The following is a 57671-nucleotide window of genomic DNA, read 5'->3' on the forward strand; positions in this document are numbered from 1 at the left end:
CTTGGCGCCGGATGCCGTCGAGCATTTCGGAAAGCAAGTGCCGATGAAACGGCCCGGTCAACCGGCGGAGCTGGCAACGACATACGTCATGCTCGCTGACCCGCTCTCCAGCTATGTCTCGGGAACCACGGTCGCCGTCACGGGAGGCAAGCCCTTGCTGTGATAGCTGGATTGTTTGTTGCACAGACAGAGACCCGAACTACCGCCCATTTGTCGGGAACATTATGGATGGGACGCGGGTTAACCTTTGTCCGTTCCGTGATGCCGAGAAGATGACCGCGCTTGGGCGCGGGCGAGACGCTCGCGAGGAGGCCAGATGGACCGTCAGCCGCAAGCAGGTCGCCGCATGATGATCTTTGTTGCGACGATTTTCGTTCTTGCCTGCGTTATCGCCGTCTATTTCACCTTCGAGTTACATCCTGGTGAACCTGCACTTCCAGATGGCACAACGCAATCGTCTCAGACCCAGTGACGCCATCCCGCACTGTCAGGGACAGATAGCTTTGCGGTTTTCCGCGCGCCAAGTTTCGCCACAAGCAGCGATAGGAGGATATGATGAGTAGCAGACCACCACCGGTTCCCGAAGCAAACCGAAGCGATAAGGGCGTCGGCGATCACGCCAGACCGTCCGTATCCGACCCCCGCAAGCCTGACATGTCGGTCGATCCCGAAAAGAAGGGCCAGCAGGGAAATAGCAAGATCAACACCAGCCACCAAGGTCATCAACAGGATCGATAGGGAGGTGCCAATGTCGACTTCGACGAAGACGCCGGCCAGCATCCGCCAAGGCGGTCCGGGCGCATCGCATGAAAATGCCAAGGCGCCATTGAATATTCCAAAGCCGGCCGCCGAGCCCGATCGGCGCGACCGAAGCAAGGTTTCCGGCGGTGGCGGAGAACGCGATCGTCATCATGGTCACGATCCCAAGCGAAAGGGCGGCAAGTAGTGCAGCCTGTAGAAGAATGTCCGCTTTTGTTGAAATCGCAAAGCTCGCCTATGGCGGGCTTCAGCTTGGACGGCTGTGTTCCTCATGATCGAGTTTTGGCCATGAGATTCGTCCCGATGCCACCCTTTCTCGCGTCCGCGACAAAGCAGATCGGTCGAAGTCAGATAGCCTTTCTGCGGAAATAAATATTGGAGACACCGGCATGGTCGATCGAGATCTTCATGTGATGCCTCGTGCTTCATATCGCCCTTTTCACATTGTTCTCGTTCCAATTGCGATGGTTTGCTTCATCGGCGCATTGGCAACGGATTTGGCTTATTGGAAATCCGCCGAAATGATGTGGGCGGATGCATCTGCATGGCTGCTGGCGGTTGGTCTCTTGTTCGGCTTGGTCGCAATCATCGCTGCAGTTGTCGACGCTTTCACCAGGCGCCTTTCCTTAATGCAAGGTCCCATCTGGCTCTATGCGATCTGCAATGCTCTTATCCTCGTTCTATCGTTCCTGAACGCGCTGGTGCATAGCCGGGACGCGTGGACTTCCGTCGTTCCCATGGGGCTTATCCTTTCTACTGCGACAGTCGTCTTCATCCTTATCGCGGGCTGGATATGCTGGGCGCTGATCGACTACGAAAGCACTGGAGTCGAGCCATGATCATCAGGAAAAGCGAGACGATGGCTGCGGTCCTTGTCTTTGGCGCGACCTGCATTCTTTCCGGCTGCAGCCAGAACGAAGAGGATCCCGGTGGACAGATCGGACCAAATCCGGTGCTGCCAGCCCAAACGCAATATCTTTTCCCGCCAATGCACGTCGCCAAGGTCATCGGCTGGCAAAACGGTGAAAAGCCGCAAGTTGCAAAGGGATTGCAGATCAAGGCACTTGCGACGGGATTGAAACACCCCCGCTCGGTCTATGTGCTGCCGAATGGTGACATTCTTGCGGTGGAATCCGTCGCCCCGCCTGAGGCTTCGGTCAAGCGGCCGAAGGACCTGATCATGGGCTGGATCGAGGCAGCGGCGACGTCGGCGGGCGGCAACGAAGGCAGCAACCGCATCACCCTGTTGCGCGATGCCGATGGCGATGGCGTTGCCGAAACGAAGAGCGTGTTTCTCGACCATCTCAATTCTCCTTTTGGCGTTGCTCTCGTCGGCAGCGATCTCTATGTCGCAGAGACGGACAAGATTACGCGCTACCCTTACAAGATGGGGGAGACAAGCATCCCCGAACCGGGAACGAAGCTGACCGATCTACCGGGCGGCCCGATCGATCACCATTGGACAAAGAGCCTTGTGGCCAGTCCGGACGGATCGCTGCTTTACGCCGGTGTCGGATCCAACAGCAACATCACGGAAAACGGCATCCAAGCCGAGATGGACCGAGCCTCCATCTGGGAGATCGACAGGGCTACGGGACGTCATCGCATTTTTGCGGACGGCCTCAGAAACCCGAACGGCCTGTCCTTTCAGCCCGAAACCCATGCCCTGTGGACCGTTGTCAACGAGCGAGACGAACTGGGGTCCAACCTCGTCCCGGATTATATGACCTCGGTGAAGGAGGGCGGTTTCTATGGTTGGCCATACAGCTATTTCGGCAAGAATATCGATCCTCGCGTCATGCCGCAAAGGCCGGACCTGGTTGAGAAAGCAATCGTTCCCGACTACGCACTTAGTTCGCATGTGGCGCCGCTCGGCATGGTCTTCTACATGGGCGCCAATCTGCCCGCGGCCTATCGCGGCGGCGCGTTCGTCGGCGAGCACGGGAGTTGGAACCGCTACCAATTCAATGGATACAAGGTCATCTTCGTTCCCTTCGCGGGCGGGCAGCCAAAAGGCGCTCCGCAAGATGTGGTGACCGGTTTTCTGAACGGCGATGATGAGGCGAGAGGGCGGCCTGTGGGTCTGGCGGTCGACAATGCCGGTGGCCTTCTGATCGCGGACGATGTCGGAAACACCGTTTGGCGCGTTAGTGCCGCAACGCCGTGATCTCTCGCGAAAAGGCAATGGCTGGAAATACGAAGCCACGCACCGTGGGTGTTTTCCTTGTTATATGTGAGGCCGCAGTCGATGCGCTGATAGCGAAAGACGATACAGCTGCTACTTGCTTTTGTCGGTCTCGCTCTTAAGTGAGTCCATAGCGTATCCAATGGAGGTTCCGGTGTTCAAACATCTGGTTTTGCTTACTCTTACGCTGATCCCGTCGGCCGCATTCGCGCAATCGACCGATCTCGAGGCAACCTGCAAAACGGTGGCCAAGAATTTTTTCCTGTCCGATGGGCTCTCGATCGGCGCGATCCAATCCTTTCCCGAGTTGAAGCCCCCGGGTGTGCGCATGGCTTATTCCGCGCGGCAGGGAACGGCTCCGTCGGAGATGAGCGACACGTTCGAATGTGAGTTCGACAAGACGGACAAGCCTCATAACCTTGCCAAGTTCTGCGTATCGAGCACCTGCTACACGGCGAACGACCAGGATGCCGACCGGAAACGACGGTTCGAGGAAATGCGGATTCTTTTGCAGAGAGCCGAAAAGTAAGCAAAATCTTACGGATAAGATGGACGGTAGGCGCGGCGCGCTTCGCCGATGGCGGAGACGCGGCCACTTCATGCCCGTCGAAGGCGATGAATATTTCAACGGCGATCAGCGGACTGTTTCGCCATGCATTTGCCAATGCATGAAGCCGCGCTTTTTATTCCGCAAGCCTCCCCCGGGCGAGGATGAAAGCTCGGCGACAGTTTTTGTCGGTGAAGAAAAAAAATTACAAATTATCCCGGAAATATTCAAACGGCGTTGACTTTGCGCTTATTTGACGCATTATGATGAAAATAAATTACATAAGAAGCGATGAGTGGGTGAACATACGAACGGGAGCTAAATCTGTCGACGAAGCCGATGGCGGCTGTGGTCGACCTTTGATTTCATGAACGGTCATCCCATACGGCGGCTTTGCCAGTCCCGAGCCTCGCTTGAACGAAATGGGCGAGATGATCCGGTGCTGATCGATTTCCGGCTCCGACACTCTGTTTATTCAGGTAACAGATATGCGCATATTCACTGCCTCGTTGGCGACTGAAACAAACACATTTTCTCCCGTTCCGACCGATATGAACGCGTTCAAGGCGGCATTTTATGCTGGACCAGGCGAGCATCCGGACACGCCGACCCTGTGCTCCTCGGTCGTGCCGATCCTGCGCCGCCGTGCCAAAGCGGAGGGGTTCGTCGTCATCGAGGGCACCTCCTGCTGGGCGGAGCCGGCGGGGCTGATCCAGCGGCAGACCTATGAGATGCTTCGCGACCAAATCCTTGCCGAACTGACCGCGGCGATGCCGGTCGATGCCGTCGTTCTCGGCCTCCACGGCGCGATGGCGGCTCAAGGCTACGACGATCCCGAAGGTGACTTGCTGTCGCGGGTTCGCGATATTGTCGGCCCAACGGTGCTAGTCGCTGCGGAGTTCGATCCGCATAGCCATCTGACCGCGCTGCGTGTCGCCAATCTCGATATCATGGCAACCTTTCTTGAGTTTCCGCATGTCGATTTCGAGGAGCGCGGCGAGCACGTCGTCGAATTGACACTTCGCACGCTCCGGGGCGAAATCAAGCCGGTCATCTCATCGTTCGATTGCCGCATGATCACCATCTTTCCCACCAGCCAGGAGCCGATGCGATCGTTTGTCGACCGCCTGAAGGCTATGGAAGGTGAGAACGGCGTGCTTTCCATCTCCGTTATCCATGGCTTCATGGCCGGCGATCTGCCCGATATGGGCACGCGCATCGTCGTTTTGACCGACAATGACAAGGCCAAGGGGGATTCCTTGGCCGCTGCGCTCGGCCGCGAACTCTATGGCTTGCGCAAGCAAGCAGCCATGCCGATGTTCGATACCGAGGCCGGTCTCGATCGGGCGATAGCAATCCGCGTCGCGCATCCGGAGATGCCGGTAACGATCGCCGATATATGGGACAATCCCGGCGGCGGTGTTGCTGGCGATGCCACGCATATTCTGCGGCGGATGATGCAACGCGGCCTGGATGATTTCGCCGTTGCGACGATCTGGGATCCGATCGCGGTGACCTTCTGTCACGCCGCGGGCGAAGGGGCAGTGCTCAACCTGCGCGTTGGCGGCAAGTCGGGTCCGGAAGGCGGCGAGCCACTTGATCTTCGCGTCACCGTACAGCGGCTCTTCCATGCCGGATGGCAGAGTTTCCGCAATAGCCGCGTCACGCTTGGCAGCACGGCCGTGGTTCGTCCGGTCGGGACGAATATCGACATTGTGTTGATCACCAGCCGAACACAGACCTACGAGCCGGATATCTTCTCCAATCAAGGCGTCGATTTTACGGGAAAGGCCTATCTGCTGGTCAAATCGACCAATCATTTCCATGCTGGTTTCGTGCCGGTTTCCTCCGAAATCATCTATGTCGCAGCGCCGACCTCCTATCCCACGGATCCAGCAACGACACCCTATCGCAAGGCGCGCCTCGACTTGTGGCCGCGCATCGCCGATCCGTTGGGATTGGACGCATGAACCGTTAGCAGAGAGGAACCGGCTGCCGGCCTTAAGAGAGACACTCGACCAAATGCCAACGAAAATAGAAGGGGAATAAGATGAAGAAAAGCGCATTTGCTTTGATCACGCTGGCCATGATTGCCGGCACAAGCAGCTTGGCGACCGCCCAGTCCTCGAATGGCGTCCTGACCGTCGCCACGATCGGTGAACTGCCGACGCTCGATGCCATGCAGACGCCGACCGATATCGTGCTGACCGTCGATCAGCATATTTTCGAGACGCTCTACACCTACGATGCCCAGTGGAAATCCGTTCCGTTGCTGGCGGCCGCCATGCCGACGATTTCGGACGATGGCCTTACCTATCGCATCCCGCTGCGCGAAGGCGTGACGTTTCACGATGGCAGCGATTTTGACTCGAAAGACGTTGTCGCCTCGCTGAAACGCTGGATGAATGTCAATTCCAAGGGCAAGCAGGTTGCCGGCATCGTCGATACCCTGGCGGCCGATGGCGATCATACCGTCATCATCAAGCTGAAGTCGCGTTATGCGCCGCTACTGGCAACGTTGTCGCAGTCTTCGATCATCCTTCCCTCGGAAAAGGTCGCCGATACGCTTACCGATTTCATCGGCACCGGCCCCTATATGCTGAAGGAGCGCAAGCCGGACCAGTACACCCAGCTTGTTCGCTTCGATGGCTACAAGTCGCCTCAGGGCGAGCCGAACAACTATGCCGGCAAACGTGAAGCGATCGCCAAGGAAATCCGTTTCGTGCCCGTGCCGGACGCCAATACTCGCGTGGAAGGTCTGATCTCCGGGCAGTTCGATTTTGCCGACTCCCTACCGGTCAGCGCCTATGAGCGCATTGAGAAAAGCGGCAACGCCAAGCCCGTGATCTTCGAAAATACCGGCTGGGTTTCGCTCAACATGAACATGAAGCAAGGTCTGCTGGCCAAGAAGCCGCTGCGGCAGGCGGTGCAGGCCGCACTGAACTCCTCGGACATGATGCTTGCCGCCTTCAACGATCAGCGCTTCTTCAGCGTCGATGGTTCCATCTTCCCGAAAGGGTCGTTCTGGCACACCGAGGCGGGTGTCGTTCGCTATGGCGAAGGCGATCCCGAAACGGCGGCGAAGCTTCTGAAGGATGCCGGATATGACGGCACGCCGCTGCGGCTTCTGACCAGCCGCCAATACGAGTTTCACTATAAGATCGGAGAAGTCGCCAAGGCCTATCTTGAGGCCGCAGGCTTCAAGGTGGATATGCAGGTGGTCGATTGGGCGACGCTGACGACCCGCCGCGCCGATCCGAAGGAATGGGATATCTTCATCACCCATTCCAACTTTCCCGGCGATCCGACGACGATCAACACCATCACCGACAGCTATCCCGGCTGGTACGTGTCCGACCAGAAGGCCAAGGCGGTCTCGGCCTATATGGACGCCACGAGCGACGACGCAAAACAAAAGGCCTGGGAGGGCATCCAGACCGTGATCTACGACGATGCGCCGCTCTACAAGGTCGGCAACTTCAACGCTCTTTCGGGGCTCTCCGCGTCGGTCACCGGCTATACGCCGACCTATTGGCCGCATTTCTGGAACGTCACTCCGAAGAAATAAGGCTTGAAGCACATGGCAAAGATCGCCCAGGCGCTTTTGAGACGTCTCGGAGGCATGGTGATTGTGCTCGCGCTCGTCGTCACGGTCGTCTTCATCATCGTCCGGGTTACCCCGGGCGATCCGGCGGCCGTGATGCTAGGGGCCGACGCCACCCCGCAGGACATTGCGCAGCTGCGCGCCAAGATGGGGCTCGATGCGCCGTTGCTGGTTCAATACGTCCAGTTCGTTCTGGGCCTGTTGAAGGGAGACCTCGGGCAATCGATCTTTCTCAACCAGCCGGTCACGCATGCGCTGGCAGCCCGCGCCGAGCCGACCTTCTTCCTGACGCTGTTCTCCATTCTGATCGCCACGGCGATCGCGCTTCCCGTCGGGATCATCTCGGCGGTCAAGCGCGGAACGCTCTTCGATCAGATCGTCGTTGTTCTGAGCATGGTGGCCGCGAGTGTGCCGAGTTTCTGGCTCGGACTGATGCTGATCCAGATCCTCGCCGTCGGCCAAGGCTGGTTTCCAGCCTCCGGATATGGCGGCCCAGACACTGATTTTCTCGAGCGCCTGCACCATCTGATCCTGCCAGCAATCACGCTCGGTATCGTCAACTCCGCCATGATCACGCGCTTCACGCGGGCTGCAATGCTCGATGTGCTCGGCGATGACTATGTGCGCACAGCCCGTGCCAAGGGTGCGAGCGAACGCCGCGTCATCCTGAAGCACGCGCTGAAGAATGCGCTGATCCCGATCATCACCGTTATCGGCCTCTCCGTTGCGATGCTCGTCGCCGGTGCCGTCGTCACGGAAACCGTCTTCGGATTGCCCGGTGTCGGAAATCTGGTCGTGTCCGCTGTCCTGCGGCGCGATTATCCGGTGATTCAGGGCGCGCTTCTCGTCGTCGCCGCCATCTATGTTCTCATCAATTTCATCGTCGACATGCTCTATATTGTCGTCGATCCGAGGGTCCGCCTATGACGGCCGGTTCTTTCACTTTGCCGCTCGTCGCAAGCCTGCGACGCCTCTTTGGCAATCGCGCCATGCTGCTGGGTGCCATCATTCTGCTTGTCGTCATCCTCGCCGCCATCCTGGCGCCATGGATTGCCCCTTACGCGCCGAATAAGCTGTCGATCATCAACAAGCTGAAAGGGCCATCGGAGGTTCATATCTTCGGTACCGACGAGTTCGGGCGCGACATCTTCTCGCGCGCGATCTTCGCAGGCCGCGTTTCGCTGCTGGTCAGTCTCGGTGTGGTGTGCATTTCGACCGTGCTCGGCGTGTTTCTCGGTGTCATCGCGGGGTATTTCCGCAAATTCGATGCCCCGATCTCGCGCCTGCTCGATGCCATGATGTCGTTTCCTGACATTCTCCTTGCTATCGCCTTGGTCGCGGCGCTCGGGCCATCGCTGGTAACGGTGATCCTGGCGCTTGGTATTACCTACGCACCACGACTGGCCCGCATCGTCCGGGGCTCGACCTTGGTCCTCAGAGAACTGCCCTATATCGAAGCGGCAATCGCCATGGGTCTGCCGACCTCGCAGATCCTGTGTCGCCATGTCCTGCTCAATCTGGCGTCACCCATCCTGGTGCAGGCGACCTTCGTCTTCGCCTCTGCGATGCTGGCCGAGGCAAGCCTTTCATTTCTTGGTGTCGGCGTCTCCTCCGACACTCCGACCTGGGGCACCATGCTCGCGTCAGGCCGGGAATTCATGAACAACGCGCCCTGGCTCATGGTCTTTCCCGGCCTCGCCATCGTCTTTTCGGTCCTGTCGTTGCAATTGCTCGGCGATGGCCTGCGCGATCTGGTCGATCCGCGCCTCGCGAAGGAGAGCTAATCATGACCGACACGACCTCCGCTACTCAACCTGTCCTCGCCATCGAGAACCTGACGACCTCGTTCAGGACAAGCGAGGGCTGGCGCTCCGTCATCCGCAACATCAATCTGCAGGTCAGCGCGGGGGAAACCGTCGCCATCGTCGGTGAATCCGGCTCCGGCAAGAGTGTGACGGCGCTCTCGACAATGCGCCTTCTGCCCGCGGGCAAGGCGCGATGCGAAGGCAGGATCCTGCTTGCGGGCAAGGATCTCATCAAGGTTTCCGAGGTGGAAATGCGCTCGGTTCGCGGCGGCTCGATCGGCATGATCTTTCAGGAACCGATGACATCGCTCAATCCGGTGTTCACCATCGGCAACCAGATCGCGGAGGCACTGGTGTTGCACCAGAGCCTTTCCTGGCAGGCGGCCGAGGCCGAGGCTGTGCGGCTGATGGAACGCGTGCGCATTCCCGCAGCCAAAACCCGGCTCAACGAATATCCGCATAAATTCTCGGGCGGCATGCGCCAGCGCGTAATGATTGCCATGGCGCTTGCCTGTCGGCCTAAGCTCCTGATCGCCGACGAGCCGACGACGGCGCTCGACGTCACGATCCAGGCGGAAATCCTTCACCTCATTCACGAGTTGCAGCGCGAAGAGAACATGGCGGTGCTCTTCATTACGCACGATATGGGCGTGGTTGCCGAAATCGCCGACCGTACGGTCGTTATGTTTCGCGGCGAGATGATCGAGACCGGCCCAACGCGCGAGATTTTCGCAGCGCCAAGGGCCGTGTATACGAAATCCCTGCTGGCCTCCATTCCGCGGCTCGGCACGATGGGCAATGCCGTTGCTCCCCGCCGCTTTCCGGAGGTCGATCCGGCGACCGGCGAGGCGTCGGACGGTCGCGAAATGCGCAGCGTTTCCGGGACGATCGCGCCAATTCTGAAGGTCAGTGATCTTTCGGTCCGATTCGACCTGCCAAATGGCCGCATCCATGCGGTTGAGGGTGTTTCGTTCGATCTGCGTCCCGGCGAGACCCTTTCACTGGTCGGCGAATCCGGTTGCGGTAAATCGACGACTGGCCGCGCGATCATCCGGTTGATCAATCCAACCGCCGGCTCGGTCGTGATCGATGGGAGGGACGTCACGGAAGCGAATACACGCGAATTGCGCGCGATGCGCCGCACGTCGCAGATGATTTTCCAGGACCCGTTCGCATCGCTCAATCCGCGTATCACCATCGGCTCGGCAATCGCGGAGCCGATGCTTGCCCACGGCGTGATCGGCAAGCGCGAAGCGAAGGGGCGGGTCGGCGAATTGCTTGAACAGGTCGGCCTGTCGGCGAAGATGGCCGACCGCCATCCGCACGAATTTTCCGGCGGCCAGCGTCAACGGATCTCGATCGCCCGGGCACTGGCGCTCGAGCCGAAGTTTATCATCGCGGACGAGGCCGTCTCGGCGCTCGACGTTTCGGTCAAGGCGCAGGTTGCCAATCTCCTGCTTGAGCTGCAGGAAGAACGCCAGCTCGCCTATCTCTTCATCAGTCATGACATGGCGGTCGTGGAGCGGGTAAGCCATCGCGTCGCAGTCATGTTTCTTGGAGAAATCGTTGAAATAGGCCCGCGTGCGGCGATCTTCGATAACCCGCAGCATCCTTACACGCGGCGGCTGATCTCGGCCGTGCCGATCCCGGATCCCTCGCACCGTGGTCAGGTGGCGCCGCAGCCTTCCGATGAGATCAAGAGTGCGGTAAGGCCGCTCGATTACGAGCCGCCGAAACGGGCCTACCGGCAGGTTTCTCCGGGGCATTTCGTACAGGAAACATAGTGACCGGCTCGCGAGATGAATTGAAAAAAGCGCTGCTGAAGCAATCGACATCCCGAATGCGGTCCAATTCGGGTGCCCAATCATTCGCATCTCGCCCATCCGATCGCTTCTCCCGGCCATTTTGAAATGGAGAAGCATGAACCCTCCTTCGGCGGGTAGGTGGCGGGCGAATCCAGCAACCCATTCGGGTAGGTACGTCAAAGTTGCGCTTGATGCTAATATTCTAATTGTCGGCCCGGATGCCACCCGCGAGCCGAAGAGTGCAGCGTCCGGCGGCAATCAATATGCCCCTTGCATTGTCGTCGGACGCACACTGACTCGATAGAGCGGTTCGCTCCACAGCACCATCAAAAGGCGTCCAAATGCCCATGCTGATGCTTACTGTAGCCGTCGCTCGTCAAAAATGGACGTAGGAACCGGGTAGGGATCTGCCTAATGTCCCAAGCCGTGAAGGCAGGGTGATCGCGATGTGACGGTGGACCATCGGCAAGCGTCGATCGGAGGAAGGTGGCCTATTGGCCCCTGCGCCATCAGGGCAAATTCTCCTTCGAAGATGCAACCGTTCGCGAAGCTAGACGAGCGATAGCGTTTGGAGAGCGAGTAATGGAGCGTTTTTCCCATGTTATGAGTGGCCATCTGTCGCCGAAGCAGACCGATACACTCCAAAAAGTGTTGGCCAGCATCACCAATCAGCCCTGGTTCGATAACAATGAACGCGCTTGCGACATCTTAGCCGAGCGACTGGCGATTTTGATCAAAATGGGAATAGAAAACGCGGCACATCTTCAAACTATCGGTGTTTCCTGGGCGGTGAATGACTTTATCCGCAACGGCGTAAAAACGGATCGGGCGACTCTGAAGAATACCGCGCTCAGGATCGAGCAGCTTTCGATTCGAAGCTAGCCCAAGCCTTCGCCGGTGGCGGAGGCTTCGACGTGTGCAGAAGGGCGCGCGCGGGGTCCGAAGTGTCTCGTTTGCGTTAGCCCGCTTGGAAGCGGCTTTCTCGCACGAGTTCACGGATAACGGTTTCGAATGGCGTTGTGCCCTTCACGGCCGATCGGCCTTGGTCGCGAAATTCGATCCAACCTTCGTTGAAACCATCCAGCATGCGGATACGCGGGAGCGGATTTCGCGCGCCCTCAGCCCGAAAGATTTCTTCCCAGCTCTCACGCGGCACGATCTCGACACGAACAGGACGTTCGAGCGCTGTGGCGAAGGCGCGGGCCAGATCGTTCGGCGATACGCGAACGGGTCCTTCAAGCTCGACAATCCGGATGCCGCTCCAGTCCTCTGTGAGCAAAGCCGCGGCACATTTTCCGACGTCCGGCGTTGCGACCATCGGAAATGCCTTGTCAGCGGGATGAAGGAAGCTACGCAAAAGGCCTCCATCCCGCGCCGACGGCACATCCCATAATGCGTTTTCGACAAACCAGCCGGGCCGCAGGAAGGTGAGAGGAAGATCGAGATTGCTCAACGCCTGTTCCATCAATGTGCGTTGGCTCAGCAGATTCTCATATGGTGCGTCCGCTCCGATGGTCGACAGGCATACGACTTTGCCAGGACGGCCCTTAGACAGTGCGGCGCCTACAGCTTCGATCACGCGCCTGGCTTCGGGAAAGCCTGGCTCGGGATCGAATTCCGAAGGCGGCAGAATGAAAACGCCATCGGCTCCGCTAAAGGCTGCAGCGAGACTTTTCTCGTCGTCCATCTCCGCCAGGGCGATGTCGCAGCCGCGTTCCAGCCATTCCGCCGCCTTCGCTTCATTTCGAAGGATGGCCCGGACCGGCTGCCGATTGGCGATGAGTTCTCGCGCCAGCGCGCCGCCCACCTTTCCGGTAATTCCCGTAATTGCGTACATGATAGTTCTCCAAGGACCTGCTCTGATTGACAGCGCGCAAGCTCAGACGGGCTCGGCAAGGAGCCGTGCTCGAAGGCGTCATGAGGCCGGCTGCGCTGAATACATCTCGTTTGTAGGCCTAAGAGATCAGTGATTCACGCGCATTAATATCAATGTTAAGATGACTAAAAATCACTATGTGTTGTGGAGTCCCATGACAACGGAGATCCAGTATGTTCGATGCGCGTCTTTTGACCGGTGTTGGCGTCATGGCCGCAGTCAGCGAAGCGGGAAACTTCGCCCGGGCGGCCGAGGTGTTGGGGCTAACCCCGTCGGGTGTCAGCCGGGCGATAGCGCGATTAGAAGCGCGGGTCGGTGTACGGCTGTTTGATCGAAACCCTCGGCAAGTCAGCCTCACCGAGGAAGGGCACCGATTTCATTCGCAGGTCATTCCGCTTCTCACCGGTTTGGAAGAGGCGGCCGCTGAGGTTTCGGGTGCGGCCTCGGCCGTGCGGGGGCGACTGCGCGTTTCGGTCGACCCGTGGTTCGCACGAACCGTTCTTGCCCCCAAGCTGCAGCAATTTCTGGCTCGCCATCCGCAGCTATCGCTCGATCTTTCCACCAGCAACTACCGTGAGGAGATGATGACCGGGATCGATGTGGCAGTGCGCTTTGGCCCTCCGGACATGTCTTCCTTCATCGTTCGCAAGCTCCTGGAAACCCAGGTGGTGACGGTCGCTGCCCCATCCTATCTCAAGCGATATGGTGAACCGCGTTCGCCGCATGATCTTGTGCATCATGAAGCGCTTCTCTTTCGTGATCCCCAAAGCGGCCTGCCATTTCCCTGGGAGTTTCAGCGTCAGGGCGAGCGCATGGAGCTTAAAATCTCAAGCCGTCTCATGCTGGATGACCCGTCCGTCGCGATCTCCGCCTGCGTCGCGGGACAGGGCATCTTTCAGAGCCTGTCGATCGGGCTTGCGCCCTTCCTTGCGCGGGGTGAACTCGTGCCCATCCTTACCGATTGGTCGGACGAGCACTATCCGCTCTATGCCTATCATCCTTCCCGCCATCTGCCGCCCGCTAAGGTGAGGGCATTTCTCGCATTCGTCGAGGAGGTTGCGAAAGCAGCAATGTGAAAGGCCCGCCGCTCTTAGCCTCGACCCGTGGCATCCGGGTCAACGCCGTTAGCCCGAGAATGGCGAGGAGTTCGGACGCTTCAAGAGGTCGCGACGAGCTATTTGCTGTCCCAGATGTAGGTTTGACCGACACTCATTCGTCATGAAGGCGTAACCTCAACCGATCGATCACGGAGAACGCAAATGACCAAGGTCGCTTTCAATATCAGCATGTCGCTCGACGGCTTCATTACCGCAGGAAACCAGACCAGGGAGGAACCACTCGGCAAGAACGGCGAATTTCTTCACGAATGGTTCTTCAACAGCGGTGCAGAGGGCAATGCATATGTGCAGCGCCTCACCAGCAATGTTGGCGCCGTGATCTGCGGGCGCAAATGCTATGACGACTCGATCCCATTCTGGGACGAGAACGGGCCGACGGGGTCGTTAAAGCTGCCGCTTTTCGTCGTCACCCACCGGCCGTTACTCGCTTCGCACAGCACTGGAATCTATCACGCGGCTGCGACAATTCCCGACGCGGTGAAGCAGGCGAAGTCGGCGGCCAAAGGCAAGGATGTGAGCCTCATGGGCGGAGCCGACGTCTTTCGCCAAGCACTGGCCGGCGGGCTTGTCGACGAGATCGAGTTGCATATCGTGCCGGTGCTCTTTGGTGCTGGGACTCGCCTGTTCGACACGCTGCCCAATCAGATCAAGCTTGAGCCCACCAGCATGCTCGACACGCCGCTCGCTCGGCATATCGCCTATCGCATTGTGAAGTAAGCGAACGCAACCAGCCCTGTCTGATTAGTACTGGCCGATGAGATTGCGGCATGCACGGATCGTCAAGGCCATGACGGTGAGGGTTGTGCCGGCGATGCCGCTGCCGGGAAATGCGCTGGCGTCCGTGACAATGACATTGGATGCGTCCCAGAGCTGGTTATAGGGGTTGAGTACGGAATTGCTGGGATTATCCCCCATCCGCGCGCCGCCCGTCTCGTGAATGGCCGCGCCCATGCACATGGTCTTGCGGAACCATGTGCGGAACATGAAGCGGCTAAAAGGATCGGCGTCCGGGAAGGCGCCGCGCCCCATTTCCCTGAGGCCGGTGGGGGAGCCGATGAACTCCAGATCTCCGCCGACGCCGCGCACCATCTCGATCAGCACCTCTTCCTGCTGGCGGAGAAGCGCATGTTCCTCCTCGCCCATGACGCAGCGAATGTGGGGAACGGGAATCCCCCAGGCATCCTTTCGCTGTGGGTTGAGGCTTATGCGGTTATTCGCATAGGGTAGCATGCGACCGAAGCCGAAGAATGCCAGCCGCGCCGGCTCGTCATCGGGCGTCGGTGCCCGGCCGATGCTGCCTTGATAGTCGAAATCGCCGCGCCCGGCATCGCCGGCGCCGAAACGCGGCACGAAGATGCCTCCGGAGGGGTTATAGAATGGGTCGGCGGGCGCGGAATCATCGACCGCCCACCCCTTCGCTTTGGAAAAGGAGCCGAAGGCAAGGCAGGGCAGCTGATCCATGAAATAACGCCCGAGCGCGCCGGAACTGTTGCCGAGGCCTTCGGGATGGCGCGGGGATGCCGAATTCAGAAGCAGCCGCACGCTTTCGATCGGCGACGCCGACAACACGACGAGATTGGCGCGCGCGGTCTCGACCTTGCCGCTGACACGATCGATGAATTCCGCGCCCGTGGCGCGAGCCTCTTGCTCGTCCGTCACGATGCGGCGGACGATGGCGTCGTGGCGGATGGTCAACCGTCCGGTCGCAAGCGCCTCTCTCAAGGGCTTCGGCGTGCGTTCGGCGTCCGGCGCGATATAGCGCCAGGACACGATATGCCGTTGCGGCCAGCGGCCCTCCACCTCGTTCTTGAAGATCTGTTCGGCGGGCGTCAGTTTTGCCGGACGGGCATAGATGCCATCCGGCAGCGTCTCCACGCCGTCGGGGTTGCCGTAGAGGCCGAGACTGGTCTCGACTTCCTCGTAGTAAGGCACGAGATCATCATAGCTGACAGGCCAGTCGACGCCCTTGCCGGTCTTCGACCGGATCTTGAAATCATCGTCGGTCCAGCGCAGCAGTACTCGGCCAAAGCTGTGCAGGCGGCCACCGCTTTGCCGGCCGCGAATCCAGAGGAAGGGCGCATCCTTCGGGGTCGTATAGGGATTTTTACGGTCGTTGACGAAGAAATGACTGAAGCGCTCGGTAAAGAAGGCAGCGCGTGCCTGTATCGGCTGCCCCTTTATGGTTGCGCGGGCGCGCTCCCAGATGTTGATGCTGCTGGCCGGCAGTTTCTTGCGTGCCGGATCGAAATCCTTCTGGCTCACCGCCGGGCCGGCTTCGAGCAAAAGCACGGAAAGCCCCTGGGCGGTTAATTCCTTGGCGGCAAAGGAGCCGGCGGCGCCGGAGCCGATGACCAGCGCGTCATAAACAGTCTGAGACATAGATATTTTCCGTATATTTCAGAGACGGACGCCATCGGCGTCAAAGAGGGAAGCCCTGGCTATATCGATGCCGGGTGCGATTGCCGCGCCGGGCTGGAGTACCGTGTCGCCCATGATGCGATAGGACAGGCTCTGCCCGGCCCAATCGAACCAGACGACGGTGTCGGCGCCCATCGGCTCGACCACCGAGACGATGCCGGCGACGGTTGGCAGGGATGCCGTTCCTCCCTCCGGAGCGACATGTTCCGGCCGGATGCCGAGCGTTGCGGGACCCGCTTTGACGGGCGCGAGAAATGGATAATTGCTGAGATTGACGGTCAGGCTGTCGCTCTCGAAGACCGGGGTACCAGCCTTGATCGCGATCTCGCCCCTGATGAGGTTCATCGCCGGTACGCCGATGAAGCCAGCAACGAAAAGATTGGCGGGCCGGTGATAGATCTCCGCGGGGCTCGCAAGCTGCTGGATCACGCCATCCCTCATGATGGCGATGCGGTCGGCAAGCGTCAGCGCCTCGACCTGATCATGCGTCACATAGATCATCGTATTGCCGAGGCTTTGATGCAGTTTCTTGATCTCGACGCGCAGCTCGTTGCGAAGCTTGGCATCGAGATTGGAGAGCGGTTCGTCGAACAGGAAGACATCCACTTCGCGAACCAGCGCCCGGCCGATCGCGACGCGTTGGCGCTGGCCACCAGACAGTTCCGAGGGACGCCGATCGAGCAGATTTTCAAGGTGCAGGAGGGAGGCGGTGCGAGCCATGCGCGCCTCTATCTCGGCTTTGGGCAGGCCGGCGACGCGCAGGCCGAAGGACAGGTTTCTGCGCACCGTCATGCGCGGGTAAAGCGCATAGGACTGGAAAACCATGCCGATGCCGCGGTCTTTCGGTTCCTCCCAAGTCACGTTCTTTCCGGAGATCCACATCTCGCCGTCGCGAATGTCCTGCAATCCAGCGATGGCATTGAGCAGCGTCGATTTTCCGCAGCCGGATGGGCCGAGAAGCACGAGAAACTCGCGCGGAGCAATGTCGATGGAGAGCTTTTCGATGACGGTGTGGTCACCATAGGCGATCTTGAGGTCTTTGACCGATACGGCAGGCTGCATGGCATTACCCTTTGACGGCGCCGGCTGCGACACCGCGCAGGAACCAGCGGCCGGAGAAGAAATAGATGGCGAGCGGAACGACGGCGGTCAGGATGGTGGCGGCCATGTTCACATTGTAGGCGCGTTCGCCCATGGTGGTATTGACGATGTTGTTGAGCTGGACCGTCATCGGCAGGTTGTCGCGCCCGGCAAAGACGAGGCCGATCAGGAAGTCGTTCCAGATACCGGTGAACTGAAAGATGGAGGCAACCATCACCATCGGCACCGACATCGGCAACATGATCTCGAGAAAGATGCGCCAGAAGCCGGCTCCGTCGACGCGGGCTGCCTTGCAGAGCTCTTCGGGAATGGCGACGAAGTAGTTGCGGAACAGCAGCGTGACCAGCGGCAGGCCGAAGATCACGTGCACGAGGACGACGCCGGCGACCGAATTATAGAGGCTCAGATTGGCGAGCAGCCGTACCAGCGGATAGAGGAATATCTGATAGGGGATCAGGCCGCCGGCCATCAGCAACCCGAACAGAAGGTTCGAGCCCTTCGGCCGCCAGAGCGACAATGCATAACCGTTGATCGCCCCGATGAAGACGGAAATGACGACGGCAGGCACGGTGATCTTGACCGAATTCCAGAAACCGATCCGCACGCCGAGGCATTGCGTGCCCATGCAGGCTCCCGACCAGGCGGTCTTCCACGCATCGAAATCGATAGTGGCGGGCAGGGCGAAGATATGACCCTGGCGGATTTCTTCCATCGACTTCAATGAGGTCACGAGCATGGTGTATAAAGGCAGCAGGAAGAACAATGCCGACAGGATCAGGAAGGCGTAGAGCCCGATCTGGCCGCCGCTAAGCCTGGATGGTTTCGGACCGCGAGGATGGGGTTGAATTGTCATCAATGCGCTCCCCTTCTTCTGGCGCGCATGGCAAGCACATAGCGGAACGGGGCGACGGCCATGACGACGGAAAGGACCAGTACGGTGGCGCCGGCGCTGGCGAGCCCGAGGTTCTGGCGTTCGAACAGATTGTCCATGATGAATTTTGCCGGCACCTCGGTCGAGTAACCGGGGCCGCCGCCAGTTTGCGCCACGATCAGATCGTAGGTCTTGATCACGCCCATCGACAGGAGCATTCCGGATGCTGCCAACGCCGGCCCGAGTTGCGGCAGGATGATCGAAAGATAGATGCGCCAGACCGGAATGCCGTCGATCTGGGCAGCCTTCCATTGCTCCTCGCCGATGCCGCGCATGCCGGAAAGCGCAATGACCATCACGAGACCGGCGCCTTGCCAGACGCCGGCGAAGACTACCGTATAGATCGCCATGTCGCGATTGACGATCCAGTCGAAGACGAAGCCCTGCCAGCCGAATGCCCGCACGGTCGCCTGAATGCCGAATGTCGGGTTCAGCATCCATTGCCAGATGAGGCCCGTGACCACGAAGGACATGGCATAGGGATAGAGGAATATGGTGCGAAACACGCTTTCGAAGCGAACCTTGCGGTCAAGGGCTGCTGCCAGGACGAAGCCGAGAGCGAGGCATCCCGCGACATAGAGAACGCCGAAGATCAGCACATTCTCCAGCGATGCGAGCCAGCGTGAGTTTTTAAACAGCCTGGCATATTGGGCAAAGCCGACATAGTTGGATGACGGAAAGATCGTCGAATCCGTGAAGGACAGCCGGACTGACCAGACCATGGTGCCGATATAGACGAAGATTGCGGCGATCCATGTCGGCAGGAGTGCAAAGGTCGCAGCCAGGGAACGTCTGCGCTTGGCTTGCATGAGCAAACCCTCTCAAAAGAACGGAAGGAGCCGATCGACGATCACATCGTCGATCGGTCCGAAACAAAGGCGCTATTCGAAGATCCCGAAAAACTTCTCGGCACCGGAGGCGCTGTCTTCCGATGGGTTGCTCCAGAACTCGTCGACAAAGTCGTTGAGCGCGCCTGCCTGCTGCGGCGAGAGGATCAGTGCCTGATCCGGAACGATCTTGCCGGCGCTCATCAGCTCCAGGCCCTTCTGTGCGCAAATATCGAGCTTCGACTTGTCGACGTCGGTGCGCATCGGCACGGAGCCCTTCTTGAGCGAGAACTCGACCTGCACGGCGGGATCCATGGCGACTTCGGCCAGCAGCGTCTGTCCTTTCTGCGATGCCGCATCGGCGATCTTCGGGAAGGAGAAGGCGTCGGCCACGTAGACCATGCCGGGGGATTGGGGAGCGAGCATGCAGCCGTAGTCCTTGCCGAGCTCTTTGCCGGCCGCAACGAATTCGCCCTTGGCCCAGTCGCCCATGAACTGGACGCCCGCCTTGCCGGTGATGACCATCGCGGTGGCATCGTTCCAGTTGCGTCCCGGCGCTCCCGCATCGACATAGGCGCGCAGCTTGCCGAGAATATCGAGTGTCTTCTTCACACCTTCGACGGATGCGTCGCCCTTGTCCTTGTCGACATAGATTTTGAGGAAGCCGTCGATGCCGACCTGCGTGAGCAGGATCATGTTGAAGACCTTGGATTCCTGCCAGGACTGGCCGCCCCAGGCCACCGGCTGCACGCCCGCGGCCTTGAGCTTGTCGAGTGCCACGAAGAATTCGTCCCAGCTTTTGGGCTCTTCGCTTACACCGGCCTTGGTGAAGGCCTCCTTGGAATAAAAGACCCAGCTTTCGCCATGGGCATCGGTGGGGGAAAGGTAGACCTGGCCATTATAGGTGATGAGGTCATGGATCGATTTCGGCAGCACGTCCGCCCATTTGCCAGCCTTGGCGATATCGTCGATCGGGTTCATGAGCCCTTGCCCGACGAAATCCGTGTTGGCGAGGCCGATCACCGCCTGCTTGGCGGCCGGCGGATCGCCGGCGACCAGCCGGTTCTGGAAGGCGGCGTCGGCCGCACCGAAGCCGGCAATGGACGAATCCTTCCAGACGCCCCCGCGCTTTTCGAACTCCTGCTTGATGACATTAAGAGCCGCGGCTTCGCTGCCAGACGTCCAGGACGTCATGACTTCGGCCCTTGCCTTGTCCTCGGCGCGGGCGGGAGCGGAGGCAGCCGCGAGTGCTGCCCCCATTATGAGCAATTTCATCGTATTCTTCATTGTTCCACCTCTTCAAGAAGGCCCTCTTTGCGGAGCCATTGGTCTTCGGTTTATGAAATCAGCGATAAATCGGTAGTAATGCCTGCCGCACCAGTGTCAGGCCGTTGGCGATGTCGCCGACCGGATCAGGTGCGGCGTCCAGCTCGAGAATGGCCCAGCCTTGGTAGCCACGGTCGCGCAGCAGCCTGATCCAGCCCGGCCAGTCGACGCGGCCGAGGCCGAAGCCGCAGAAATAGGGGCGATGGCGATCATGAATATGCTCGTCGATCGGCGTATCGGCCGGCATCGGTCCGAGCGCATCCTTCCAATGGGCGATGATGACCCGCTCGTGATGACGGTCGACCACCTGGAGTGGGTCGGAACCGGCAACGATGATATGGGCGGTGTCCGGACACATGTGGACATAGGCGGGATCTGTCAACAGCATCAGAAGATCGACATCGCGCGATGCGGCAAAGATCGAGTGCGCCTCCGTGTGCAGGGCAAGCCGAACACCCTTTGCGTAGAGGACGGCGCCGAGACGGTTGAGAAAGTCGGCAATCTTGCGGGCCTGCTCGAAATCGAAGAACCGAACAGGCTCGGCGCCGAGCGTCTGGCGCAGCGGCGCGCCGACGACCATGATGTCGCTGCCGCAGGCCTTGAGAAACGCGGCGTATTTTTCCGCCTTTTCGATGATGGCCACCTGTGCCGCCGTTTCGGTGAAATCGCCCGCCGCCTCGAGTTCGGCAAAAAAGCCGCTTGCCAGCGTCAGGCCGCGCCTGGAAAGCTCGGCCGCGAAGGCTTCGACCGAACCATAGGTTTTCGTCGCATCCTGCCAGTTGAAGGGAGAGAAGGTCAGTTCGACACCGGTGACGCCGGATGCCTTAACGGCATCGAGGATCTTGTCCCAGAAGGCGCGGGGTTCGCTGCGCGACAGCGCGACGATGCCGTCGTAATCCTCGACGCCCCAGAAGCCGGGATGGAAAAAGGTGACGAGATCCACGCCAAAGCGAAGCCGTTCGGTCGAGCTCATGATGCTGTCCGTTCTCAAACTGGGGACCATCGCCTGCGGAACATCCCGCAGCGAGTAATCCAACATAATTTCAATGCGCTATCATTTGGCAATCGTTTGCCATTAGGTGATAGTAGACAAGTCATTTCCATATGCAAGCGATTTTTGGCAAACGTTTGCTAAGCGAGAGGAATTACCATAGCATCCGCTGCGTCAGGCACCGGGAAGGAAACAAAAAAGTGAAAAATAACAAGGATATGCCCGTTGAGGAGCATTCCGGACCATTAATGGCCGATGTCGCGAGGTTAGCTGGGGTCGCGATCTCGACGGTCAGCCGTGCCCTTGCCAATCCCGGACGTGTGAACGAGAAGACGCGCGCCAAGATTGATGCGGCCGCCAAGCAGCTGGGCTATACGCCGAACGCCATGGCTCGGGGCTTAAGGGTCGGCAAATCCAACACCATCATGATCATCCTTCCAGGATCGCTCTACTACGGTGTCTCCCAGGTCATCCCGCAGGTCCTGCAGAGCATCAACAAAGCCCTGCTGCAGAATGGCTACAATCTGATGATCGCCAATCTCGGCCGCGACCCGGAATCGGAACGGCATATTCTCAATCTCGCCTTCGGCGGCACCATTCGCGGTGCCATCATCCTGTCGTCGAAACTGCCGGAGATCGACGGCCGATCCCTGGCGAACGCCGGCCTGCCGATCGTCTCCATGCTGCTCGACATGAGCAACGCCGGCGTACCGAGCGTCGTGACCAATGATCGCGAGGCGGTGCGGGACGCGGTGGCGGAGCTGATCAGAATGGGTCACAGGCGCTTTTTCTACATTGCCGGTCCGCAGGACAATTATCATGATGTCGAGCGCTATGGCGGCACCCTGGAAGCCCTGCGCGATGCCGGAATTTCGAAACAAGCGCTGTCGCGGTCCGGAGGCAATCTCGATTACCAGAAAGGCTTCGAGATCGGCGTTCAGGCTGCCGCCGATTTCGCGCCGCTGAAGGATCGGCCGACGGCGGTGATCGCCACCAGCGACGATATGGCCATCTCTTTCGTCAGCCGCATACGGCAAACGGGCCTGCGCATTCCCGACGATCTGTCGGTGCTCTCCTTCGACGGCGCGCCGGTCTGCGAATTCTGTTTCCCGCCGCTCTCGACGATCGAACAGCCGTTCGAGGAAATGGGGCAGGCCGCCGTCGCTCGTCTGCTTGATGGCATCGGACAAGCCGAGAAAGTGCGGGACCTGCGCGTCACGATCCGCAGCAGGCTGATCCTGCGGGAGAGCGTGGCCCCGCCGAGGAATTGAAGAAAGATGCGAAATGTGACCCTGATCCGAGCGGTCTGGGGAGGTGACCGCTACCACCCCATATCCCAGAGGGCGGTTTGCCATGGAAGATCACCATTCCGGGGTGCTTTATGCGTCCGCACCCTCACGAGGCAAGGCTTCGCGGCTCGACCATGATGGCTTCGATTCCCGCCGCCTCTTCTTCGAAGAACGAACGCCGTGCTCCGTCTCGACGATAATCGCTCCATTTATGCGCATGACAGAAAAACTGGTTTTCTCCATCGCCGACATCGTAGCCGAGGCTGCCCCGCTTCAAGCAGCCGGGATATTCGCAGTAATGGCTCTCCAAGGCCTGCATTTCGAGGGAGAGCGTCATCTCGGCTGCATCGTCGGTCATCGTCGAATCCTCTTTTGCCTTGTCCTGTCCTGCCGGAGCCAGACATGGAATCAGTTCATGTTCGGAAGCGTCGGCGCGAACGGTAGGTTTCAGATGGTTAACCGACGGTTTCGGACGAGCGCACGATGAGAGGACGGCTTCGGTTCGAGATCACGATGGATAGGCGAATCACACTGAAAAATTGGTTTGCTGGGAACATGCTTGTCCAAGCGGGGATTTCCCTCAGGCGATTGTGCCGTGTGGTCTATTGCAGCGTCGTGCTGTGCGGCTTTGCAGCAAGGGCGGGTAATTGTGCTTCAAGTCCGCGTTGAACCGCCGCGACGACCTGGGGATTGCGAAGTCTGATGGCCTTGCGGATCATCAGCTCCTCGTTGATGATCGCCCGCATGCCCGTGGTGAACCTGTGCAGGCTGAATTGTTCCGCATGCGCGTGTAGCGTTTCGGGGCGAAAGCGGTGCTCCGTGGCCTCGAAATCGAGCACGGCCTCGATCAAGGCGTCTACTGACTGCGTATTGAAAAGAACGCCGCTCACGCCCGGCACGACCGTTTCCAGCGCTCCGCCGCTTCCATAGGCGATGACGGGCCTTCCGCTTGCCATGGCTTCGACCGGAACGATTCCGAAATCTTCCTCGCCGGGAAAGATCAGGGCGCGGCACCGCGCCAGTTTCTCCTTCAGCACCGCAAACGGAGTTCGGCCCAGGAAGGTGATGGAGGGACCGGCAATGCGTTTCAGTTCGTCCATCTGTTTGCCTTCGCCGATGACCACCAGCTTGCGGTTCATCCGGGTGAACGCCTGCACGGCGAGGTCGATCCGCTTATAGGGAACCAACTGGCCGGCGCAGAGATAGAAGTCCTCGGTCGATGCGGCCGGCGCGAAGTCATCGACGTTGACCGGCGGATACAGCACGGTCGCGGGACGGCGGTAGTATTTGCTGATGCGATCGCAGACATGATGCGAGTTGGCGACGAAACGATCGACGCGCAGGCTGGTATTGACGTCCCAGGAGCGCAAGAGCGGCGCGAGCATCGGCAGCATCAGCCGGGATGCAAACCCCGCGTGGGATCGGTAGAAATGATAGTGATCCCAAAGATAGCGCATGGGTGAATGACAATAGCAGACATGCGTGGCCTGCGGCGGTGGAATGATGCCCTTGGCAGGACCCGATTCACTGGAGATGATCAGATCGTACTCCGAGAGATCGAAACTCTCCAGCGCGAACGGCATGAGCGGCAGAAGCGATTGATAGCCTCTGACCGCCCCCGGAATCCGCTGCAGGAACGATGTGACGATCTTGTGTTTGCGGATCTTTTCCGAGACGCGGCTTTCGTCGTAGACGAGGGTGAAGATATCGGCGTCCGGATACATGTCACAGAGCGCCTCGACGACCTTCTCTCCACCCCGCATCGACACAAGCCAGTAATGCACGATCGCTACTCGCATTGCTCTTCCCTCCATGGGTCGAAACAACATTGTCAGACGGCAACTTTTGCGACAGGGCCCACATCGGTTCACCACGGCATCCAAATGGCCGAAGGGGGTAACCAAAAGATTTAGCCGAGGATCGAAGCCTGCACTCAAGGATATATCCGCCCGCCTAAGGGACTGTAGGAACGTCTTCTTCCCTGTCAGAAATGATAAGCCCTGTTGCTCCGGTAGGGGATTTACACGCTATGCGTTCAGCTGCTGATCTCGTTGCATGGCGCGCCTCGGCTGCCCGACGGTGCAAGCGACACGAAAGCAGGATTTCGGCTCATGTTTAGAGTTTCAGCTTTGCCTTACCATTCCACCTCGAGGCCGCCTCGGCGCATGGCGCCATGGCTACTGGCATTGATGCTTTCCGGCGCGGGCGTGTTCCATACCGCCAACGCCGCCGCAGCCAGCGAGATGTACCATGTCGGACCTCAGGCCCGGATCAAGATCGCCATCGTCGAATGGATCGCCGCGACCGGCGAATATAAGGAATGGACGGCGCTGAACGGCGAATATGTCGTGTCGCAAACGGGCTCGATCTCAATTCCGATGATTGGGAAGATGCAGGTTGCTGACAAGACGGTCGACGACATCAGCGCCAGTATCGGCGAAAGGCTGAAGCAGATCACTGGTTTGGCGGTGGCGCCGACAGCTTCGGTCGAGGTCGTCAAATATCCGATGATTTACGTGTCCGGCGCGGTGGAGAAACGAAGCGAGCTGGAATTCAGGCCGGGTCTGACTGTCAGGCAGGCGATCGCCATGGCCGGGGGGCGCGAGCGCCGTTCCAGCCAGACGGGGGACTATTCCGAGGCGCAGCAGATCAGCTATGCGGGGGAAATCAGCCGTATGGAGCTGCAGCTGAAGCAGCTCGGAGCCCGGCGCGCGCGCCTGTTGGCGGAACTCAACGATCAGCCGTCAATCGCATTTCCGCCGGAGATCAAGGCCGCGCCTGAAGGATCGGTGGTTCGACAGATCATGACGAGCGAGCTCGATCTGTTCAATGCCAGGGCCGAGGCGTTGCGCCAGCAACTTGCCGCCGCCTCGGATCTGGAAGTGCTGCTGCGCAATGAAATCAACATTCTCGATGAGAAGATGTCGTCGCAGGACGAGCAGGTGAAGATTGCGCAGGATGAATTGAGCGATATTTCCAAGCTGGTCGACACTAAAATCCTGACGACGTCTCGCAAGACCTCGCTGGAACGGATCGTTGCCGAGATGCAGGCCGGCAAGCTGGATCTCGTCGTTGCATCGATGCAGGCAAAGCAGAAGCTGAACGAGACCGAGCGCGATGCGCTCAATCTGACGGGCCAGCGCAAGACGGAGGCCGGACAACAGCTCCAGGTCGCCGAGACGGAAATCGAGGACACGAAACTCAAGCGAAATACAACGCTTCAGTTGCTGCAGATTTCCGGCGCCTCGCTCTCGCGCAGCCAGAGCATGAAGGCGCTCGATCTCCAGCCGCTCGAGTACTGGATCACCCGAAACGGCAACGAGGCCGACGCCATCAAGGCATCGGAAGCGACCGAACTGCAGCCGGGCGATGTTCTCGATGTGCGCTACAACATTTCCGGAAGCCTGGACGGCACGACGCTGTCGTCGGCCGAGACCGGTCAATCCCAATAACGATAAGTGTGAGCCAAGGGGGCGATAGTTATGGCAGTTCACGAAATCGGCAAAGGCTTGCGCAACGCGCCGTCGGACAACAAGAGCATGGGGGATGGCGAATATATTTCGTTTCGCGACGTCTGGCGTTTCGTGCAGCGCCATTGGTTGATTTTTGCCCTGTTCACCACCGCCGGCCTCGGCATCGGCGTCTTCTACATGGCGACAACCCAGCCAATCTATCTGGCGACCACACGCCTCGTCATGGATCCGGACCAGGGGCGCATCGTCTCGCAGGATGCATTCACCGGCACGGTCATCATCGAAGCCGCCGAGATCGCAAGCCAGGTCGAGATCGTCAAATCGGAGGCGACCGCACGCGCCGTTGTCCAGAAACTCAACCTCACCGAAGATCCGGAAATCATAGGCGGCATATCATGGCAGGCCACTCTGCGGGACAGGATGCGCGCGATCGTCAATTTTTTCAGGCATGGTGACGATGGCGCGAAGACCGAAGCCAGCAGCGACGACGTGATGCGTCGGACCATGGCATCCTTCCTTTCTCGGGTTTCCGTCAATCGCGTTGGCCAGTCCTATATTCTCGAGATCGGGTATAGCTCGGTCGATCCCAAGAAGGCGGCGCGGGCGGCAAATGCTATTGCACAAGCCTATATCAGCACCGGCCTGTCCGAACGCGCTTCCGCCGCGCAGAGCGGCGCCAGATGGCTGGAGACACGCCTGATCGAAGTCGGCAGGCAGGCGCGCGAAGCATCCATGAGCGTGGAGGAATTTCGCGCCAAGAACGGCATCATGGAGATCAGCACGTCCTCATCCCTCGATCAGCAACAGCTGTCCGAGATCAGTAGCCAGGCCGTTGCGGCCCGGGCGCAGACCGCGGCCGAATCGGCCAAGCTCGAGACGCTCAACCAGCTCATGGCCGGCGCCAAGCTTGAGGGAGATGTCGACGAGACGATGAACAATTCTCGCATACAGAAACTGCAGGAGGATCTCGGAGTAGCGACGACTAAACTCAACAACCTGAGAAGCCGGTATGATGCCGACAATCCAGCGATCGTTGCCGCCCAGCAGGAAATCGATCGGGTAAAGGGTGATATGCGCAAGGAGTTCGAACGCATCCAGGCGGTCTATAAGTCAAATCTGGATGTCGCCAAGACTCGCGAGAAGCTTCTGAGCGAAGAGCTGACCTCATTGAAGGACGCCGGAACGGACAAGAATTTGGCGCGGGTGGAGCTGTCCGAAATGGAAAGCCGGGCCACCACCTATCGTCGGATGTATGAGAGCATATTGCAGCAGCTGATCGGTGCGCTGCAGAAGGAATCCTTCCCGCTTGGCAATGTACGCATCGTCACGGCTGCCGCGGTGCCGCTTTCGAAGACCTGGCCGAAATCCTCCTTCGTGCTGCCCTTTACGGCCATGCTTGGTTTGGCGGCCGGTGTCATGGCCGCACTTTTGCGGGATGGTCTGGATCGACGCGTCAGCTCCAGCGAGAAGCTGCGGCGCGAGTTGGGGATCAGCTCGCTCGGCCATGTTCCGGTCTATATGAGCCCGTCGTTCCTGCCCGGAAGCATGGTGACGGCGAATACCACCTGGCGACGAACGATGCTGCCGCTCAGATCCGTGCTCGATACGCCCTATTCGCAATTTTCCGAAGCCCTGCGCGGCGTCAAGCATTCGATCGACTCCGCTTTCCCACCGAATGCGCCGATGGTGGTGGGCATCACCTCGGTCGGCACCGGCGAAGGCAAGACCACGATTGCCACCAATCTCGCGCAACTCTACCAGCATGAGGGCGCATCCGTGGTGCTGGTCGATGCCGACTTCCTCAATGCAAGACTGAGTTGCGTGGTGACCGAGTCCGGCACGGAATTCGGCATGGAGGCGCTGAGCATCAACGACGTGCCGCGCCGCTATGCCGTTGCCCAGGAGGGCGGCCTGCTTGTCGCGAAGGCCGATCATGAGCCCGAGGCGGAGATCGTGCAGGGCCATGGTGGAGTTCCGGTCGTCACCGTCGACGAGACCGAAAAATCCGTCGCAGCCTTTCAGCGCTATGGGCATCTGCCGGCGCTGAAGGCCGAGATCGACCTGCTGCGGCGGCGATACAAGGTCGTCATCGTCGATATGTCGGCTTTCGAGGATTCCGCCGACACCCGCGTCATCTGCACCTATCTCGAAGGTATCGTCGTGGTCGTTGGCCAGACGAACAAGATGACCGTCGAACGATTGTCAGATGCGCTCGCAAGCTTCGGCACGACGACGGTCAATATCCTTGGGATCATCGCCAACCGAAGCTACGAAAAGCGTCGCCGCGAGCCGACACGCCTGTGGCGCCGCAGGCTGGAAGGGCGCCAGGTGCGTGCGTCTGCACGGCGCCTCACGGGTCAGGTGACGAGCCGTCCCTTGAAGGTCGCAGTCGGCATCGCAAGCTCGGGGCGCCGCGATATCCTGTCGTCTATTCTCCCGCATATCGCCAATCAGACGCGCAAGCCGGATCAGATCATTGTCTGCCTATCCTCGCCGGAAGATATCGATCCAAGCTGCCTTCGAAATCTCGATATTCCAGTGCAGGTCCTGATCTCCGAACGTGGCCTCTGCCGTCAGCGCAACAAGATACTCGATAACGTGCAGGATGCCGATGTCGTTCTTTTCCTCGACGACGACTTCCTGATGACCTCGACCTATGTCGAGGAGGCGGAACGGCTGTTTCAGCTTCAGCCCGACGTTGCCATGTGCACCGGCACGGTCTTGGCGGACGGCATCACCGGCCCGGGCATTTCTGTTCGCGATGGCTTACGTTTGGTGGACGGCAGGCGCCGGCGGCGGTCAGAGCCCGCCATGCAAATTCGGCCGATCTACAACGCCTATGGCTGCAACATGGTGATCCGCATGGCGATCGTCAGAGCCGCCGCTCTGCGCTTCGACGAGAACCTGCCCTCCTATGGCTGGCTTGAGGACGTCGATTTCAGCAGGCTCGTTGCCCATTATGGCCAGGTTGTCAGCGCTAAACAGCTGGAAGGCGTTCATCTGGGCACGAAAGGTGGCCGCGCGGGCGGCGTCCGTCTCGGCTATTCGCAGATCGCCAACCCGCTTTATCTGATGCGCAAACGGACGATGAGCGTGCCGCAGGCCGCCGGGCAGATCGGCCGCAATCTTGCTGCCAATCTCATCAAGGTGTGGCGGCCGGAGCCTTGGGTCGATCGTAAGGGGCGGCTGAAAGGCAACGTCATCGCATTTCGTGATCTGCTCAAGGGCAGGCTGGCGCCACAGAATATCGAAGCATTGGAATAGTCCGGTGGTCCGTCCGTTCGGTCTCGATCGCGTCGTCGTTATAAACGATCGCTCCGTCCGGGTGGGCGGAGCGTCAAATCTTGCGATTCTTTCGGCCGATTTGCTGCAGAAAGCAGGGGTTGCGGTGACCTATTTCGCCGGCGATGCCGCCGGCTCCGATCCGCCGGCACCCGAAACCATCAATCTGGCGGCGCAGCCGTTGATGCAGCAGGCGCGTCTCAGCGCATTCGCCAGCGGTCTTTACAGCCGCCAGGCCCATGCTTCGCTGAAGGACCTTATTTCGCGCGTCGACACCGAAGGCACCATCTATCACGTTCATGGTTGGTCGAAGATCCTGTCGCCTTCGATCTTTCGCGCTTTGTGGCCTGTTCGCGAGCGCGTCGTCCTGCATGCCCACGACTATTTTCTCTCCTGTCCGAATGGAGGGTTCGCCAATTATCGCAAAAACCAGGTCTGTCCCCTGAAGCCGATGTCGATCGCATGTCTGACGACAAACTGCGACAAGCGCGGTTATCACGAGAAGATCTGGCGATCCGCGCGCCATCTGGTTAGGGAGCATTATTATCCCGTCCGGCAGGTTGCCGCCAACATCGTGGTCGTTCATCAGCGCATGCGCGAATATTTCGTGCGGGGGCAGGTGCAGACGAGCAACATTGAAACGATCCGCAATCCGGTCGAACCCTTTCTCACGCATCCGACCGATCCATGGAAAAAGCGCGATTTCTTCTTTGTCGGTCGGCTTGAGCCTGAAAAAGGGTTCGAGGACGCGGCGATCGCGGCAAGGCTCGCAGGCGTCAAACTCCATGTCATAGGTGATGGCGCCGGTCGGGCGCGCCTGGAAAGGGACTTTCCGGAGGTCGTCATTCATGGTTGGAAGTCCAAGGACGAGATGCGCACCATCCTCGAAGAGGCGCGCGCGCTTGTCATTTCGTCGCGGGTGCCTGAACCCTTCGGTCTGGCGGCACTCGAGGCGGTGACCAGCGGCATACCCGTGATTCTACCCGACGCTGCACTTCTGGGCGAAGAGCTTGTAACGCTTGGCTGTGGCCTCACTTTTCAGAGCGGCAAGGTTGAGACGCTCGCAAGCGGCATACGCAAGCTTGCCAGCGACGATATGCTACTCCGTTTGATGAGTGTGAATTGCATCCGCCGGTCAGGCGACCTGGCTCACACGCCGGCTTCGTGGCTCGAGGCTCTGCTGACGCTATACGACGGCATGCTGAAGCGCGCAAATGCCGTCAGAATGCGTCCAGGAACGGCTATGGACGCTGACATTCCGGCCGAGGATCGACTGATCGATGAGACGAGCTGATGCTTGTGGTTAGATGCGTGTTCTCCCCCTACGCCAATGGGACTAGCCCAATGCCCGCAGGGTCAATTGTCAATGATGAGGGCAGCTGGCAGCCTCTGGACGAAGCATATTAGTGGTCAGGGGTCCGAGCCATGTTATCGACTATTGACGGCGTTGCCCACGGTGAGAGAACTCGCCGCGACGTGAAGCGGGCGGAGCGGCTGGGCCGCTCCAAACGCATTGCCGACGTTCTTCTTTCCGGAGCGGGGTTACTGTTTCTGGCGCCGGCGCTGCTCGTGATCGCGATCGTACTGCTCCTGGTCGACGGCCGTCCGATCATCTATCGCCACACACGCATCGGCCGCGACGGCCGGCCGTTCGAATGCCTGAAATTCCGCACGATGCGCAAGGATGCCGACCGGCAGCTGGCGGAGCTACTTGCCAGCAACGAGCCTCGAAGGCTGGAATGGCTGTCGACGCAGAAGCTGATGAACGATCCACGCGTGCATTGGTTCGGGAAATATCTACGGATGAGCAGTGCCGACGAACTGCCTCAGTTGCTGAATGTTCAGCGCGGCGACATGAGCATGGTGGGGCCCCGCCCTGTCGTCGCTTCGGAACTCGAGCGCTACGGATCCGATCTTTATTGCTATCTTGGCCTGCGACCCGGCATTACCGGCCTTTGGCAAGTCAATCGCCGCGCCGACACCACCTACGAAGAGCGCGTTCAATTCGACGTGGAGTATTTCCACAGTCGTTCAATGCGTACCGACTTCGCCATTCTCGTCAAAACCGCCGGCGTCGTCCTGCTCGCGCGCAACGAAAAAGAACGTCTCACCAAATGAAGAACGCAGCTACAGCAACCCAAACGGCGAGACAGAAGATCACCAGCATCCACCGAAGGAGGTATTTCTGTCTCGATCTGCCCGACTGTCCTGAGGCGATGCGATCATGGTTATCGTCTTTCATAAGGGGCTCTGCGTGGTGTTTCATGACGTTTGCCGGCAAGCTCCTCTTCTATTGCCGAGAATTTCGGTCCGACCTTGGTATGCAGGGTAGATGTCTTCGTGAAATAAAATCGTATAGTTTCAGATTTTCTCGCTTACAGGCAGCGCTTCATCGCACGGAATCATGTCCTGAATGGGAACACTATACATTTTATCTGGTGCAGAACTGGACGCGTTTGTTCAACTTCCTCCTATATCTCGCGAAAAGTTCTCCCTCAACTGGCATTAAAACGAGTTTCGACCCCTGCCTGCTTCCAGCGATGGTGCGCTGATGGACAGTTTCCCGCTTCGCCGCAAGAACGTCGGCTGGACTGGCCTGCGTCACCGGCTTCGCTCGCGCATGCCGTCGGTGGTTGGCGACGGAGCATCGACCCTCGTTTCGAAAATCGTCGCCCAAGTCGTCCAGCTCCTCATATTCCTTGTCGCTGCCCGCGTGCTGGAATCGGCGGAATTCGGACTCTATGCCTTCAGCTCCGCCATCGTGGTCATGCTGGTTGTGATTGCCGAAGGCGGCTGGGGCGAATTCGTCATGAAGGCCGAGTGTAGCGCGCGGGAACTCGACCAGGTCGGAACGATTTCGATCATTGTCGGCACTCTCGTAACGCTCGTCGGCCTGGCGGCGGCGACCGTTGCGTGGCTCATCTTTCGACGGCCGCACGAAGCGCTGCTTCTTGCTCTGTTCAGCTGCTGGTTCTTGCCGTCGTCGCTTTATGCCGTTTATGACGGGCTGATGGTCGCCCGAGGGCTCCTGCGCCGGCAGGCCGCAATCCGGATGGCGAGCGAGATAGCCGGGCTTTGCTGCACCATGCTGGGATTGTGGCTCGGGTGGAACGTGTTTTCGCTTGTGGCTGGCCGGCTCGTGTCGCAGCTGGTCTGCCTTGGCGCTTCCGCAGTCGTGCTCGCCTGGTTCCCCAGGCTATATCTGACCTGGCCTCTTGCGCGCGAGATTCTCGAATTTTCGCGTCATATCCTGTCGAACCGGCTGATCGTCTTTCTACGCTCCTATTCCGGAACATTGGCGATCGGCAGCTTTCTCGGGCTTGCGGAGGCGGGCTACTTCCGTGTGGCGGAGCGTATCGTCGCGGCGTTTTCCGAGCTCATCGGCGAGCCGGCGCGGATGCTCGCCTGGACGCTGTTTCGCCGGTCGGCAATGGTGATGAGTTCAGACGGAAGGCCTGTTCGTGACGCCGGTGCCGCCGCGACTGTTTTCATGATGGTTCTCATGGCAATTTCCACGCCAATCTATCTCGGTCTCTCGCTGATTTCCTCCAATCTGATCGACATCGTCCTCGGTGACAAATGGGCGCCTGCCGCGGTCCTCGTCGCGATTCTCTCCATGAAGCAGGTTCTGCTGACGCCAGGCTATGTGACCGAGGCTCTGCTGTCCTTGTCCGGCAATATCAGGCGCATGCCCGCGACCTTGCTGCTCAACGCATTGGTTTCCGTCTCGCTGATCCTGCTTCTGGCGCCCTTCGGCGTCACGGCCGCAGCATGGGGCCAATGCGCTGCATCGCTGATCTCCTTTTTGACCTCCGTGCATCTGCAAAAGAACTATGGCGGTCTTGGCTGGGGAAAGGTCTTGCGCAAGAGCGGCTATGTTACGGTCGCGATCGCCCTGATGGCGGCGGCGGTCTACACGCTCGGCTATTTCGCCGAGACGGTCAGCATGCGGCGTGTATTGACCGTGCTGCTGCAGGTGGCCGCTGGCAGCGCGATCTACGCCTGCACGCTGTTTGTTTTGAAAAAGATATTCGGAGGCATGACCTCTATTTTGCCGGTCAGGCGATGATGGCGGCGGCCGGCTGGCACGTACAAGGAGGGGGATGATGGCAACGTCGTTATGGTCCAGTTCATCGTGGTCGAACCATGCGCGCATGGTTTTCAAGGGAGCTAAGCAAACCGCCGTGCTGGGACTTTCGCCTCTGCGGCTCGCCAGAGGACGGCTGAATTACCTTTCTCCCTTTCCGCGACGATTTACCGGCGCCTATGGCTCTTATGACGCGGCCATGGCCGCCGCCCGCAGGCGGACATTAGCCGGTTACGATCACCAGGAGATCGCAACCGTTGCCTTCGCCAAAATGTGCCAAGTGACGCCTTGGGATTATCCGGTGCTGTTCTGGATTCGCAGCCTGCTGCCCGAGGTCGACGGTCTCGTCGATGCGGGCGGTCATATGGGAACGAAATATCGCGCCTTTCGCCCGCTGCTGCCGCTGGAGGGTTCGTTTCGCTGGCTCGTCTATGATCTACCCGCCATCGTTCATGCCGGACAGGATCTTGCTCAGAAGGAAGGCCTGACCGGTCTCGGCTTTGTCGAGAGGATAGAGGATGCAGGCGAGATGCCACTGTTCCTCGGGTCGGGGCTCATGCAATATCTCGATATGCCGCTCTCCGGCCTCCTGATGAAGATGCCTTCACGGCCGCACCATCTGGTCCTCAATAAAGTTGCGCTTCGCAAGGGCAGCACCGTCGTTACACTTGAACGGATCGGCAGGTCATACGTCCCCTACCACATGCGCAACGAGGCTGAATTCATCGCTGATATCACGAAGCTTGGATATAGGCAGGTCGATCGCTGGTCCATTCCCTCCTTGTCGCATGCTATCGACACGCATCCCGAGCTGGGACTGAGCGAAAGCGCCGGTTTTTATTTTCGGCTCGGGTAGCCTTGGAGGAGGGATAGATCCAGCTCGCTGACACGCGGCTTGCGCGATTGTGCGGCCGCGTGCCGTTGCTTGAGATGGTCGGCGAGCCGGATCGACAAGGCGAGCAGCATCAATGTCGGATTGGCGTGGCCGGGCGTCGGAAATACGGAGCTGCCGGCAATGAACAAGCCGTCCGTGCCATGAACCATGGAATTGGTGTCGACGACGCTCGTTCGCGGATCGGTTCCCATGCGGGTCGTGCAAGAAGGATGAGCCATATCCATGAACGCCGCGCCGGCATTCTCGTCGGCAATGATCCAATCCGGCAGCCGTGGTTTTGGCAGGCCGACGCGGGCGAACTCATTCGAGATCGTCAGTGCAAGCTGTTTGACGCTGTTTGTCTCGCGCGTGCCAATCTTCCAGTCGATGCGTGCCAGAGGCTGGCCGAACTGATCGCACTGGTCCGCGAGCGTGATGCGGCTTTCGGAATTGAGCTGCTGTTCTACCATGACGTCGAATCGCAGTTCGGTCGAGCGATGCGGAAGTCCGCGCTTACGGATGAGGCGATTATAAAGTCCCGAAGCAATCATATCGGTCGATTTCGCCACCGCCAGCAGATCGTCCTTGAACGTCTTGATTGCTCCCTTCGTCAAGCGCTTGAGCGCTGCCCAGGGATCGTCGTCCGCATGAACTTGAACGGGATAGGCGGCACAATTGGTGAGGCCCTCGCGCGCCTGCATTTCCGGGCTTAGAGATAGTCCCCTCAGATAGAAATGCGTCCGTCCGCCGTGGCTAAGGCCGTAGAAATTGAAACGCCGCGCGACAGCGTCAATATCGCGCCCGGTGAGGCGGCAGAGCGATGTACGGGGATGATCGCAGAGATAGCGCCCCACGACGTCGTGTCGGTTGCCTATGCCTGCGGGCTGCGCGGAATTCGATGCCAGAAGGAGGCGTGCGTTCTCGACGCCGCCGCCGCAAAGAATGACGGTATCCGCGCGCACGCTGGCGCTGCGGCCGGTCGGACTTTTGAGATCCAGCGAGGTCACTCTCCGGCCCGGGCTGTCGAGATTGATCTGGACCACCGTGGCATGCATCAGAAAATCTATATTCGTTGCCCTGATATCGCGGGCAAGGCGATTAAATCGCGTCGGCTCGGCGCGCGGATGGCGCATGTGACTGAACTGCCAGAAGAAGGGCCGCAGCAGCTGCGTGTCCAGACCGAGATCATCGGGGCGTGAATGCAACAGGGCAAAGAGGCTTTCGTCATAATGATTGGGTCCGAGATTGAGCAGCTCGCCGGCGCGGTCGAGGGCGGGCAGCAGTTCGCGACGCTCGATCGGCCAGCCGGACAGCGGCAGCCAGGGCCGGCTGGCGAAGTCGATTTCATCGAAGGCGGCACATTTGCCGATCCATGTATGGCTGCTGCCGCCAAGCATGCGATTTCGCAGCTCAAATGCCGGAATGTCGTTCAGCCACGCCAGGTTGCCGTTATAGCCTCGCCCTTCGGGCGTGCCCTTCGGCGAACCGAAAGGCTGCCCAATATTTTCGACACGGTTCAACGCCTGAACCGCGGCCTCGTAATCGTGGCCGCCGCTTTCAACGACGAGAACCCGTATCTGTGTATCGGCAAGTTCTCGCGCGATCGCAATTCCGGCCGGTCCTCCGCCGATAATGGCGATATCTGCATATATTTCAATGCCATGCGGCACAGAGCTCAAGTCACGGCTCATCATGGTCGTTTTCCATCCGCTTTTCCCGTTTTTACCACCGTCGCGAGCGCTCGGATAATTGTTCGATTGGTATAGACGGGGACGACATCTACCGATTTCGGATAGGTGCTTTGATCGTTTGCGATGTTCTTTTCCGTCGGAAAGCCATGCTGAAAACGGGGCGATCACACGCTAGGCTCTTCTACAAATGCCGTGTTTCCTGGGGAGCGAAAACGATGGCCAAGGTTGGGTTACGGGAATGGCTGGCGCTCGCGCCGGTGTTTGCTTCTGGAAAACTGGCGCGATACAGCGACGAGACCGGCGGCCCGCTGGGGCGTTTCGAGGCCGATTTCTGCGCCAAGTTCGGCGTGCGGCATGGGCTCACGACAAGCAGCGGAACCGGGGCCTTGATTTCGGCGCTGGTGGCCGCTGGCGTCGGACCAGGCGATGAAGTGCTGGTGCCGGCCTATACCTGGATCGCAACCGCCGCGGCGCCCCTGGCAGCCGGCGCCGTGCCCGTTCTCGTCGATGTCGACCATACGCTCACCATGGATCCGCACGATATCCTGCGCAAGATCACGCCGCAGACAAGGGCAATCATTCCTGTCCATATGTCGAACATGGTCTGCGACATGGACAGTATCATGCGCATAGCCCGCGAGAATAATCTCGTGGTGATTGAAGATGCCTGCCAGGCCGTCGGGTTGCGCTACAAGACCAAGCGGGTCGGCACCATCGGTGATTTAGGAGCGTTCAGCTTCAATCAATTCAAGAACATAAATTGCGGGGAGGGCGGCGCGGTCGTGACCAACGATGCGCGGCTGTTCGCGCGCGCCCGCATGTATCACGACATCGGCTCCATGTTTCGCGGTCATCTCGACAATGCCAACGAGCCGCCCATGCTGGGCGTCAATTTCAAGGCGAGCCAGATCCAAGGCGCGATGTTGAATGTGCAGTTGAAGAAGCTCGATCCGATGATCGCACGCATGCGCGAGCGTTACGATGTGATCAGCGAAATCTTTGCCAAGAACGCGCGGCTGATGGTGGGACCACATAACGATATCGGCAATGCGGCGGGGCTTCACGTCATCTTCGAGACCTCGGAAGAGGCTAAGAGATTTGCCGAGGAAAACAAGCGCGGCGTCTATCGGCTTTTCGATTCCAGCCGCCACGTCTATACCAACTGGCAACCGATACTGCAGCAGCGCACCGGCCATCCGGCGATGAATCCGTTTCACTGGACGGAGCGGAAAATCGAGTACACGCCGGACCTCTGCGCACAAACGCTGGATATTCTGAAGCGCAGCTGTCGCATCAGTCTCGGCGAGAACTATCCCGTGGCGCTGGTTGCGCACATGGCCCGGCGAATGTCGCGACAGGCCAAGTCCATACCCACCAATCTCTTCTATGCAACGATCTAGCATGGAGAATATCGGCCCTGATGTCATCGATGTCTGGAGCTGGAGCCTGGACGTGCCGCTGCCCGATCTCGGTTCGTCGACAACATTGCTGTCCTTCGACGAACGCGCTCGGGCAGATCGCTTCATTCATGAGCGCCACAGGCTTCGCTTTGTTGCCGCAAGAAGCGGGATGCGGCTGATACTGGGGCGCTATCTCGACCTTCCGCCGCAAGCGATCCGCTTCAATTACGGCGACCACGGAAAGCCGTCCGTGTCGGCCTGCGGCACCCTCCCAATTCACTTCAATCTCAGCCACAGCGCCGATCTGGCCGTCCTTGCCGTTTCCGATCGTTACGAGCTTGGCGTCGACATCGAGGAAATCCGGTTTTTGAAGGAGGACGTCGCAAAGCGGTTCTTCTCGCGCAAGGAATATGAGACGCTTCGGTCTTTGCCGGCGGAGTATTATCTGGATGGTTTCTATCGCTGCTGGACGCGCAAGGAGGCCTTCATCAAGGCGCATGGCGCCGGGCTGTCGTTGCCGCTGGATAGCTTCGACGTCACCGTCGACGGTTCGGCCGAACCGCGATTGGAACGACTGGAAGGAGAGCCGGACGCGCCGGAAAACTGGATCGTTCTGGAGCTTGCGACGCCGGTCAACTTCGCCGGCGCGATTGTTGCCTCGACTGGAGGACGCCGGCTTCGCTTGCGCTATCGCAACGAGGGCGCAGGTCAGATGGTCAGCCTGGCATCGACAATATAGCGGCCGCCAGTCGCATCGAAATGATGGCAACCGTGCAGTCCGGCCTTGAAGCCGGGCGTTATAGTGCGGATGCGGCGCTCGCGATAGTCATCGAGCGTGAGTGTCTCGATCTCCATGATATTGAGCCCGTAACCATAGATGCCGTGTGCATTGTGCTGCGAGGGCCGCAGGAGCCTGCCGTCATGTTCGAAAATGCGTCCGGCGCCGCGAGCCTCGGTGCTGCCGATGACGACGGGATTTCGCTTGTGCGGCTTGATGCCCGTGAGTGCCGGCCCATCGACCTCGAACAGATAGAGCTCGCTGCAGTGATCTTCGTAGGCATGAAAATCCGACAGGTTGGTGAACAGCCACCATTTGCCGCCGTGACGGCTGAGAATGCTGTCGGCCGGCGATTGGCCCTCGAAGGCCGTGGCATGCAGCTCCCATTTCAACGGAAACTGGCAGCATCGCCAGATCTCGAGGCGCCGCGCCTGATGCGTTTCCGGTATCATGAAGATCTGATCGCCGTCGCGGAATATGAACGGATAGGAAAGATGATAGGGGCGCTCCAGCGCGATCCCGACCGGTGTGAGCGCGTCGCCGTCGAAGCGGCCGACCGCGATATGGGCCTTGCGATCGCCGCGGGCATAGGCCTCGTAGAACAGGTAGCATTTGCCCTCGTACTGGAAGAGAAACGGATCGGCCTTGATGCTGTTGTCGGAAGGAGGGATCTCGACCGCCTCGCTCGGATCGAAGTCATCGATCTGCCCGTGCCCGGTATAGAGGGTCCATATGGCGGAATCGGCATGGAGCCTTGCCTTGATCGACCTGAACGCCTTGGCCGAGACTGAGCCCGCGACGATGCAACCGTAACGAAGAAGATCGCCGGACGATGGCGCATGTGCGTCAGCTGACTCGATGAGGGCGGGCGGGTCGAACTGTCTTGTGTCGGCGAGCCGTGCCAATTCGCGCATCAGAAGCGTCACGCTTCGCTCCCGCACGAAGGCGCTCAATCTCGCCGCACTGGGTTTGATGTTGAATTCCGCCCTTGCAATCTCCCGCTTGTCGGCCTTGCCACCGCATCTTGCATAGAGCGCGATGCTTGCAGTCGGAGCGCGTGCCAGGACCTCGGCATATCCGAACCAGTCCGCTTCGGCGGATCGCTGGTCGGAGAAATTGAAAGCCCATTCTCCGAAAGGCAAGGCGGCGATCGCATCGTCCGCCATGCCTTTCGGGGTCGTGCGGATGACAAGGTCAAGCTTCAGACGGCGCAGCATTGCTGCGGTGATGGTGACGGCAGCGCACGTCTTGTCGCTGTCGGCATCGTAGCAATCGATAAAATGGCGATGGCTATGGAAATATTTAGGCGAGTAGGCCGGTTGGCGCGCAAGGGTGCCCGCCTCCAGCCGTGCGCCCCAGGATAACAGCTTCGACGTCGCGCCATCTTCGAACGGATCGGGATGGGGAAAGACCGCCGCGAGCTCCAGAGAGGGTTCTGCGAGGATTCGATCCAGGATCATCAGCTCCCAATTTTCGAGCGCACGCCCGCGTGCGACAAGGATGCCGATCCTCAATGGCTTGGTCTCGTTCATCACTGCTTCCTCTTATGGCCGGGTTCTTTCCGAGCCATTGGACGGAATTTAATCCTCGGCGAGTTTTCCAGAGAGTGTCGACGCCAGGTCGCGGATACCGTTGCTGGTGAGCGAATCCTCATGCCAGCCATCGATATCGACCACCATGCAGTCATCCCCGATCGCATCGCCCCATCCAAACCGCAATTTATGCGCCCGAGAATGGGTTGCGCTGCTTCGCAGCAGGACGACGCTGCGATCTTTTGTCTGCCGCGGCTTGTAGCGACGCGCTGCCGCTACGAGCAACTTGGTGACCGCCTCGTTCGCTTCCTCTTCGGGTGAATACTGGCCAGCCTTGATGCCGAATATCCTCAGAAGTGACAGCGAGATTTCGAATTCCTTGAGATAGTCGATTAGCCGGATACGGCCGGAGAACAGTTTTCGGGTGAAATAGGCAAGCCGCTTGCGCCGCCGCTCACGGTTCCAACGTGCCTGCTCCCGTTTCGGCAGGGATGTGAAATAGCCCGGAGCCCATGCATCGATGATTGCCGTGGTGCCGACATCGATGCCTCGTTCCTGCAATTGCCGCCCGACCTCCAGCGCCAGGATTCCATTGACGCAGAGCCCGACAATGGCAACACGGCCGACAGCCTTGTCGATCTGCATGGCGTCTATCGCGCGACCGGCTATATCCTCGATGCTCAGGCGATCAAGGCCGTTTGCCAGATCCGCATGGAACATGTTGACATTGTGCACCGAGACGCTGTCCGGCAGCTCGTTGGCGAGGCGATAATAAAGGAACGGATGATTGAGTGTATAAACCGTACCGGTCCCCGTGCCGTGCTTGCAGGTGATCAGTTCCCACGGGTTTACCGACTTTTCCTGTGTTGTCGGCGCCGTATCGACATGGAAGATCGCCGCTGCAAAGCCTGCAAACGTCGGCTGCTTGAATAGAAGCTGCAATGTCGGTGCTGCTTCGAATCTTGCGCGTACTTCCGATAGGAGCCGTAACGCGAGGAGCGAGTGGCCGCCAAGTGCGAAGAAATCATCATCCGGACGTATTTGCGGAACCTGTAGGACTTCTTTCCAAAGCTCAGCAAGCGTTTCCATTCGCGTATCCGCCGGCGTTTTGCCTGTGACGGCGCCATCCATCGGCGCAGCCTTGGCGGAAGCTGCCAGGTGTCGTTCCGGCGCAGCGAGCGAAGAAAGCGGCGCCTCAGGGCGGTCGAGAGCAATTTCATAAGCGTTCCTCCATAGTTGCAGGAGGCTTTCGATCGTGCTGGCTTCGAAAAGGTCGGCATTGTATTCGATCGACATGCGCCAGCCTGTCGGTCGGCCGATCATGATGAAGCTCAGATCGTAGATGACACCTGGGGACTGCGAGGGCGAGCTGATCAACTCGAAGCCGCCATAGCGCCGATCTTCGAGAAACGCCTTTTGCAGGTTGAAGTTGACGGAAATCAGCGGATTGCGTGCCGGATCGCGCACGGGATTGACGAGTTCCACGAGTTTGTTGAACGGCATGCGCTGATGGTTCAGCGCTCCTTCGATTGTCGCGCTGACGGAGCGTATGTGCTCGGCAAAGCTGGTATCGGAACCGAAATCGAAACGCAGGACCAGATTGTTGATGAAGACGCCGATCAGGTCTTCCAGCTCACTTTGTTCACGACCGGCGATCTGCGAGCCGAACAGGACGGTCGGGGCCTGCGTCAGGCGGTGGAGGGCAGCACTTAGAACCGCCGCCCCGAAGCTGTATTGCGAGACGCAATGCGCGCGCGCCGCTGCATCCATGCGATCGGTGAAAGCGGGCGGTTGGGCGATGGAAAGGATGTCGCCGCGATTGGTCTTGACCTGACCGCGCGGCCGGTCGGCGGCGACCTCGAAATAGGGAGCGCCCTGCATGGTCTCCCGCCAGAAGGCCTTCTCCGTCTCGAAGCCATAGCTTTGCAGGTATTCCTCCTGCCAGAGGGCATAATCGCCATATTGCAACGGCAGCTCGGGCAGGGCCGGTTGGCGTCCTGCGTCGATCGCGGCCGCTATCTCGCCGACCTCCCGCCCGAGAACGCGGATGGACCAGCCGTCGAAGCAGCTCTGATGCGCGGTGATCAGCAAAAAGCCGCGGTCGTTTTCAGCCATCAGCAAGGTGACGCGAAACAGGCCTGGTGCACCCAGATCGAAGGGCGCCTGCGCAGTCTCCTCGCCGATCGACAGGATTCTTGCCTGGCGCTGCTCCGGGGCCATGCCGCGAAGATCGATCACCGACATCTTGAAATTGACGTCGCTGACGGCCTGCTGGAATGGCCGCCCACTTTTCTCGATGAAGCGGGTTCTCAGTATTTCGTGGCGCTGGATGACTTTTCGAAAGGCGGCCTCGAGAGTCGCGACCTTGAATGCGCCCCGGATTTCCCAGCGGACCGCGACATTGAGCGCCGGATTGCCGGGATTGAGCTGATCGAGAATCCAGCATCGCAATTGCGTCTGCGTACAGGGAAATTCGCCGATGATCTGCGGTTCGGCAAGGAGACCGCTTGGACTATTGTCGACTGTACTCATAGAGATGCCCCCAGGCCGCGGCGTGCGCCGTTACGAAAATCTCGCAGTGATGGAATGTGGAGCTGAACGGACTCGGACGGAGCTTCCGCCTGGCCGTCGGCAAAGGCAGCCAGTGCGGCAATCGTCGGGTGACGCAGCAGATGTTTTGCTTCCAGCGGCAAGCCGTTGTCACGCATGCGGGCGGCGATGCGAAAGATGGCAAGCGAGTCGGCGCCGAGCGCGTAGAGATTGTCATCGATGCCGATATCGCTAAGGCTCAGAACATCCTGCCAGATCGCCAGCAGCCGCTGTTCCATTTCGGTTTTTGGCTGGGCCTTGGTTGGCGCGGCTCCCCGCTGCGGTACGCCGCGCTGCTGCAGGGCTTTGCGGTCGAGCTTGCCGTTGGCGGTGTGCGGCAGCTCGCTTTCCAGCACCCAGAAGCTCGGAACCATATGTCCGGGCAAATTGGCTTTGGCATGCGCCGCGACATCGGCCGTCAATGCGTCATTGCCGCCTGTTTCAGGCACGATATAGCAAACCAGCGAGCGATCGCCCTTGGCGTTTTCGGTAACGACGGTGGCACATTGGCGCACACCCGCCGCCTTGGAGATGACGGCCTCTATGTCGCCGAGCTCGATGCGGAAGCCGCGCAGCTTGACCTGCTGGTCACGCCGCCCGAGCAACTGCAGCGAACCATCGGCCAGCCGCCGCCCAACGTCGCCGGTCCTGTAAAGCCGCATCGGCCTGCCAATGGCAAAGCAATGCGGAACGAAGGCCTTCTCTGTAAGATCGAGGCGATCGAAATAACCTTCCGCCAGGCCGTCGCCACCGATATGCAGCTCACCGATAACGCCGACTGGCGCAATAGTCTCGCTTTGGTCGAGAATGAAGAGCTGGGTATTGGCGATGGGATGACCGATGGTGATCGGCTGATCGGCATCCGTGATGCGTTGCAGAGACGACCAGATCGTCGTTTCCGTCGGGCCGTACATATTCCAGAGTTCGCCGCCGATACCAAGCAGGGAGCGCGCCAGCTCCTTGGGCAGGGGTTCGCCGCCGCAGAGCATTTTCAGCGTCCGCCGCTCCGTCAGGCCGGCTTCGACCAGCATCTGCCAAAGCGTCGGCGTCGCCTGCAGCACCGTGGCATCATGTTCGTCGATGAGCTTGACCAGCGCAAAGCCGTCCTGGACCTGACTGCGACTGGCGATGACGAGCTTTCCGCCCGATATCAGCGGCAGGTAAAGTTCCAGACCGGCGATATCGAAGGAGATGGTCGTGACTGCGACCAGCGTGTCATCCGCACCGAAGCCGGGTTCCTTTGCCATAGAGAGAAGGAAGTTTGTCAGGGCTCGATGCGAAACCTCGACCCCCTTCGGCATGCCGGTCGAGCCGGAGGTGAAGATGATATAGGCGGATGCGGTCGTATCGACAGGCAGGGTCTTTAGCGGATGGCCGGTCATCGAGCCGATCGCCTTGGCATCCTGGTCGAGCCGGATCACGGGAATATCCTTGGATGCAAGCCGGGCCGTGTCGTCGCCGTCGCAAATCAGGCCGCCGATACGGGCGATATCCAGCGTCTGCAGCAGGCGCGGTTCCGGGTGAGCGGGATCCATGGGGACATAGGTATGTCCTGCCTTCATGACCGCGAGCAGGGCGACGATCATGTTCAGCGAGCGCTCGACCAATATTGCAATCCGCTGGCCGGGATCGGGAAGCGCCATCTGGAGGTAGAGAGCAAGCTGGTTAGAGCGCGTTTCCAACTCGCCATAGGTAATTGCCTGGCCATCATGTTGCGCAGCGACGGCATTCGGCTGTTCGGCTGCCCGTTTGGAAAAGAGCGAGAAGACAAACTGATCGTGGTCATAAGGCACAGCCGTCCGATTGAGGTCGTCGACCAGCCAGGATTTCTCCTCCGCCGAGAGCAGCGACAGTTCGCCGATCTTGTGGTCCATGTCCTTGGCCAAAGTAGCGGCCAGTGTCGCGAAGTGACCGATCCATCGTTCCACGGTTGGACGCTCGAAGACATCGGCATTGTAGTCGACATCGATGCGGATGTGGTCGGCTGCCTCGATCATGTTGAAGAACAGGTCGAAGTTGGAAAAGGCCTTCGCGTTCGGCTCCATCGTCGGCTTGAGATCGCCGAAGGACGATCCGCCGGCCATGCGTTCGAGATTGAACTGTATTTCGGTGAGCGGCAGGCGGCGCGGATCGCGCTTGGTATCCAGTTTGCGCACCAGCGTGCCGTAGGTGTAATCCTGATGTTCAAAGGCCTGGAAGACGAGTTGCTGCGTTGCCTTCAGGTGATCCGCGAACGGCTCCGCCTGCGATACCGCCTGACGCAGCGGCAGCAGGTTGACGCAATGCCCAACAAGGATCTGGCCGTCGAGCAGGCTTTGACCGGCCGATGGAATGGCGACGACGATGTCATCTTGACCCGACAATCGCGATATCATCACCTGGAGTGTCGCCAGCAGCGTCGAGAACAGGGTGGCGCCGGATTTGGCACCCTTCTTCTTCAGCGCCTTATAGACATCGACATCGATATAGCCGGTGCAGCTACCGCCCGCGAAGCTGCGATATTCCGGACGCGGCCGATCGAGCGGCAGGTCAGGGAGGTCCGGAACCGTCTTGAACTGGTCGAGCCAGAACTGTTCGGTCGCCTGGGATTTCTCCGGCCTGGGGGAAAGATCCGTCGAATAGGTGGCGAAGGAAAGGGCCGGCTGGAATTCCGGATCATTGCCCGTCCTGTAGGCTTCGTAGGCGGCCGTGAGCTCTTCGACGAAGGTATTGATCGACCAGCCGTCGCAGATGATGTGATGGGCCGTGAAGACCAGCACGTGCTTGTCATGTGCCAGCTTGACGATGCTTGCGCGAACCAGGGGGCCGTTGATGAGATCGAAGGGCGTATGAGCGTCATCGTCTATGAGAATGGCAAGGCCTTGGTCATCGATATCTTCAAGGATCGGCAGGTCGAGCTTGAAATCCGGAATGAACCGGAAATGTTCGCCGCCGCGGTCAAAGCGAATATGAAACGCGTCATGGCGCGCGATGACCGTGTCGAAAGCCTTCCGGATGGCCGGCTCGTCCAGGATTCCTTCCAGCGTCAGCGAAAAGGACTCGTTGAATGAGCAGGAGGCTTCGTCACCCGCCTGAGCTGCGAGCCATATTTCCGTCTGCGCCTCCGTCAGCGGCGCGGATTCCGGCTTCGCGACGGATGCCCGCGTCGGCTTTGCCGATACAGATGGCTCTTCCCTCGCCGTAAATATTCCGACGCCCTGCATTGCGTCGAGACTGTCGCGGAATGCTTTCGCGATCGTGCGGAAGTCGTCTTCGCTGTGGGCTGTCGTCAGGAAGCAGGGATAACCATCCTGTATGTGGACGCCATTCAGCCGCATCTGGGCATAGAATAGCGCGCCGAGCGGATCCTGGCTGGAGAAGTCGGTCGCAAACCAGCTCTTGTAGCCGTGTACGACGTCGGCAATGCCGCGTCGGGCAAGATCGGCCCTGATTTCCGCGACCAGCGCTTCCGTTCGCTCGGCGACACGGTTGTAGAGAGCAGATCCCTCTCCCTTGATGTGGTGCAGCACGGCGCTGGCGGCTGCGAGCGTTAGGGGATGACGCACGAAGGTACCGGCGAAGAATGTCGGCGCTGTCATGGGCACGGAGCTGTCGCCGTAATCCCAATAGCCGCCATCGAGCGCATCCATGAAGCGCGGGCTGCCGACAAGCACACCGATCGGCATTCCGCCGCCGACGACCTTGCCATAGGTTGCCATATCGCCCTTGATGCCCCAGATCGCCTGCATGCCACCGGGATCGACGCGGAATCCGGTGACGACCTCATCGAAGACCAGGGCAAATTCGGATTTGGTGGCGATGTCGCGGAGTTCCACGACGAATTCGCGCGGCTGCAATTCCGGATGACGGCTCTGGATCGGCTCGATGATGACAGCCGCTATATCGGCGGCGTTGGTGCGGATGAAGTCGAGGCTTTCCGGAGCGCCGTAGCGCAGCACGGTCATATTCGACACAGAGGCCATCGGAATGCCGGAGGCGACGGGCAGGGCGATCGGCTTGTCGGCGCGATTGCGGCCCTTGACCAGAACTTCGTCGAACTGGCCGTGATAATCATTGGCAAAGACCACGACCCGATCACGGCCGGTGACGGCGCGCGCAAGCCGCATCGCAGCCATGACTGCTTCCGAACCAGTGTTGCAGAATGTGACCCGCTCATGGCCGGTGACTTCGGCAATCATCTTTGCGACATCGCCGGCAAGCGGCGTCTGCGGCCCGATGGCAAACCCCCGGTCGGCCTGAGCCTTGACGGCATCGATGACGAAATCCGGCGCATGGCCGAAGGCCGTCTGCCCGAAGCCGTTGACCAGGTCGACATACTGATTGCCGTCGATATCCCAGATATAAGCACCCTTGGAATGATCGCAAACGATCGGGAACACCATCTCCTTCCAATCCGCCCGGAAGCCCGAGGCGGAACGGGGATCGGCCAGGTGTCCCCGGTGACCCTGGGTGAAGCTCTTCGATTTGGCATTCTTGGTTTCATAGGCCTTGGTTAGGCTGGTGATGAAATCTTGCTTGGCCGCGGTAATCTCCGGCGCCAGGCTCTTGGCATTTGGGCGATAGAGTTTGATGCGCTCGGTGCCGAAATCGCTTTCCGCGGCGGTGGGAGCAAGGGGCGCACTCGTTGCCGGTTGTGCCATAGGCGCAGCCGCTGTCACTGGCACCGCGCTCGGCGTCGAGGACACCTGGGCGCCACCCTGCATGGCCTGCAGCATCAGCAGCTGTTGAGAGAACAGGGTCTGCGCCATCTGAATCTGGGATTGCAGCACGGTGGCGAGATCCGATGCCGCTGCCGGCATTGCTGCCGGCTGTGTGGCGGCAGGCATGATTGGCGCTGACGCGCTTGGTACTGACAGGGCCGGCATCGGCGCGGCGGCGGGGGATGGCGCGGGTTCAGCCGCTTTCATCGCCTCGGGTGGCATTTGCTGATCGAGGTAGAGGGCCAGATCGGCAACGGAAGGGATATCGCTCAGCAATTCCCGGAAGGAGATTTTGACCTTGAAGTCCTTTTCGATGCGTTGCGCGAACTGGCCGACGAAGAGAGAATCGAAGCCGAGTTCCAGAAATGTCGCCGCCCGTTCGTCGGGACCTAGCGTTTCACCCGACATATCGCTCAATAGCGTCAGGAGAGCCGTTTCCAACTGCGGCAGGCGGCTGGAGATGGAAATTGATGCTGCAACATTCATCGCTCGTTTCTCCTCGGTGAGGTTGACGTCAGAGACAGAGGGCTCGCTTTCGGGAGCGCTCTCCTGGTTGGCAAGGGCGCCCCGACTCAATGCCCGACGCGCGGACGAAGGCGCATCGATCCAATGGCGCTGGCGCTGGAACGGATAGGTGGGCAGGGACAGGTGCTTGCGCGCGGCCGGTGGGAGAGCCGGCCAGCTGAGCCGGCAGCCCGCCATCCACAGCTTGCCGTGCGCTTCCGCGAGCGTTTCGGCGGCGGCGGAGGCCCGGTCATGCTCGGGCAGGGATTGCACGACGGCGGCAAGACTATCACGGGCAATCGTCTGTGCGGCAAACACCGAAAGCGTCCGCCCCGGCCCGACTTCGAGAAGAAGTGGCTTGCGATCACGGCAAAGCGTGACGAGACCATCGGCAAAGCGGACGGAATCGCGGCAATGCATGGCCCAATAATTGGGAGAGGTCATTAGCTCGGCGGTTTGCCAGTCGCCTGTGACGCCGGAGATGAAGGGGAGCGTCGCGGTGCCATAGGTCACCTTTTCCGTCTCCTGGCGCAGCGCAAGGGCCGCATCCTTCATCATGACCGAGTGGAAGGCGTGCGATGTGTGCAAGCGACTGAAGGCGATCTCGGCGGCTTCAAGCGCCGTGCATACCTTGTCGATGTCGCCGAACGGGCCGGAGATGACGCAAAGCTTCGGAGCGTTGATCGCTGCGATCTCAACATCGCCTTGCAGATAGGAAGCCGTCGTGGTGGCGTCGGCGCGAACCGAGACCATCGCGCCCTGCGGCTGATGCTGCATCAGCCGTCCGCGATTGGCCACGAGACGTAGTCCGTCTTCGAAGGAAATGACGTTGGCGAGCGTAGCGGCAACAAACTCGCCAACGCTATGACCGATCATGGCATACGGTTTGACACCGCGGCTCAGCCACAATCGAGCAAGCGCATATTCGACAAGATAGAGGCAGGGCTGAGCGATCCGGGTTTCGCGCTGTTCCTCGGTGATCGCCTGCGTTACGGGGCCGGTGTGGCAGATGTAGTCGCGCAGGTCGAGCCCCAGCGTCATTTTCAGAAGCTCGGAGCCGCGATCGATCCAGCGAGCGAATTCCGGCTCGGAGCTATAGAGGCCGGCGCCCATGCCGACATATTGCGCACCCTGACCGGGAAACATGAATGCGACCGGCGGCCGATCTGCGGCAACAAGGGATTGATAATTTTCTGTCGTCAGCTTGATGATCGCTTCCTCGACACTTCCGGCGGCGACCGCCAGCCGGTGGCCGAATTCGCGCCGGCCCGTTTGCAGGGTGCAGGCAAGTTGCGCGATTGAAAGCTTCGGGTTGTCGGCGAGATGATTACTCAAATTGGTGCGCATCTGGGTAAGGGCCAGCTTGTTGCGCGCCGAAAGGGGGAGGATGTAATGCCCTTCTACCTCATTGGGCGTAGTCGACGGGCGAGGCGCCTCCTCCAAAACGACATGGACATTCGTGCCGCCGACCCCGAAGGCGCTCACACCGGCTCTACGGGGCACCTTTCCTTGTGGCCAGTCGATCATTGCGGTTGGGATGTAAAAAGGACTTCCTTCGAGATCGATGCGCGGATTGGGCTGATGATAATTCGGCATCGGTGGGATTTTTGCGCAATGAAGCGCCAGCGCCGTCTTGATGAGCCCGGTTACGCCGGCTGCGGCGTCCGTATGGCCGATGGTGCCCTTGACCGATCCGAGCGCACAGCCGGCGGGTCCCGGCGCGCCGTCCGCGAAGGCCCTGGTCAAGCCATTGAACTCAATGGGATCGCCGAGCGGCGTCGCGGTGCCGTGGCATTCGATATAGCCGATCGTTGAGGGTTCCACGCCTGCATTGGCGATCGCTGTGGCTATCGCCTCGGCTTGCCCCTCCACGCTCGGAGCCGTGAAGCCGATCTTGTCGCTGCCGTCATTGTTGATGCCGTAGCCGCGAATGAGCGCGTAGATGTGATCGCCATCCTGAAGCGCATCTTCGTAGCGCTTCAGGAGAACGACCCCGGCTCCGCTGGCAAAGACCGTTCCGGCGGCGTCGGCGTCGAAAGGCCGGCAGGTGCCGTCCGGCGAGGCCATGCCACCATCCTGATAGATGTAGCCCCTTTTTTGCGGAATGGTGACCGAGATGCCGCCCGCAAGAGCCATGTCACAGCCATAGGTAAGCAGATTCTGACATGCCTGCGAAACGGCGAGAAGCGAGGTCGAACATGCGGACTGTAGCGTGAAGGCGGGTCCGCGCAGATTGAATTTATAGGCGACGCGGGTCGCGAGCGTATCATTGAGCGCGCCGACGAGCTCATGAAACGAGCCGATCTGGTAGTTCGACGTGAACTCTTCCGCTTTGGCGCGATCGTGCAAAACATTGTTGATCAGATAGGTCGGCATCGAGGAGCCGGCGAAGACGCCGATCGGGCCGGCATAGCGCTGCGGATCATATCCCCCATCCTCGAGCGCTTCCCAACATATTTCCAAAAAGATGCGATGCTGCGGATCGGTGACGGCAGCCTCGCGTGGAAACATGCCGAAGAATTCAGCGTCGAACATATCGGCATTGTCGAGATGAGGCCTTGCGGCGACATAGTTCGGCTGTGCCCGCTCTTCGTCGGTGAACGCGTCTTCGATTTCATCCGGTGAGAAGCGCGAAAAGGCGTTCTTTCCTTCAAGCACGAGCTTCCAGAGTTCATCGACGGAGGGGGCGCCCGGGAAACGACCGGACATGCCGATAATGGCGATGTGCCCCGAAATTTGCTCGTTCAGATCCTCGCTCTCTTCGAAATCACGCTGTTCGCCCTTTTCCTGGTGACTTCGTTTCATAAGGAGCTCCTGCGGATATGAGAGATTGCCTTCTTCTGCAGGGCCGCACGCTGGGCCGCGGCGGCGATCCGCGTCGGCCCAGGCGTCCCTCCATCCAGATAGAGTGCCAATTCCCGGATTGTCGGATGGCGCAGCAACGCAACCACGTCGATTGGACGGCCGAGCCCTTCCTCGAGACCGGCGTGAATTTCCATCAGCTGCAGGGAGGTGCCGCCAAGGTCGAAGAAGTTTCGGTCGAGATCGACGCCGGCAAGGCTCAATGCGTCCTGCCACAGCGCCGTCAGCAGCTCTTCCGTCCGGCTCCTTGTATCCATGGGCTTTGCCTGCATTTCGACGGGCGGCGGCAAGAGTTTGGAGCGGTCGACCTTGCCGGCGGCCGTGAGCGGGAGGCTGTCGACGATGACGGCCGTGCTCGGGATCATATAGGCCGGAAGTGCCATGCGTAGCGTCGCCATGACATCCTGCGCGAGGTCGGCGCCTGCGCCCACATGGCTTTCCTTGGGGCATAGATAGGCAACGATGCGTTTCAGGGTCTCGCCCTGGACGTGGCAAAGGACGACGCCGTCGGCAAGGCGCGGGTCACGCCTAAGCGCGGCTTCGATCTCATCGAGCTCTATGCGCTTGCCATTGATCTTGACCTGCCTGTCGCGCCGTCCCTTGAAGGTAACGGTGCCATCAGGCTTCATACAGGCCACGTCGCCGGTCAGATAGAAACGCGTCGCGCCTTCCTTCGTGGTAATAGTCACGAATTTCTGCCCTGTCAGTTCCGGGCGCTTGAAATAGCCGATGGCCAGGCCATCGCCCGATATTGCCAGTTCGCCTTCGATCCCGGGCGGAACGACGCGCAGCTCCTCGTCCAGTATGGCGACACCCGTATGCGCGATCGCCTTGCCGATCGGCAGCTCTCCGCCTGAAAAACTAGGCAGGACCTTGAAAGCGGTGGCAAACACCGTCGTCTCGGTCGGGCCGTAGACATTGGTGAGCTTGCAGCCGGGATGGTGATCGAGAAAGCGCCGGGCGTGAACGGTCGAGGCGACATCGCCACCGAAAAGGATATGGCGAAGCTTCGGCAGGGATATGCGGGCATGATCGGCAAAGAGATTGAACAGCCCTGTCGTGAGGAAAGAGATGCTGACATCTCTCGCTCGCATGAAGTCGGTCAGGCGCGAAATGGAAAAATCGGCATCGGGCATGATTGCCAGTGTGCAACCATTGAGAAGCGCCCCCCATATTTCGAAGGTCGACGCGTCGAAGGAAATGGTGGCCGTGTGAAGAACGACGTCGTCCCGGCGAAAATCGATATAATTCTGGTCGAGAACCACCCGCGCAATGCTGCGATGGCAGATCATCGTTCCCTTGGGGCGCCCGGTCGAGCCGGACGTGTACATGACATAGGCAAGATCGGCGCCGGTGATCGTCGTTGCTGGCAGAGGAACCTGCGGTTGGCTTGCCATCTCGGCGATAATGGCATTTGCCTCGATGACCTTGGCATTCATGCTTGGCACATTGCAGAGTTTATCGCCAAAAGCCGAATCGACGAAAATAACCTTCGGCAAACATTCGCCGACAACGAAATCGAGATGGTCGACCGGAAGGGCAGGATCAAGCGGCAGATAGGCGCCGCCGGCCTTGAGTATGGCTATCTTGCAGATGATGGCATTGGCGCTCCGCGGCAGGAAGAGACCGATAATATCGGCCCTGTGGACGCCGATCCTGACCAGATGCAACGCAAGCGCGTCGGATATGCGGTCGAGGTCACCGTAGCTGAGCCTAGTATCGCCAAAGGCAAGCGCGGTTGCCTCGGGCGTCGCCCGAGCCTGAATGCGCAGCATTTCGTGAAGGCAAATGTTGCGATCGTAGTGCAGGCCTGCTGCGCCACCTGTTTCTGCTTGAGCCTCGCGATCAATCATCATCACCCTCCGGGTCATCCTGCGACTGACGATGGCACGACATGCGATGCCTGATCGTCTACCGCAGAATTTCACGCTGCGGCAAAAGCACCAGTTGATCATTGGGATGATCGTCTTCACCACCGAAAGTCGTAAGTCCTGAAGGTGCGTAGCCAATTCGTCGGAAACATCCGATGCGGCGACAAAGACTCGGCCAAAAGCATTACGCATGGCGGCAATGACTAGGCACCAAGCGCCATGCATGGGTTCTCAATCACGCGGATCGAGACGATAGTGATTTGGGATTGATGATGAGACAGCTACCTGAACTGGTAGGCTCTGACATAATCTACAAACATGAAGGATGGATCGGCTGCGGCCATCTTCGTTATGCCTTCAACGATACCGAGATCGACGAGCATATACATTGGCTGGCGATGTTCCGGTAAAGCTTTGGTTTTCCAAACGAGCTTTCTATCAAAATACATCCGTATGAAATCGGAATCGATCTTCACGCCGTAGGTGTGCAAGTCACCGGGACTTGCAGCATCGAATGCATCAATGCGGGCATAAGCGGAATCGTGACGTCCATCCCGGTGCCAGACATGCACCGTCGAGGAATAGGCTCCCGGCTTATCACCGTAATATTCGATAACGTCTATCTCGGCTGTCGATTTTGAGCGATCCTTGCCAATCAGCCAGAAGGCTGGCCAGACACCAGGGCCATCGGGTAGGCGTGCCCGCATTTCGAAATAGCCATATTGCTGGGAGAAGCCATCCCCATTTCGATCGACGGAGGCAATCAGGCCCGAGCGCCATGCGCCTTTGTCATCACGTGCCGCGGTAATGCGCAGCATGCCATCCTGTATTGCAAAGGGAAAATCGTTACCCGGATTGGAGAAGCGGGCACCTCCGAAATCACCATTCCACGGAGTGTGGGAAATCCAGCGGGTGCCAGGTCCCCAGGCAGAGATACTGAGAGCATCGAAAGGATCTTCGAATGTCAGTGTCATGCTGCTGATATCGAGCGTATCCCCCGTATCGCCAGCGTGGGCAACATCGATATCCACGATCGTCGTGAGTGCGGCGGCAATAGACGCGAGAAGAAACCCGCGACGGTTGTGCATGCATCGAGCACGACGTGTGTGTGAGAAGCGATCCATGTGCATAAGGATGAACGGTACAACCCATGGCGTATAGAACGTATTTCGGCCAGCATGTCCCCCAAAAGGCTTAGGCACGGCGGAGATACAGCTGCACGTCCACGTGGTAGCTTTTCCAATAAAGGGAAGAACAATGGGCTGAATTCTATGAATTTCATGGGACTTATAACATTAGTTGTCGGTATTGTAACACTGATCGCACCAGTTCGACTGTCATTCATCATTATGATCGTATCGACGGTCTTTGGCGCTGCTGCTGCCTTCAGCGTACCGGGCCTTGGCGGGGCATCGGTGCTGGTGCCAAGCCTCTTTCTATTATTCTTCGCCGTCCGGTTGTTCGCAGCATATGGCGAGACGCCTTTCCTCGCCGCGCTGGCACCCTGGCGTCCGGGCTTCTTCCTTCTGCTTCTGACGGCATTCGGCATCTTTACCGCGATCTTCTTCCCACGGCTGTTTCAGGGCATGGTGCAGACAATGACGGTGGAGCGGTCAATCGGCGCGCGTAGCCTTATCGCGCTGGTGCCGCTGCGTTTTTCTTCGAACAACATTACCCAATCGGTCTACGCCGCCGGCGGGCTCGTCTGTTTCATCGCCACCTTTGCCGTCTTTCGTGGCAATGGCGTTCCGAAAATTTTCATCAGCGGCGTTTTGATGGTGGCGGGCGTCAACCTCGGTTTCGCGCTTGCCGATATCATTACGCATTTCACGCATACGGATTTCCTCCTCGACTTCGTGCGGACGGCCAATTACGCGCTGTTGACCAACGCCGAGAAAGGCGGGCTGAAACGCATTTCCGGGACCTTCCCCGAAGCTTCGGCATTCGCCGATTTCACGCTCGTCCTCTTTGCGATCGTCACAAGCCTGTGGCTCGGCGGCATACGCTCCAGCGTGACCGGCATTGTGGCGGGTTTGCTTCTTATGGCCCTAATCCTGTCGACATCGGCAACCGCCCTTGTCGGGCTCGCCATCATCCTGCCGATTCTCAGCCTGCAGTCATTCCTGGCCTCTCGGCGCGACCCGGGCGCCGGCCGGCCTGTTCTGATTGTATCCATTCTCGCGTGCATGCCGCTTGTCATCTTCTTCGTTCTGATTGTCATGCCGGATCTTGCCCATAATTTGCAGGATTTTCTTGACGAAATGCTGTTCTCGAAGGCCGGCAGCCAGTCCGGGCGTGAGCGCTTCATGTGGAATTCCATGGCCTATGAGGCGTTCGTGGATACTCTTGGATTTGGCGCGGGCCTGGGGAGTGCCCGTGCATCGAGCTTCGTCCTCGTCCTATTGTCCAATATCGGCATCTTCGGTGCATTGCTATTTGCGCTCTTTGTCGGCCGAGTGCTGATGGCCGGTACGCAACCGGGGCATCCGTTATCGCGCGAGGCCGTCGCGGTTGTGCGCGCGGGCAAGGCCGGTTTGATCACCGTCCTCGTTTCCGCGGTTATCTCAGGCACGGTCTACGATCTCGGACTGATGTTTTACATTCTAGCGGGGAGCGTTTCAGCGCTCACCGCCGGCGTGCGCGAAGTCAAGGCCGAATATAGCCCACACTTGAGCGCTGCCGGAGGTTTGAGATGAAGATTGTCGTCTTCAACGTCAAATACAGCGAGAATCTCGGCGACGGGTTGCTGGCGGAATGCGTCGAAACCGCCTTGATGAAAGGCGCGGATGGGATCGAAGTGGAAACGATCGATCTTGCCGGCCGCCGGGCCTATGCCACGGGCAGCGGCGGGCGCAGGCGCTTGGCGCTCGGATTGCTCCGTCGGCTGCCCTTTTTCGTCCGGCGCCGGCTCGTCCGCCTGGTGCTGGAGCGCAGGCTGAACAAGCTGCGCCGCCTCTGGGACGACAAGATTGCACTTGCGGACGCCGTCATTATCGGCGGCGGCAATTTGTTTCAGGACGATGACCTCAATTTTCCGTTGAAAATCGGCGAGGTGCTCGATTGCGTCTCGCGGCACGATCGCCCCTTGGCGGTTTATGCCGTCGGCGTCAGCAAGCAATGGTCGGAGCCCGCCTATGATCTCTTCGCGCGACTAAGGCGGACAAGGCTTGTTCATCTCTCCGTGCGGGACGGCTTTGCTAAGGACAATTGGCAGGAGCATTTTCCAGAAGGACCGAGCGCGAAAATCGTGCGGGATCCGGGACTATTGGTCCATGCGACGCCAATCGCGGAAAAGCCTGCGTCATCCTCCAAGCGCCAGTTGACCGTTGGCCTATGTGTGACCGATCCCGTCATCCTGGACAGGCATGGCAAGGATCATGCGTCCCACATTCCATTTTCCGGCATTGGTGCATACAGGGATTTGATCGGAGTGCTCCTGGATGACGGCCAACGCGTCGTCTTGTTTTGCAATGGCGCGAGGGAGGACCAGTTGTTTGCCGAACGCATCCGGACTTCGGTCAACAAGCATCGCGTCGTTGCGGGCGGCATGCTCGATATCGCCAGTCGCCCGCGGGTTCCGGCCGATCTCATTCAGACAATTCAGTCGATGGATGTGATCCTCGCTCACAGGCTGCATGCCTGTATCGCGGCCTACGCGCTCAAAATCCCGCATGTAGGCTTGGCCTGGGACAGCAAGGTCGAAGGTTTCTTCAACTCAGTCGGCCGCGAGGCTTATTTCATAAAAGATTCACTGTCGCCCGCCGTGCATGTCGCCCTGCTGCTGAAAGCCGCTGAAAAAGAAGGGATAGAGGCGCTTCGGCACCGTGTGACAATTGCGGAAGCTCACGCGGGGATCTCGAATATGCGCCGCCATTTGGTCGGCTGCGACGTATGCGCCATATCGGGAATACAGTCGGTGCGCTCGCGCAATACTGAATGACCGAAATATATTCAACGCGCGGATGAGTGCAGTACCGCTACCAGTACGTTAAAACCGGGTTAGTGTATATATGATGACGATATATGTTAGGAGAATGACAAATATTGAGTTGCATTCAAGACATAAAAGAATTTATATGATATAGAATACTTGGGAAGCGAGAAATTTATATTGTGGGATAGTCGTTTGAGCATTCGAGGTATGCTTTCGACCGAGGGGACCGCCGCATGACAGCGCAGATTTCGATCGAGCATATCCAAAGCATGGGTGGCACGGCACGGACCTTTGCTGCCGGCAGCGTGATCTGCGACTACGAGAGCATAGCGCCGCGTCTTCTCTTTCTCTTGGATGGGTGGGCAGCGTCCAGCAAGATGCTGCCGAACGGTACGCGCTTCGTGACCGAATTCCTTCTGCGCGGCGATATGATCTCAACGTCGTTGACGGTGCTTTCACGAGAGACCGTGCAAGCCATCACCAATGTATCCGTGATGGCCTTCCCAGATTTCACCTCCCTTCCCAAGATCGATGCGCCGGCATTGTTTTATCGAATTGCGATCGCCGAATTGGTGAGACGCCAAGCTCGCATGTCGGAGAGCCTTGCCAACATAGGACGGCGCGACGCGTTAGAGAGAACTGGTTACCTGTTGCTCGAGCTCGGGACGCGGATCGGGACCTCGCAAGACGTCCCCAATTTGGAATGCTTCGATTGCCCATTGACGCAATCGGACATCGGGGACGCCGTCGGTTTGTCGACCGTTCACATCAATCGCGTGCTCAGGGATATGCGCGAAGCCGGCCTCCTGTCATTCCGCAACGGTGTCGTTGCATTTCTTGACCGGCCGCGGCTCATGGATCTCGTCGACTTCGACGAATCCTATTTTGGCGCAACTATGATTTGAAGAATAAAACGAATCAAATTCTGACTAGAGGCTAAAAAGATTCCTTTTAGTCAATATTTAAAATCTTTGTTAACATATGTTAATGCGCGTAAAAACAAAATAAGCAATTACTGTAGTAAGAAGATCCTAAAAAAAGGGGGACGATATGAGAAAGAAAGAAAAGATTCAATTTAGACAAAGTTCTTGCTGTCCGTATGGAGCCAATACTGAGCTAGTTACAAGAAATACGAAGGCCACTTTAAAAGTTGGGGATGCCGGCCATGAATGGACAAATGCTCACAAGTGAAAAATTCACCACCGATGCGGGCGCACGCCTTATTTCGGTTCGAACGTCCGAGACCTTGCGGCCGTTCATTGCGTCCGGCACGCCCGGCGTCGACGAGTGGGAAGATTACATTCTTCTCGTCGATTCCCGCGCTCTGGATCGCGAATGCCTGTCGAAGAGCCTAAGCGAGTATGACGACGCCATGCATGTCGTCACCGTCGGATCGCTCGACGAATGGCAAACGCGCAATATGCAAGTACTGCCGTCCGCAATTCTTTTCATGATCGGCGGACGCAAAGTCTCTGACCCCGACATCAGCGCGAAGATCTGTGCCTTGGTGGA

General features: G+C 59.2%; 44 protein-coding genes (2 of these 44 cut by a window edge). 29 read left to right on the forward strand and 15 right to left on the reverse strand.

All coding sequences use genetic code 11. The features are described from left to right. The 14 genes from HGP12_RS13195 to HGP12_RS13260 form a co-directional block, all read left to right on the forward strand. On the forward strand, positions 1–163 hold the 3' end of the coding sequence (locus HGP12_RS13195) for an SDR family oxidoreductase (protein WP_168840605.1). It extends 695 nt beyond the left edge of the window; 163 of the gene's 858 nt are visible here — the last part of the coding sequence; its start codon lies beyond the left edge, outside the window; the stop codon is at positions 161–163. Between the two features lie 153 nt (positions 164–316). Beyond that, on the forward strand, positions 317–472 hold the full coding sequence (locus tag HGP12_RS13200) for a hypothetical protein (protein ID WP_168879034.1): 156 nt from the start codon (positions 317–319) through the stop codon (positions 470–472). 83 nt (positions 473–555) lie between these two features. Continuing rightward, positions 556–738 (forward strand): hypothetical protein, encoded by a 183-nt coding sequence (locus HGP12_RS13205; protein ID WP_168840603.1) that lies wholly within the window; start codon positions 556–558, stop codon positions 736–738. A 10-nt stretch (positions 739–748) separates the two neighbouring features. Beyond that, on the forward strand, positions 749–946 hold the full coding sequence (locus HGP12_RS13210; RefSeq protein ID WP_168879035.1) for a hypothetical protein: 198 nt from the start codon (positions 749–751) through the stop codon (positions 944–946). Positions 947–1148: 202 nt separating this feature from the next. Next, on the forward strand, positions 1149–1598 hold the full coding sequence (locus HGP12_RS13215; RefSeq protein WP_168879036.1) for a DUF2231 domain-containing protein: 450 nt from the start codon (positions 1149–1151) through the stop codon (positions 1596–1598). After that, positions 1595–2926: a PQQ-dependent sugar dehydrogenase gene (locus HGP12_RS13220; protein ID WP_246703360.1), complete on the forward strand. Its 1332-nt coding sequence runs from the start codon at positions 1595–1597 to the stop codon at positions 2924–2926. The genes HGP12_RS13215 and HGP12_RS13220 overlap by 4 nt, the downstream gene beginning before the upstream one ends. A 172-nt stretch (positions 2927–3098) precedes the next feature. Continuing rightward, positions 3099–3473, forward strand: a complete 375-nt coding sequence (locus tag HGP12_RS13225) for a hypothetical protein (RefSeq protein WP_312862878.1) — start codon at positions 3099–3101, stop codon at positions 3471–3473. A gap of 70 nt (positions 3474–3543) precedes the next feature. After that, a complete protein-coding gene (locus HGP12_RS13230; protein ID WP_168879037.1) occupies positions 3544–3732 on the forward strand; it encodes a hypothetical protein in 189 nt (62 codons plus the stop codon). A gap of 247 nt (positions 3733–3979) precedes the next feature. Continuing rightward, a complete protein-coding gene (locus HGP12_RS13235; RefSeq protein ID WP_168879038.1) occupies positions 3980–5461 on the forward strand; it encodes a M81 family metallopeptidase in 1482 nt (493 codons plus the stop codon). 80 nt (positions 5462–5541) lie between these two features. Next, positions 5542–7059, forward strand: a complete 1518-nt coding sequence (locus tag HGP12_RS13240; RefSeq protein WP_168879039.1) for an ABC transporter substrate-binding protein — start codon at positions 5542–5544, stop codon at positions 7057–7059. A 21-nt stretch (positions 7060–7080) separates the two neighbouring features. Further along, entirely contained in the window at positions 7081–8022 is a 942-nt protein-coding gene (locus tag HGP12_RS13245; RefSeq protein ID WP_168840761.1) for an ABC transporter permease, read from the forward strand. Next, positions 8019–8879 carry an ABC transporter permease gene (locus HGP12_RS13250; RefSeq protein ID WP_168840597.1) on the forward strand — a complete coding sequence of 287 codons (861 nt, stop codon included), beginning with the start codon at positions 8019–8021 and terminating at the stop codon, positions 8877–8879. Before HGP12_RS13245 ends, HGP12_RS13250 begins: the two co-directional genes overlap by 4 nt. A 2-nt stretch (positions 8880–8881) precedes the next feature. Continuing rightward, entirely contained in the window at positions 8882–10684 is a 1803-nt protein-coding gene (locus HGP12_RS13255) for an ABC transporter ATP-binding protein (protein WP_168879040.1), read from the forward strand. Positions 10685–11287: 603 nt separating this feature from the next. Next, a complete protein-coding gene (locus HGP12_RS13260) occupies positions 11288–11587 on the forward strand; it encodes a hypothetical protein (RefSeq protein WP_168879041.1) in 300 nt (99 codons plus the stop codon). 76 nt (positions 11588–11663) lie between these two features. Here the strand turns inward: HGP12_RS13260 and HGP12_RS13265 are convergent, their stop codons facing one another. Continuing rightward, on the reverse strand, positions 11664–12542 hold the full coding sequence (locus HGP12_RS13265; protein WP_168879042.1) for an NmrA family NAD(P)-binding protein: 879 nt from the start codon (positions 12540–12542) through the stop codon (positions 11664–11666). 212 nt (positions 12543–12754) lie between these two features. Between HGP12_RS13265 and HGP12_RS13270 the strand changes: the two genes are divergently transcribed. After that, on the forward strand, positions 12755–13657 hold the full coding sequence (locus HGP12_RS13270; protein WP_168879043.1) for a LysR family transcriptional regulator: 903 nt from the start codon (positions 12755–12757) through the stop codon (positions 13655–13657). A gap of 183 nt (positions 13658–13840) precedes the next feature. Beyond that, positions 13841–14416, forward strand: a complete 576-nt coding sequence (locus HGP12_RS13275; RefSeq protein ID WP_168840592.1) for a dihydrofolate reductase family protein — start codon at positions 13841–13843, stop codon at positions 14414–14416. 24 nt (positions 14417–14440) lie between these two features. Here the strand turns inward: HGP12_RS13275 and HGP12_RS13280 are convergent, their stop codons facing one another. The 6 genes from HGP12_RS13280 to HGP12_RS13305 form a co-directional block, all read right to left on the reverse strand. After that, entirely contained in the window at positions 14441–16078 is a 1638-nt protein-coding gene (locus HGP12_RS13280; RefSeq protein WP_168879044.1) for a GMC oxidoreductase, read from the reverse strand. Between the two features lie 18 nt (positions 16079–16096). Continuing rightward, complete coding sequence (locus tag HGP12_RS13285) at positions 16097–17179, reverse strand: ABC transporter ATP-binding protein (protein WP_168879045.1); 1083 nt, start codon at positions 17177–17179, stop codon at positions 16097–16099. 4 nt (positions 17180–17183) lie between these two features. Next, the gene (locus HGP12_RS13290) at positions 17184–18071 is read right to left on the reverse strand and encodes a carbohydrate ABC transporter permease (protein ID WP_168879046.1); all 888 of its coding nucleotides are present in this window, start codon (positions 18069–18071) and stop codon (positions 17184–17186) included. Then, the gene (locus HGP12_RS13295) at positions 18071–18958 is read right to left on the reverse strand and encodes a carbohydrate ABC transporter permease (RefSeq protein ID WP_168879047.1); all 888 of its coding nucleotides are present in this window, start codon (positions 18956–18958) and stop codon (positions 18071–18073) included. The genes HGP12_RS13290 and HGP12_RS13295 overlap by 1 nt, the downstream gene beginning before the upstream one ends. A gap of 72 nt (positions 18959–19030) precedes the next feature. Continuing rightward, positions 19031–20263, reverse strand: a complete 1233-nt coding sequence (locus HGP12_RS13300; RefSeq protein WP_168879048.1) for an ABC transporter substrate-binding protein — start codon at positions 20261–20263, stop codon at positions 19031–19033. A gap of 58 nt (positions 20264–20321) precedes the next feature. Next, positions 20322–21275: a sugar phosphate isomerase/epimerase family protein gene (locus tag HGP12_RS13305; RefSeq protein ID WP_168879049.1), complete on the reverse strand. Its 954-nt coding sequence runs from the start codon at positions 21273–21275 to the stop codon at positions 20322–20324. A 218-nt stretch (positions 21276–21493) separates the two neighbouring features. On the opposite strand from HGP12_RS13305, the gene HGP12_RS13310 reads away from it, so the two are divergent. Further along, positions 21494–22564, forward strand: a complete 1071-nt coding sequence (locus tag HGP12_RS13310) for a LacI family DNA-binding transcriptional regulator (protein ID WP_168879050.1) — start codon at positions 21494–21496, stop codon at positions 22562–22564. Positions 22565–22688: 124 nt separating this feature from the next. Here the strand turns inward: HGP12_RS13310 and HGP12_RS13315 are convergent, their stop codons facing one another. Together HGP12_RS13315 and HGP12_RS13320 are read right to left on the reverse strand one after the other, a co-directional pair. After that, on the reverse strand, positions 22689–22940 hold the full coding sequence (locus tag HGP12_RS13315; RefSeq protein WP_168840447.1) for a hypothetical protein: 252 nt from the start codon (positions 22938–22940) through the stop codon (positions 22689–22691). Between the two features lie 244 nt (positions 22941–23184). Further along, complete coding sequence (locus HGP12_RS13320) at positions 23185–24381, reverse strand: glycosyltransferase (RefSeq protein WP_168840584.1); 1197 nt, start codon at positions 24379–24381, stop codon at positions 23185–23187. 312 nt (positions 24382–24693) lie between these two features. Here HGP12_RS13320 and HGP12_RS13325 point away from each other — a divergent pair, with 312 nt between their 5' ends. The 6 genes from HGP12_RS13325 (at position 24694) to HGP12_RS13350 (ending at position 34280) form a co-directional block, all read left to right on the forward strand. Further along, a complete protein-coding gene (locus tag HGP12_RS13325) occupies positions 24694–26034 on the forward strand; it encodes a polysaccharide biosynthesis/export family protein (RefSeq protein ID WP_168879051.1) in 1341 nt (446 codons plus the stop codon). A gap of 30 nt (positions 26035–26064) precedes the next feature. Further along, entirely contained in the window at positions 26065–29319 is a 3255-nt protein-coding gene (locus HGP12_RS13330) for a GNVR domain-containing protein (protein ID WP_168879052.1), read from the forward strand. 4 nt (positions 29320–29323) lie between these two features. After that, complete coding sequence (locus HGP12_RS34645) at positions 29324–30631, forward strand: glycosyltransferase family 4 protein (RefSeq protein ID WP_168879053.1); 1308 nt, start codon at positions 29324–29326, stop codon at positions 30629–30631. A 182-nt stretch (positions 30632–30813) separates the two neighbouring features. Beyond that, positions 30814–31455: a sugar transferase gene (locus HGP12_RS13340; RefSeq protein ID WP_312862879.1), complete on the forward strand. Its 642-nt coding sequence runs from the start codon at positions 30814–30816 to the stop codon at positions 31453–31455. A 433-nt stretch (positions 31456–31888) separates the two neighbouring features. Next, positions 31889–33406, forward strand: a complete 1518-nt coding sequence (locus tag HGP12_RS13345) for an oligosaccharide flippase family protein (protein WP_168879055.1) — start codon at positions 31889–31891, stop codon at positions 33404–33406. A 115-nt stretch (positions 33407–33521) separates the two neighbouring features. Next, positions 33522–34280, forward strand: coding sequence for a methyltransferase, TIGR04325 family (locus HGP12_RS13350; protein WP_312862880.1), 759 nt, complete (start codon positions 33522–33524; stop codon positions 34278–34280). Here HGP12_RS13350 and HGP12_RS13355 read toward each other — a convergent pair. Beyond that, a complete protein-coding gene (locus HGP12_RS13355) occupies positions 34262–35992 on the reverse strand; it encodes a GMC oxidoreductase (protein WP_168879056.1) in 1731 nt (576 codons plus the stop codon). The two genes, HGP12_RS13350 and HGP12_RS13355, sit on opposite strands and share 19 nt — an antisense overlap. Before the next feature lie 212 nt (positions 35993–36204). Between HGP12_RS13355 and HGP12_RS13360 the strand changes: the two genes are divergently transcribed. Together HGP12_RS13360 and HGP12_RS13365 are read left to right on the forward strand one after the other, a co-directional pair. Then, positions 36205–37389 (forward strand): DegT/DnrJ/EryC1/StrS family aminotransferase, encoded by a 1185-nt coding sequence (locus tag HGP12_RS13360; protein WP_168840577.1) that lies wholly within the window; start codon positions 36205–36207, stop codon positions 37387–37389. Between the two features lies 1 nt (position 37390). Then, the gene (locus HGP12_RS13365) at positions 37391–38128 is read left to right on the forward strand and encodes a 4'-phosphopantetheinyl transferase family protein (protein ID WP_168840576.1); all 738 of its coding nucleotides are present in this window, start codon (positions 37391–37393) and stop codon (positions 38126–38128) included. On the opposite strand, the gene HGP12_RS13370 is transcribed toward HGP12_RS13365, so the two are convergent. The 5 genes from HGP12_RS13370 to HGP12_RS13390 form a co-directional block, all read right to left on the reverse strand. Next, complete coding sequence (locus HGP12_RS13370; protein WP_168879057.1) at positions 38098–39699, reverse strand: hypothetical protein; 1602 nt, start codon at positions 39697–39699, stop codon at positions 38098–38100. The two genes, HGP12_RS13365 and HGP12_RS13370, sit on opposite strands and share 31 nt — an antisense overlap. A gap of 48 nt (positions 39700–39747) precedes the next feature. Continuing rightward, a complete protein-coding gene (locus tag HGP12_RS13375) occupies positions 39748–42231 on the reverse strand; it encodes a condensation domain-containing protein (RefSeq protein ID WP_168840574.1) in 2484 nt (827 codons plus the stop codon). Next, a complete protein-coding gene (locus tag HGP12_RS13380; RefSeq protein ID WP_168879058.1) occupies positions 42228–50297 on the reverse strand; it encodes a non-ribosomal peptide synthetase/type I polyketide synthase in 8070 nt (2689 codons plus the stop codon). Before HGP12_RS13380 ends, HGP12_RS13375 begins: the two co-directional genes overlap by 4 nt. Then, complete coding sequence (locus HGP12_RS13385; protein ID WP_246703361.1) at positions 50294–52210, reverse strand: non-ribosomal peptide synthetase; 1917 nt, start codon at positions 52208–52210, stop codon at positions 50294–50296. The genes HGP12_RS13380 and HGP12_RS13385 overlap by 4 nt, the downstream gene beginning before the upstream one ends. Before the next feature lie 296 nt (positions 52211–52506). Next, positions 52507–53256: a glycoside hydrolase family 16 protein gene (locus HGP12_RS13390; protein ID WP_312862881.1), complete on the reverse strand. Its 750-nt coding sequence runs from the start codon at positions 53254–53256 to the stop codon at positions 52507–52509. Positions 53257–53574: 318 nt separating this feature from the next. Here HGP12_RS13390 and HGP12_RS13395 point away from each other — a divergent pair, with 318 nt between their 5' ends. The 4 genes from HGP12_RS13395 to HGP12_RS13410 all read left to right on the forward strand — a co-directional run. Next, positions 53575–54921, forward strand: coding sequence for a hypothetical protein (locus HGP12_RS13395; protein ID WP_205926447.1), 1347 nt, complete (start codon positions 53575–53577; stop codon positions 54919–54921). Further along, on the forward strand, positions 54918–56165 hold the full coding sequence (locus HGP12_RS13400) for a polysaccharide pyruvyl transferase family protein (protein ID WP_168879059.1): 1248 nt from the start codon (positions 54918–54920) through the stop codon (positions 56163–56165). Before HGP12_RS13395 ends, HGP12_RS13400 begins: the two co-directional genes overlap by 4 nt. A gap of 227 nt (positions 56166–56392) precedes the next feature. Then, positions 56393–57064: a Crp/Fnr family transcriptional regulator gene (locus HGP12_RS13405; RefSeq protein ID WP_168840571.1), complete on the forward strand. Its 672-nt coding sequence runs from the start codon at positions 56393–56395 to the stop codon at positions 57062–57064. 260 nt (positions 57065–57324) lie between these two features. Then, positions 57325–57671 carry the 5' end (the start) of a response regulator transcription factor gene (locus HGP12_RS13410; protein ID WP_168840570.1) on the forward strand. Its footprint extends 421 nt past the window's final position, so only the first 347 of its 768 coding nucleotides appear in the window; its start codon is at positions 57325–57327; its stop codon lies beyond the right edge, outside the window.

The sequence above is a fragment of the Rhizobium sp. P28RR-XV genome, assembly GCF_012641385.1.
GTDB lineage: Bacteria > Pseudomonadota > Alphaproteobacteria > Rhizobiales > Rhizobiaceae > Rhizobium.

Excerpts from the sequence above, each read along its gene's own strand:
- HGP12_RS13255 (WP_168879040.1), top strand. The coding sequence starts at position 8,882 with ATGACCGACACGACCTCCGCTACTCAACCTGTCCTCGCCATCGAGAAC.
- HGP12_RS13405 (WP_168840571.1), top strand. The coding sequence starts at position 56,393 with ATGACAGCGCAGATTTCGATCGAGCATATCCAAAGCATGGGTGGCACG.
- HGP12_RS13295 (WP_168879047.1), bottom strand. The coding sequence starts at position 18,958 with ATGCAAGCCAAGCGCAGACGTTCCCTGGCTGCGACCTTTGCACTCCTG.
- HGP12_RS13375 (WP_168840574.1), bottom strand. The coding sequence starts at position 42,231 with ATGAGTACAGTCGACAATAGTCCAAGCGGTCTCCTTGCCGAACCGCAG.
- HGP12_RS13270 (WP_168879043.1), top strand. The coding sequence starts at position 12,755 with ATGTTCGATGCGCGTCTTTTGACCGGTGTTGGCGTCATGGCCGCAGTC.
- HGP12_RS13215 (WP_168879036.1), top strand. The coding sequence starts at position 1,149 with ATGGTCGATCGAGATCTTCATGTGATGCCTCGTGCTTCATATCGCCCT.
- HGP12_RS13365 (WP_168840576.1), top strand. The coding sequence starts at position 37,391 with ATGGAGAATATCGGCCCTGATGTCATCGATGTCTGGAGCTGGAGCCTG.
- HGP12_RS13205 (WP_168840603.1), top strand. The coding sequence starts at position 556 with ATGAGTAGCAGACCACCACCGGTTCCCGAAGCAAACCGAAGCGATAAG.
- HGP12_RS13300 (WP_168879048.1), bottom strand. The coding sequence starts at position 20,263 with ATGAAGAATACGATGAAATTGCTCATAATGGGGGCAGCACTCGCGGCT.
- HGP12_RS13290 (WP_168879046.1), bottom strand. The coding sequence starts at position 18,071 with ATGACAATTCAACCCCATCCTCGCGGTCCGAAACCATCCAGGCTTAGC.
- HGP12_RS13325 (WP_168879051.1), top strand. The coding sequence starts at position 24,694 with ATGTTTAGAGTTTCAGCTTTGCCTTACCATTCCACCTCGAGGCCGCCT.
- HGP12_RS13305 (WP_168879049.1), bottom strand. The coding sequence starts at position 21,275 with ATGAGCTCGACCGAACGGCTTCGCTTTGGCGTGGATCTCGTCACCTTT.
- HGP12_RS13250 (WP_168840597.1), top strand. The coding sequence starts at position 8,019 with ATGACGGCCGGTTCTTTCACTTTGCCGCTCGTCGCAAGCCTGCGACGC.
- HGP12_RS13260 (WP_168879041.1), top strand. The coding sequence starts at position 11,288 with ATGGAGCGTTTTTCCCATGTTATGAGTGGCCATCTGTCGCCGAAGCAG.
- HGP12_RS13230 (WP_168879037.1), top strand. The coding sequence starts at position 3,544 with ATGCCCGTCGAAGGCGATGAATATTTCAACGGCGATCAGCGGACTGTT.
- HGP12_RS13265 (WP_168879042.1), bottom strand. The coding sequence starts at position 12,542 with ATGTACGCAATTACGGGAATTACCGGAAAGGTGGGCGGCGCGCTGGCG.
- HGP12_RS13330 (WP_168879052.1), top strand. The coding sequence starts at position 26,065 with ATGGCAGTTCACGAAATCGGCAAAGGCTTGCGCAACGCGCCGTCGGAC.
- HGP12_RS13315 (WP_168840447.1), bottom strand. The coding sequence starts at position 22,940 with ATGACCGACGATGCAGCCGAGATGACGCTCTCCCTCGAAATGCAGGCC.
- HGP12_RS13235 (WP_168879038.1), top strand. The coding sequence starts at position 3,980 with ATGCGCATATTCACTGCCTCGTTGGCGACTGAAACAAACACATTTTCT.
- HGP12_RS13320 (WP_168840584.1), bottom strand. The coding sequence starts at position 24,381 with ATGCGAGTAGCGATCGTGCATTACTGGCTTGTGTCGATGCGGGGTGGA.
- HGP12_RS13400 (WP_168879059.1), top strand. The coding sequence starts at position 54,918 with ATGAAGATTGTCGTCTTCAACGTCAAATACAGCGAGAATCTCGGCGAC.
- HGP12_RS13200 (WP_168879034.1), top strand. The coding sequence starts at position 317 with ATGGACCGTCAGCCGCAAGCAGGTCGCCGCATGATGATCTTTGTTGCG.
- HGP12_RS13355 (WP_168879056.1), bottom strand. The coding sequence starts at position 35,992 with ATGATGAGCCGTGACTTGAGCTCTGTGCCGCATGGCATTGAAATATAT.
- HGP12_RS13240 (WP_168879039.1), top strand. The coding sequence starts at position 5,542 with ATGAAGAAAAGCGCATTTGCTTTGATCACGCTGGCCATGATTGCCGGC.
- HGP12_RS13280 (WP_168879044.1), bottom strand. The coding sequence starts at position 16,078 with ATGTCTCAGACTGTTTATGACGCGCTGGTCATCGGCTCCGGCGCCGCC.
- HGP12_RS13275 (WP_168840592.1), top strand. The coding sequence starts at position 13,841 with ATGACCAAGGTCGCTTTCAATATCAGCATGTCGCTCGACGGCTTCATT.
- HGP12_RS13285 (WP_168879045.1), bottom strand. The coding sequence starts at position 17,179 with ATGCAGCCTGCCGTATCGGTCAAAGACCTCAAGATCGCCTATGGTGAC.
- HGP12_RS13360 (WP_168840577.1), top strand. The coding sequence starts at position 36,205 with ATGGCCAAGGTTGGGTTACGGGAATGGCTGGCGCTCGCGCCGGTGTTT.
- HGP12_RS13385 (WP_246703361.1), bottom strand. The coding sequence starts at position 52,210 with ATGATGATTGATCGCGAGGCTCAAGCAGAAACAGGTGGCGCAGCAGGC.
- HGP12_RS13220 (WP_246703360.1), top strand. The coding sequence starts at position 1,595 with ATGATCATCAGGAAAAGCGAGACGATGGCTGCGGTCCTTGTCTTTGGC.
- HGP12_RS13395 (WP_205926447.1), top strand. The coding sequence starts at position 53,575 with ATGATCGTATCGACGGTCTTTGGCGCTGCTGCTGCCTTCAGCGTACCG.
- HGP12_RS13370 (WP_168879057.1), bottom strand. The coding sequence starts at position 39,699 with ATGAACGAGACCAAGCCATTGAGGATCGGCATCCTTGTCGCACGCGGG.
- HGP12_RS13345 (WP_168879055.1), top strand. The coding sequence starts at position 31,889 with ATGGACAGTTTCCCGCTTCGCCGCAAGAACGTCGGCTGGACTGGCCTG.
- HGP12_RS13210 (WP_168879035.1), top strand. The coding sequence starts at position 749 with ATGTCGACTTCGACGAAGACGCCGGCCAGCATCCGCCAAGGCGGTCCG.
- HGP12_RS13380 (WP_168879058.1), bottom strand. The coding sequence starts at position 50,297 with ATGAAACGAAGTCACCAGGAAAAGGGCGAACAGCGTGATTTCGAAGAG.